This window comes from Bosea sp. 685, assembly GCF_031884435.1.
In the GTDB taxonomy this organism is placed as follows: Bacteria; Pseudomonadota; Alphaproteobacteria; order Rhizobiales; family Beijerinckiaceae; genus Allobosea.
In genome coordinates, this window is the sequence record NZ_CP134779.1 from 5,948,708 (window position 1) to 6,006,193 (window position 57,486).

The window sequence follows — 57,486 nt, forward strand, 5'->3', positions numbered from 1 at the left end:
CGGCGGCAGCGATCGCGCTGGCCAGCTCCTCGACCTGGGCCGCGGGAATCCCGGTGATGCGCTCGACACTCGCCGGATCGTAGTCAGCCGTCGCGGCAACGTAATGGTCAAAGCCAGTGCGACACGCGATCAAACAGCCGGGGGCTGCGACCTCGAAGCGCCCTTGCAACGCCGCTCCGGCGAGCCCGTTTTCTGCCGAGACAGCCTTCGCCTGAGCCGCATCCCAGACCAGGAAACCATCGCCTTCCAAGCCGAGATCCGCCGGGCGCAGGAAGAGACCGTCATCCTCCCGCACCAGGAAAGCGGCGTTGGTCCAGTGCCGCACGAAATCGGCGTCATAGGCGCGATTGACGATGAGCCAGCGCGCCAGCCCAAGCGCCAGCACGGCATCGGTGCCGGGTTGGATGCGCAGCCAGAGATCGGCGTCGCGCCCCGAACCCGCCCGGCGCGGATCGATCACGGCGAGCCGCGCGCCTTTCGCCCGTGCCGCGCCGATCGCCTCGGCCTGGGCAAGCCAGACATTGGCAGGGTTGTGGCCCCAGAGCAGGATCAGCTCGGAGTTGCGATAATCGGCCGTCGGCAGCCCGCAGCCGAAGGTGAAGACGTGGGCGTGGTCCTTGTGCCAGTTGCAGATCTCGGTCGAGAACACGGTGTTGGGGCTGCCGAAGCCGCGCACGAAGCGTTGCAGCCAGTCGATGCTGTCGGAGGTCGAGGAGGACGAGCCCGAGGTGATGGCGAAGGCGACCGATTCCGGGCCGGTCTCGGCGCGATAGCGGCCAAGCTTCCCGGCGATCTCCGTCAGGGCCTCGTCCCAGGAGATCGGCACGAAGCCCGGATCGGCCGCACCTTTGGGCGCGGTGCGGCGCAATGGCGTCTTCAGGCGGCGGGCGGAATGGGCGATCTCCGGCGCGGCGCGGCCCTTGGGGCACATCGCCTTGCCGGTGGGATGAGCGGGATTGGGCCTGACGGCGACGAGGCGATCATTCTCGACAACATTGATCGTGCCGCAGCGCGAGCGGCAGAGCGTGCAGAAGCCGGGTTTCTCAAGCGTCGCCATCGCCTTCTCCCCTCGGCCTTTGCGGCTCAGGATGCCGCGCGGGCCATCCCCGGCGTCGGTTCACCCGCAAGCAGGGTCGCCGCCGCGAGATCCTCAATCGCGGCGCCCACGGATTTGAACAGCGTGATCTCGCCCGCGGCGAGGCGGCCGGGTTTCGTGCCGCTCGTCAACTCGTGCAGATCGCCGCAGATCGCCTCGGCCTGCCAGCGGCCGGACGCAATCGGCTGCAGCAGGTCGCCGGCCTCGGCGAGCGCGCCGGCGTAGGTGTCGACGAAGACGCGGCTGCGCGCGAGCGCCTCGTCATCGCTCTCGCGCATCTGCGGCGTGAAGGCGCCGACGAGATCGAGATGCGTGCCTGGCCGGAGATCTCGCCCCATGACCAAGGGCTCGCGCGAGGTGGTGGCGCAGCTGACGATGTCCGCCAGCGCGAGCGCCGCCGGCAGATCGGTGACGGGGGTGGCGTCGAAGCCCTGGCGAGCGAGCACCCCGGCAAGCGCCAGTGCGCGCTGCGGATGGCGCCCCCAGACCAGGACCTTGTCGATCGGTCGCACGGCCCGGTGCGCGGCCGGCAGATGTGCCGCGACATGCCCGGTTCCGACCAGGAGCAGCGTGCGGCTGTCAGGGCGCGAGAGATAGCGCGAGGCGAGCGCGGAGGCCGCCGCCGTGCGCCGGTTGGTCAGCGCTTCGCCATCGACCAGCGCCCGAGGCTGGCCGGTCTCCCCGTCGAACAGCACGTAGATCGAGGAGATCGCGCCCAGACCGCGCGCAGCGTTCTGAGGGAACGCCGTCACGAGCTTGACGCCCAGTGCCTTGCCGCGCTCCCAGGCCGGCATGGTCAGCAGATGGCTCGGCTGGCCGGTCAGGCCGACTTCGTAGCTCTGCCGGACCGGCATCGCCTCGCCGCCGCGGCGGAACGCCTCGCCCAGGGCTTCGATCAGCCGGGGATAATCGAGCGCGGCCTCGACCTCCGAAGCGGAATAATGGTGCAGCACGGCAGGTGTCCTCATGGCCTGGTCATTCAAGCGCGGTGATGCCGGTGCAGATCCAGAGGATCTCGGCATCCTCCTCGCTCAGCGAAACGACAGCGTGGCCCATCTTGCTGTCGAAATAGGTGCTGTCGCCGACCTCGAGCACGACCGGCGAATAGAATTCGGTGAAGACCTGAACGCGGCCCGAGAGCACGCAGAGGAACTCCTCGCCCTCATGGCGCACCCAGCCGGGGAAATCGTCGAGGCTGCGCGCCGTCACCCGCGCCTTGAAAGGCAGGATCTGCTTCTGCGAGAGATCGGTCGCCAGCACCTCATAGCGATAGGCTCCGGTGAGATGCGGCTTGCCCTCGCCGCGCTTGGTCACGCTGCGCCGCCCGAAGGGCGCGTTCTGGCGGCGCGCATCGAATAATTCGACGATGTCGAGCCCGGTGCCGCGCGTGATCTTCTGCAGCACGTCATAGGTCGGCGACATCTGGCCGTTCTCGATCTTCGAGAGCGTCGAGCGCGCCACGCCGGTACGCTGGCTGACATCCTCGAGCGTCCAGCCATTGTCGACGCGCATGCGCTTCAGCCGCAGGCCGAGATCGACCGGGCTGTCCTCGGCCCTGGCCTCTGCGGCCGAGAACCGGGCCGGCATCGCGGTCGCCGCCAGAGTGGCCGCGTCGCTGAGGCCGGACCGGATCGCATTCTTCTTCGTCACAGGCATATTCTTTTCGTCACAGGCATGTCCTTGCCGAGGCGGTCGCGGGCGGCGACAGAGCCGCCCGGCGAGAGATCATTTCTTTACGAGCGGGCATTCGCTCTGGGCGAGAGGCAGGAAGGCCTGATCGCCGGGAACGGTCGCCAGCACGTCATAATAGTCCCAGGGCGCCTTGGATTCGGAAGGCTTCTTGACCTGGACGAGCAGCATGTCGTGCACCATGCGGCCATCCTCGCGGAGCTTGCCGTTCTTGGCGAAGAAATCATTCACCGGCAATTCCCGCATCTTGGCGGAGACAGCCTTCGCCTCGTCGGTGCCGGCGGCCTGGATCGCCTTGAGATAATGCATGACCGAGGAGTAGACGCCGGCCTGCAATGCTGTCGGCATCGCCTTGCGAGCCTCGAAGAAGCGCTTGGCGAAGGCCCGCGTCTCGTCATTCTGGTTCCAGTAGAAGCCTTCGATGAAGGAAATGCCCTGCGCGGTCGGCAGGCCGAGCGCGTGCACGTCGGAGATGAACATCACCGGGGCGGTGAGGATCTGCCCGCCGGCGGTGACGCCGAACTCATTGGCCTGCTTGATCGCGGTGGTCATGTCCTTGCCGGCGGTCGCCAGCATGATGACCTTGGCCTTCGAGGCCTGGGCCGGCAGCAGGAAGGCCGAGAGATCAGTCGCGCCGAAGGGATGGCGGATGGTGCCAACGACCTTGCCGCCATTGGCCTTGATCGCTTCGGTCGCGATCTTCTCCAAGGAATGGCCGAAGGCGAAGTCAGCCGTGATGATGAAGAAGGTGTCGTTGCCCTTGTCGATCAGGGCCTTCACCGGGCCGACCGCGTTGGAATAATTGTCGTAGACCCACTGGACGCCGGTCGGCGAGCACTGCTTGCCGGTGAGATCGGTGGTGCCGGGCGAGGAGAACAGCGCGACGCGGTTGGTCTCGCGAGTCAATTGCTGCACGGCGAGCGCGATCGCGCTGTTGGTGACGTCGGAGATCGCGTCGACCTTCTCGTTCTCGATCCAGCGCCGCGCGATGCCGACGCCGACATCGGCCTTGTGGAGATGGTCGGCGCCAATGATCTCGATCGGCTTGCCCAGCACCGTGCCGCCGAAATCGGCCGCGGCCATCTGCGCTGCGAGCAGCGAGCCCGGCCCGTTCATGTCGGACCACTGCCCGGACATGTCGGTCAACACGCCGATCTTGACGACGTCGTCGCTGATCTGCGCCGAGGCCTGCCCCGCCAGGCCAAGCGAGCCGAGGCAGAGCGCGGCCGCAAGCCCGCGCATGAGATTGAAAGCGGTCAGTTGCATCGTCGGTCCCCTTGTTGTCCGGTCCTGTTCGGCCGGGTTTTGCTTGAGCCTTGTTTGATTGAGCCTTGGCCGGGCCCAGTTGAGCAGCCCGGTTTCCTCATCGGACATCATGTCTCATTCAGCGGGTGCCGCTGCCGGAGTTTGCCGAGCCGCGTCCGCTGGCGGCGACGCCTGGCTCCGGCGATGCCAGAACTCGATCAGCTCACCGACGATGCCGCGCCGGAAGGCGAGCACGCAGAGCACGAAGATCAGCCCGTGGATGACGGTGACCCATTGCCCGAGCGCAGCCAGATAGTTCTGCATGGCAACCACGATGAAGGCGCCGACGACCGGGCCGTAGAGCGTGCCCACGCCGCCAAGGAAGGTCATCAGCAGGATTTCGCCAGACATCGACCAATGCGCGTCGGTCAGGCTCGCGATCTGGCTGACGATTGCCTTGGTCGAACCGGCGAGGCCCGAGAGCGCCGCCGATAATGTGAAGGCAACGAGCTTGTAGCGGCTGGTCTCGAAGCCGAGCGACTGCGCCCGGGGCTCGTGATCGCTGATCGCCTTCAGCACCCGGCCGAAGGGCGAGCCGACGAGCCGCATGATCAGGAGGAAGCCGCCAAGGAAGATCGCCAGCACGAAGGCGTAGAGATTGGCCGGCCTGGAGAGGTCGACGAACCCGAACAGCAGGCCGCGCGGCACGCCTTGCAAGCCATCCTCGCCGCCGGTGAAGGGCGCCTGCAGCGCGACGAAATAGATCATCTGCGCGAAAGCCAGCGTCACCATGGCGAAATAGATGCCGCTGCGGCGGATCGCGAGCCAGCCTGAGGCGAGCCCAAGCAGCGCCGCCGTCGCGGTTCCCGCCAGGATCGCCAGTTCCGGTGTCAGCCCCCAGATTTTGGCGGCATGGCCGCAGACATAGCCGGCCGAGCCGAGGAACATCGCATGGCCGAAGGAGACGAGCTTGCCGTAGCCGGCGATCAGGTTGAAGGCGCAGGCGAAGAGCGCGAAGATCATCGCCTTCATCATGAAGCCGGGATAGATCACCAGCGGCGCGGCCGCGAGGCAGGCGGCAACCGTCAGGAAGACGAGCGTCTGCGTGCGGGCCGAAGGCGCAGGTGCCGAAAGCGAGGCCTGCTGATGGCCCCCAGCGGCTTCCGGCTTCGAACCGAACAGCCCGGCCGGGCGGATCAGCAGCACCACCGCCATGACGACGAAGACGACCGTGCTCGACAATTCCGGATAGAACGCCTTGGTCAGGCCCTCGATCAGGCCGACGAGGAAGCCGGTCACGATCGAGCCCATGATCGAGCCCATGCCGCCGATCACCACGACCGCGAAGACGACGATCAGGAGATCAGCGCCCATGGTCGGGCTGACCTGATAGATCGGCGCCGCGAGCACGCCGGCCAGCGCCGCCAAAGCGACGCCGGCGCCATAGGTCAGCATGATCATGCGCGGCACGCGGATGCCGAAGGCCTGGACCAGCATCGGGTTCTCGGTCGCCGCGCGCAGATAGGCGCCGAGCTTGGTGCGCTCGATCACGTACCAGGTGGAGAGACAGACGACGAGCGAGACCAGGATGACCCAGGCTCGGTAGTTCGGCAGGAACATGAAGCCGAGATTGCGCCCGCCGGTCAGCTCGGCCGGGATCGCATAGGGCTGGCCCGACGCGCCGAACCAGTTGCTGAAGGCCCCTTGCACCATCAAGGCAAGCCCGAAGGTCAGCAGCATGCCGTAGAGATGGTCGAGCTTGTAGAGCCGCCGAAGCAGCAGCCGCTCGATCACGACGCCGGTGAGCCCGACCGCCAATGGCGCGAGCAGGAGCGCCCACCAATAGCCGATGCCGAGAAAGTTCAGCAGCAGCCAGGCAACGAGCGCGCCCATCATGTACTGCGCGCCATGGGCGAAGTTCACGATGTTCATCATGCCGAAGATCACCGCCAGGCCGAGGCTCAGCATGGCGTAGAAGGCGCCGTTGATCAGGCCGAGCAGGAGCTGGCCGTAGAGGACCGCGGACGGGATGCCGAAGATCGTGGTCATGGCGCCTCTTGTTCCTGTCGACAGCCGCTCAAAGGCCGAGATAGCCCTTGAGCGCGCCGAGCCGGTTCTCCAGCTCGCCGCCCGGGATTTCCTCGACGACACGGCCGAGTTCGACGACGTAGTGCCGATCGGCGAGCTGCGAGGCGAAGCCGACATTCTGCTCGACCAGCAGGATGGTGAAGCCCAGCCTCTTGAGCTGGACGATGGTGCGGCCGATCTGCTGGATGATGACCGGCGCCAGCCCCTCGGTCGGTTCGTCCAACAGGAGGATGCGCGCGCCGGTGTGCAGGATGCGCCCGAGCGCCAGCATCTGCTGCTCGCCGCCCGAGAGCTTGGTGCCCGGGCTGTCGAGCCGCTCCTCCAGATTGGGGAACAGGGTCAGGATCTGGTCGATCGTCATGCCGCCATTGGCGACCTTGGGCGGCAGCAGCAGATTCTCGCGCACGCTGAGGCTGGAGAAGATGCCGCGCTCCTCGGGGCAGAAGGCGATGCCCTTGCGGGCGATGTCGTAGGGGGCGGCCGCGATGATCTCGCCGCCATCGAGCCTGATCGAACCCGCCCGCTTGTCGAGCAAACCCATGATCGCCTTGAGCGTCGTCGTCTTGCCGGCGCCGTTGCGCCCGAGCAGCGTCACCACCTCGCCGGCCCGGACGGTGAAGTCCATGCCGTGCAGAACCTGCGATTCGCCGTACCAGCCTTCGAGGCGATTGACGGTAAGGGTCTCAGCCATGTGCCTGCCCCGGATGCGCCTGCCCCGTATAGGCCGCCATCACATCGGGCCGCGCCGAGACCTCGGCATAGCTCCCTTCCGCCAGGATCTCGCCGCGCACCATTACGGTGATCCTGTCGGCGAGCTCGGCGACCACGTTCATGTTGTGCTCGACGAGCAGAACCGTGCGGCCCTGCCCGGCCTCGCGGATCAATTGCGTCACCCGCCCGATATCCTCGCGCCCGAGCCCGGCCATCGGCTCGTCGAGGAGCAAGACCTTCGGCTCCAGCGCCAGCGTCGTGGCGAGCTCCAGCACGCGCTTGCGGCCATAGGAGAGGTTGCCGGCCATGGTCTGCGCCTGGTCGGCAAGGCCGAAGCGCTCCACGAGCGCGTCCGCCTGTTCCGAGACACCGCGCCGGCTGGAAATCCGCCCGAGCAGGTTCCAGGCGAGGCCGCTCGCGCGCAACAAAGCGAGCTCGACATTCTCGCGCACCGTCAGCCCCGCGAACACCGCCGAGATCTGGAAGGAGCGCACCACGCCGCGCTTGGCCATTGCCGGCATGGCCAGGCGCGTGACGTCCTCGCCGTCATGCAGGATCGCGCCCGCGGACGGCATGAGATATTTCGTCAGGAGGTTGAACAGCGTCGTCTTGCCCGCGCCATTGGGGCCGATGACGGCATGCATGCTGCCCTTAGCAAGCCGGAAATTCACATCCCGCACGGCGAAGAAGCCACCGAATTCGCGGCTCAGGCCATGGGCCTCCAATGCGTTGCCAGTGCCGTGTTTTAACGCGTTTTCTTCACGCGAACCGGTACCCACTTCGCTCGAAAACGCTCCAGTGCCGTCCATTCCCCACGCCCACCTTCGCAAAGAACCAGCCTACGAAGGGGAACGTGGAACCAAAGTTTCCTATCGTCAACAAATTCCACTATGTCGACGGCCTGGATTTTAGGCTGCGTGATCAAGCGCGCGGCAGATCATTCCGGCTGGATGCCGGCGGCCTTGACGATATCGGCCCATTTCCTGATCTCGGTTCCGACGAAGGCCCTGAGCTCCTGGGATGTGCTGGTCTCCGGCTCGATGCCGGCGGCGAGCAGCTTCTCCTGCGTGGCCTTGTCGTTGATTGCGACTACCAGCGCCTGGCGCAGCTTGTCGATGACCGGCTGCGGCGTCTTCGCGGGAACGAAGGCCGCGAACCAGGCGGCGAGGTCGTATCCGGCGACGCCCGACTCCGCCATCGTCGGCAACTCGGGCGCCAGGGCGCTGCGTTTCGCGGTCGAAACGCCGAGGCCGTTCACCTTGCCGGCCTTGATCTGGGGCAGCGTCGTCGAGATGTCGGCGAAGACGATATTGATCTGGCCGCCGAGAAGATCGGTGATCGCCTGCGGATTGCTGCGATAGGGCACATAGGTAAGGTCGATGCCGCCCAACGTCTTGAGCATCTCGCCGGCTATCCGCGAGGAGCTCGACCCCGCCCCGAAAGTGAGCTTGCCCGGATTGGCCTTGGCATGGGCGATCAGCTCCTGCACGGACTTGGCCGGCACCGACGGATTGGTCGCCAGCGCAAGCGTGATGGTGCCGAGCTTGGTCACAGGCTCGAAGCTCTTCTCCGCGTCATAGGGCACGGTCTTCAGCAGGCTCTGATTAGCGCCATGCGTCGTGTTCGTCGTGATCAGCACGGTGTGGCCGTCGGGCTCGGCCCCCGCCACGGCCTGGGCCGCGATGATGCCGTTTGCGCCGCCCTTGTTCTCGACGATGATCGGTCGACCCAACGTCTTCGATGCGTGGTCGCCCAGGATGCGAGCCAGCACGTCGGTGGCGCTGCCGGCCGCGAAAGGCACGATGAATTTGATGTTCTGCGTCGGATAGCCCTGCGCCGAGGCAGGCAAGCCTGCCAGCAAGGCGCCGCCGAGCGCCAGGGCGGCCAAACTCCAGCTCTTCGATGTCATGGTCGTTTTCTCCGAGAGGTTAGTGACCGCCGTCTTGTCGCGGCGTCGTGCGGGAAGGGCTTTCGTCGGGAATTTCGAGGTCGAGCAAGGCCGAGCTCAGGCCCTTGCCATGTGTGTCGAGGGCGAGCGAACGGGTTACGCCGCCACTGAGCGCCTGGCGCAGGACGAAGTTCAGGGCACCGAGGCTGGGAATCTCGTATCGCACCACCTCGCCGGCCACGAGCTCGCCGAAATGCGCCTTGACGCGCTCGGCCGTGACATGGCGCAGCAGCAGGGCATAGTCGGCGGCCTCATAAGCGATCACCGAGATGCTCGAGGTGTTGCCCTTGTCGCCGGTGCGGGAATGAGCAATTTCGCGCAGCTTCATCTCAGCTCTCCACATAATGGATGGCTGTCGCGACGTGCTCGCGCGGGATCAGGGTCGAGAGAATGCCGACCACCTCGCGGGCGGATTTCGTGACGCCGCCCCCGCCCGCCGGGCCGTTGGTGTAGAGCGTCTCGACCTCGTTGCCGATGCGCAGGGCCTCAATGAGGCTATCGGTGCGTCCCGCGACGCGAACGCGCACCTCATAGGGTTCATGACCACCACCGTGGCTCGAGAGCCTCTCGCCATGCAGCGCATTCGCGCCGATCAGGTCGAAGCGCAATTCGCTCGCGCGCACACCGGTCAGCGCCAGGCGTTCGCGGACGATCTCCAATGCCAGAGCGCCCCGAGCCCGCGCGCCGGGACCCGCATAGGAGATCTGGCCTTCGCCGACGAAGCCTTCGATCGTCCCGAGCGAGACTTTCAGCGTCTCGGTCCGGGCACGGCCGGTGGCACCCCGGACGCGGACGCGATCGAAGCCGATCTCCTCGACGGTGACGTTCGAGAAATCAGCGACGACATCGGGAGTGAGATAGCGTGCCGGATCGTGGATCTCGTAGAGGATCTGCTCCTTGCAGGTGGCGGGCGTGACCTGCCCGCCGGAGCCCGCGACCTTGGTGATGACGATGGAGCCATCCTCCCCAACCTCGGCGATGGGGAAACCAAGCCGGGCGAGATCGGGCACGGATTTGTAGCCGGGATCGGCAAAATACCCGCCCGTGACCTGGCCCGCGCATTCCAGGAGATGCCCGATCAGCGTGGCCTGGCCGAGCCGATGCCAATCATCCCTAGCCCAACCAAAGGCATGCACCAGCGGACCGACGAACAGGGACGGATCGGCCGCGCGGCCGGTGATGACGATGTCGGCTCCATCAGCCAGCGCTTCAGTGATGGCTTGCGCCCCGATATAGGCATTCGCCGAAATCAGGTTGCCGCCAAGATCGGCAACCAAGGCGCCGGTCTCGTCGACGCGATAATCGCCTGCTGCCACAGACGACAGCACATCGTCGCCCGTCACGGCCGCAATCTTCAGCCCGCTCAGGCCCAGTTCGCCGGCGATGGCCCTGATCCGCTCCGCACCGGCGACGGGGTTGGCCGCGCCCATATTGGTGATGATGCGCGTGCCGGACTGCCGGCACGGCCGCAGCACCGCCCGAAACCGCTCCGCCAGCAGCGGGTCATAACCGGCTTTCGGGTCCTTGAGCTTCGCCTGCTGGGCCAGCGCGATGGTGCGCTCCGCCAGGCACTCGAAGACCAGGTAGTCGAGCCCGCCTTTTTCGGCGAGTTCGATCGCCGGCTCGATCCTGTCGCCGGAATAGCCCGCGCCTGCGCCGATCCGAACCTGCTTCACCACCGCCTCCGAAAACCGGTGGCATGGGAGCATCAACCGATTGATCACACAATTGAAATGAATCTATCAAAGTGATAGTCATTCATTATGAATATCGACGTTCGGCAGTTGCGCGCTTTCGTCACTGTGGCGCAATTCGGCAGCTTCACGCGGGCGGCTGGCAGCCTGAATCTGTCGCAGCCGGCGCTGACGGTTCAGATCCAGAAGCTCGAGGACGGGCTCGGCGTCCGTCTGTTCGACCGCAACACCCGCAGCGTGTCGCTGACCCGGATCGGCCGGGAGCTCGCGCCTCAGCTCGGGCGCATTCTCAGTGACCTCGATGCGGTCGTCGGGGATACGCGCCAGCTCGCGCAAGGCCAACAGGGCGTGGTGCGGCTGGCGGTGCTGCCGTCCTATGCCTCAGGCATCCTGCCGGAGATCATCGCGGCCTTCCGCCGGACGAACCCGCAGGTCAGTTTCGTCATCCGCGACGTGATCGCAAGCCGCGTCGCCGAGCTGACCCGGCATGAGCAGGTCGACCTCGGCATCATGGGCGGAGCGCTGAGCGACCCCGACCTCGAAGTGCTGCACCGAACGCAGGATCACATGCATGTGGTTTTTCCCGATGGTCACAAATTAGGCAATCTCGATTCCGTCGCCATCGACGACATCGCGCCTCTCCCGCTGGTCCTGATGGACCCGGCGACCAGCGTCAGGGCGATCGTCGATGCCGCCTTCAAGGCCGCCGGCCATCAGCCGATCGTCGGCGCGGAAGCGACCTATATGTCGACCGCGGTCGGGATGGTGCGCGCGGGCCTCGGGGTCGCGATCCTGCCCGGCTCGGCGATGGAGGTGCGCGCCGAGCAAACCTTGCGCTCCCGGCCCCTGAAGGCTGCGGATTTCGCGCGCCAGATCGCGCTCATCAAGCGCAGCGGCCGGACATTGCCGCCAGTGAGCGAGAGCTTTGCACGGGCGCTGATGAACGAGTTGCCAGCAGCGCAAGGCGCGGACACAGCCTGAAGCAAGCCAGGCTACGCCGAGAGCCAGAACGCGGTCGCGGCCTCATATCAAGCCTTCAATGACCGCTTAGCCAGCCTTCCTCCGTGCCAGTCGCCGATCCATCACAGCCCGTGCATATGGCGCTGGAGCGCAACCTGACGACGCAACGGCAGGCGAAGACCGGCAGCGGTTAAGCACAATTTATTCGCAGATGCGCAGAACAAAACGGCCGATGCACATTTTTATTCATTGCGAGCGCCGCGCTTGAGCGCATCCTGTCACTCGATAGCAGATGCTGATTCGCAGTTGACGTGCGCCGTGTTTCGACGAGGGGCGTAGCTGATTCTCGTATGCCTGCGTCGAGCCACGGCATAACCATATGCAGAGGGCTCATGTACAACGACTCTTTGTTCAACGCCTTCGCTCGCTCCTATGAGGCGCGCCGCGAAACGGATATGCCGATCTCCGACTACTTGGAGGCCTGCAGAGGCGATCCGATGCTATACGCTAACGCGGCGGAACGGCTGCTGGCGGCCATCGGCGAGCCTCAGATGATCGACACGGCCAAGGATCCTCGCCTTGGCCGTATTTTTTTGAATCGGACCGTCCGGACCTATCCGGCATTTACCGGCTTCCACGGCATGGAAGAGACGATCGAGCGTATCGTCTCCTTCTTCCGCCACGCTGCCCAGGGCCTGGAGGAGCGCAAGCAGATCCTCTATCTGCTCGGCCCGGTCGGCGGCGGCAAATCGTCCCTTGCCGAGCGGCTCAAATCATTGATGGAGGTTCACCCCATCTATGTGCTGAAGGCCGGCGACGAGATCAGTCCGGTCTTCGAGTCCCCCCTGAACCTGTTCGACCCCGGGACGATGGGGGCCATCCTCGAGCAGCGCTACGGCATCCCGCAGCGGCGGCTGACAGGCTTGATGAGCCCCTGGTGCCTCAAGCGGCTCGAGACGTTCGGCGGCGACATTTCCCGCTTCCAGGTCGTCAAGCTGCAGCCCTCGCGCCTGCGCCAGATCGCCATCGCCAAGACCGAGCCGGGAGACGAGAACAACCAGGACATCTCGTCGCTCGTCGGCAAGGTCGACATCCGCAAGCTCGAAAACTTCTCCCAGAACGACCCCGACGCCTACAGCTATTCGGGCGGCCTCAACCGCGCCAACCAGGGCGTCCTCGAATTCGTCGAGATGTTCAAGGCGCCGATCAAGATGCTGCATCCGCTGCTGACGGCGACGCAGGAGGGCAACTATATCGGCACCGAGAATATCGGCGCCATTCCCTTCTCCGGCCTCATCCTCGCGCACTCCAACGAGGCGGAATGGCAGAGCTTCAAGAGCAACAAGAACAACGAGGCCTTCATCGACCGGATCTGCGTCATCAAGGTGCCCTACTGCCTGAGGGCGACCGAAGAGCAGAAGATCTATGAGAAGCTGATCGAGGGTTCGGCGCTGAGCAGCGCCCCATGCGCGCCTGGGACTCTGTCGATGCTGGCGCGGTTCTCGGTTCTCTCGCGGCTGCGCAACCACGAGAACTCGACCTTGTTCGCCAAGATGCGCGCCTATGACGGCGACAGCCTCCGGGAGACCGACCCAAAAGCCCGCAGCGTCCAGGAATATCGCGACGCCGCCGGCATGGATGAAGGCATGGACGGCATCTCGACGCGCTTTGCCTTCAAGGTCCTGGCGGCAACCTTCAACCACGACACGATCGAGCTCGGCGCCGATCCGGTGCACCTGATGTATGCGCTGGAACAGGCCATCCGCCGCGAACAGCTCCCTGATGAGACCGAGAAGCGCTATCTCGAATTCATCAAGGCCGACCTTGCCCCGCGCTATGCGGAGTTCATCGGTCACGAAGTCCAGAAGGCCTATCTCGAATCCTATGCGGATTATGGGCAGAACCTGTTCGACCGCTATGTCGACTATGCCGACGCCTGGATCGAGGATGTCGACTTCAAGGATTCCGACACCGGCCAATTGCTCGATCGCGAACTCCTCAATCAGGAACTGACCAAGATCGAGAAGCCCGCCGGCATCGCCAATCCGAAGGATTTCCGCAACGAGATCGTCAAATTCTGCCTGCGCTCGCGGGCGAGCAATGGCGGCAAGAACCCGTCCTGGACCGGCTATGAGAAGATCCGCGAAGTCATCGAGAAGCGGATGTTCTCACAGGTCGAGGACCTGCTGCCGGTCATCTCCTTCGGCTCGAAGAAGGATGGCGAGAGCGAGAAGAAGCATGGCGAGTTCGTCTCGCGCATGGTGGAGCGTGGTTATACCGAACGCCAGGTCCGGCGTTTGATCGAATGGTACATGCGCGTGAAGCAGGCTGGCTGAGCCAGGCGCGGGAGCCATCATGAACATTGTCGACCGACGCCTGAACCCACGCGGCAAGGCTCTCGAGAATCGTCAGCGTTTTCTGCGCCGGGCCAAGGGCGTCGTACAACAAGCGGTGAAGCAGTCCCTGCAGAGCCGCAATATCCGGGACGTGCTGGACGGCGGGGAAGTCAGCATTCCGATGGACGGGATGGAGGAGCCGAGCCTTCGCCGGGGGGCCGGGGGCATGCGCGACCATGTGCTGCCCGGCAACAAGACCTTCATTGAAGGCGATGTGCTGCCACGCTCGGGCGGCGGCAGCGGCGGCAAACCCGACAAGGCCGGCGAGGGAGCGGGCGAAGATGCCTTCCGCTTCGTCCTGACCCGCGAGGAGTTTCTCAACGTCTTCCTCGACGATCTCGAGCTGCCCGATCTCGCTAAGCGGCGGCTCACCGAGACCGAGCATGAAAGCCCCGTTCGCGCCGGCTACTCGGTCTCGGGCTCGCCGGCCAACATCGCGGTCAACCGCACGACGCGGCTCGCGATGATGCGCCGGATGGCGCTGCGCCGCCCCAACCCCGAGACGATCGCGCGGCTGGAGGCGGAAATCGCCGCCTGCGAAGAGGACGGCCTGCGCCTGGCGCTCGAGGACAAAGTGAAGGCGCTCAACGCCAAGGTGCGGCGCATTCCCTATATCGACCCCGTCGATGTGCGCTATCGCCGCTACGAGAACGAGCCGAAGCCGGTCGCGCAGGCCGTGATGTTTTGCCTCATGGATGTGTCCAGCTCGATGACGGAGCACATGAAGGACCTCGCCAAGCGGTTCTACATGCTGCTCTATATTTTCCTGGCGCAGCGCTACCGCCATGTCGAACTCGTCTTCATCCGTCACACGGACCGGGCCGAGGAGGTCGACGAGGACACCTTCTTCCACAGCCCCGCGACGGGCGGGACGCTGGTTTCGAGCGCGCTCGAGGCGATGCGCGCGGTCATCGCGAAGCGCTATTCTCCCGAGGACTGGAATATCTACGCCGCCCAGGCCTCGGACGGGGATAATTCCTATTCGGACGAGGCCGCGACGGAGCGCCTGCTCAAGGACGCGATCCTGCCGGCCAGCCAGTATTTCGCCTATCTCGAAGTCGGCGAATCCGGCCGCGAATCCATGTCCCACTCCGCACTGTTGCGGCTCTATGAGCGATTGCGCGCGGAGGGCGCCCCGCTTTCGATCCGCAAGGTCAGCCATCGCAACGAGATCTTCCCGGTCTTTCGCGAGCTGTTCCAGCGCCGCCAGGGCCATGAGAAGGCCGCATCATGACGGGAGCCGCGATGGAACCGCTTTTCGAGGGAGCTGATTGGAGCTTCACCACGCTCCAGCGGATCCACGACGCCTGCCAGGAGATCGCGCTCTCCGAACTCGGCCTGGATGTCTACCCGAACCAGATCGAGGTCATCACGGCCGAGCAGATGCTCGACGCCTACTCCTCCACCGGCATGCCGCTGTTCTACAAGCATTGGTCCTTCGGCAAGCATTTCGCCCATCACGAGGCATTCTACCGCAAAGGCCTGAGGGATCTGGCCTACGAGATCGTCATCAACAGCTCGCCCTGCGTGTCCTACCTCATGGAGGAGAACACGGCGACGATGCAGACGCTGGTCATCGCGCATGCCGCCTTCGGCCATAACCATTTCTTCAAGAACAACTATCTGTTCAAGACCTGGACCGACGCGGAAGGCATCCTCGACTATCTCGACTTCGCCAAGGGCTATATCGCGCGCTGCGAGGAGCGCCACGGCCAGGCGGCCGTCGAGCGGACGCTGGACGCGGCGCACGCGCTGATGTCCCACGGCGTCCACCGCTATCCCGGCAAGAGCAAGCTCGACCTGCGCCAGGAGGAAAGGCGCGAGCGCGAGCGCCGTGCGCATGAGGAGCAGATCTTCAACGACCTCTGGCGCACCGTGCCGGCCGGCCCCAGCAAGAGCGCCCTGGATCTCGGCGCCGAGCGGCGCCGCACCGTGCTTGGGCTACCGCAGGACAATCTGCTCTATTTCCTGGAGAAATCCGCCCCCCGCCTGCAGGCCTGGCAGCGCGAGATCCTGCGGATCGTGCGTCATGTCGCGCAGTATTTTCATCCGCAGCGACAGACCAAGGTGATGAACGAGGGCACCGCGACCTATGTCCATTACCGCATCATGACGCGGCTGCACGAGAAGCAAGCGATCAGCGACGGCAACTTCCTCGAATTTCTCACCTCGCATTCCAATGTCGTGTTTCAGCCAGCCTTCGACCATCCGAGGTTTCCCGGCTTCAATCCCTATGCGCTCGGCTTCGCGATGATGCAGGACCTGGAACGGATCGTGACCAATCCCGAAGCGGAAGATCGCGAGTGGTTTCCCGATATCGCCGGCAGCGGGGACGCGATGGCCGTCCTGCGCGACATCTGGGCCAATTACCGCGACGAGAGCTTCATCAGCCAGTTCCTGAGCCCGCGCCTGATGCGGCAGATGCGCATGTTCCACATTTGCGACGACCCGGCGCGGACCGAAGGCGTGGTGGTCGAGGCGATCCATGACGAGGCCGGCTATCGCCGAATCCGCCGCCAGCTCGCCCGCGAATACGACATCAGCTGGACCGACCCCAATATCGAGGTCGTCGATGTCGACCTCGCCGGCGACCGGCGCCTGCTTCTGCGTCATACCGTCGTGAATGGATGCCTGCTTCAGGACACGGCCGCGACGCATGTGCTCCAGCACATTGCCGATCTCTGGAGCTATGATGTCCGGCTCCAGGAGGTCGACCCCACAGGCACGGTCCTGAAGGAACACGTGGCCAGCCCGCGCGCCATGACCCGCGCGGCCTGAGCGGCGCGGCCCGGGACAAGCCTTTGATCTTGCATCGGCTTGTCCCGAAAACCGGTTCCCACTTTTCGGGCCGATGCCCTAGGCCACCGCGATTGGAGCGCTGAGCCGACCAGGCGCGAGCGCCGGCGAGCACATGTCCGCCGCCTCGCCAGCAAAGCCGCCCTCATGCGCGGCGATGAGGAGATTGGCGAAGAGCCGGCCGGGCGAGGACAAGGGCCGGCTTTTCTCATAGGCCAGGAAGAACTGCGTCTTGTAGAAAACCGGCCCGGCGCCCGCGACCTCGCGCAGACGGTAGCTTTGCGACAGCTCCGAAGCGTAATGCGCCGGCAGAAAGCCAACGAAACCGCCGGCGGCGAGAAAGGTCGCCACCGCCTCTAGGCCCGACGCCACAGCCTGCCGGGTCAATTTCAACCGCGTCGCCAGGGCTCGGGGCCGGGGGTCGCCGTCGCGCGTGACGAGGACATAGCCGAGACGCTCCAACTCGCCGATATGCGGCGCCGGATCGTCGGGCCCGCCACCGACATAGAGCCGGAACTCCTCGTCGAAGATGTGCTGGAGGGTGAATTTCCCGTGCTCGCCCGGCATCCCCGTAACGCAGAGATGCAGATGGCGCGTCGCGAGATCTTCGAGCAGCTGGGCCGGCGGGCGGATCGACATATGCAGCCGGACGCCGGGCGCCTGCAGCCGGAAGGCGGCGACAGCCGAGACGATGCGCGCACGGGGATTGCTGAGGCAGTTATCGGCGAGGCCAATCATCAGATCGCCCGTCATGACGCTGCGGGCGAGGTTCAGCTCGTCGCGGACATGGTCGAGCGTGTCGCAGGCGGTGATCGAGGCGCGCAAGGTCGTGCGGCCGAGCTCGGTCAGCTCGAACCCCGCCGGCCCGCGCATGCAGAGCTGGCCGCCGAGACGTTCCTCCAGAGCCTTGATGTGACGGCTGATAGTTGAACGCTCCATATGGAGCTTGGTTTCGGCAGCAGTCAGGCCGCCTGACTCAGCAACGACGCGAAATATCCGCATCAACCGAAGATCAGCTTCGGTTATACTGGCAATCTCTTTGTGCATCCTGATGTTCATGTTGCACAAACCACAACCATGGTTTCTCAGATTGCAATTGCGGCAACCAGCCCTCAACCCATAACCTGCTGAGGATGATGTTTAATCGATCAAATGTAAGCTCAAATAATACGCTTGTGCACAGCTTTTGATCGGGCGATCCGAAAGGCTCCAGCGCATATGACCCTGCCCCTGACTGTGCCGCCCAAGCCCGGGCACCAGACCTTCCTCTGGTCTCCCCTGGTCACGGACCTCGACACGCTGGACGCCCATATCGCCATCATCGGCATGCCCTATGGCAACGCCTATGAGCCGCATGCGGTCTCGAACGATCAGACCAGAGCGCCCGATGCCGTCCGGAGCGTGACCGACCGCGTCTGCCGCAGCCTGGAGCGCTATGATTTCGATGTCGGCGGCCCGATCTATGCCGACCGCGCCCTCAAGGTCGTCGATATCGGCAATGTGCCCTTCGACATCCATGATCACAGGAGCCATTTCGGGCGCGCCGAGGCCGCCGTGCGCAAGGTCCTGAAGGCCGGCGCCATGCCGATCACGATCGGCGGCGATCACGGCATCCCGATCCCGATCTTCCGCGCGCTCGACGGCGAAGGACCGGTGACGCTGATCCAGGTCGATGCCCATATCGACTGGCGCGAACATGTGAACGGCGTGCATGACGGGCTGTCGAGCCCGATCCGGCGCGCCTCCGAGATGGCGCATATCGACCAGATCTTCCAGATCGGCATCCGCGCCCAGGGCAGCGCCCGCAGCGAGGAGGTCGCGGCGGCGCGCGCCTATGGCGCCAACATCATCCCGGCCTTCGAGGTGCATGACGCCGGCATCGACGCGATCATCGACCGCATCCCCGATGGTGGCCGCTACTACATCACCATCGACGCCGACGGGCTCGACCCCTCCGTGATGCCGGCCGTGGAAGGCCCGGCGCCGGGCGGCCTGCTGTTCCATCAGGTCCGCAAGCTGATCCATGGCCTGGTCCGCAAGGGCCGCGTGCTCGGCATGGATATCGTCGAGATCACCCCCTCCGCCGATGTGAACAACATCACCAGCATCGTCGCCGGCCGCCTGATCGTGAACCTGATCGGGGCCGCCGTGCGGGCCGATTATTTCGACGCGCCTCCGCTCTGACCCCGGCAGCGGCCGCAAATCTGCCTACGCCCAGCCGACGCCTTTTCCGCCACCACGCCAGAGCGCTCTGGCCCTCAGAGGAGCAGCATCATGTCGCATCCGAGCCGCAGGCAATTCGGCATCATGGCGGGGGGCACGGCGCTCGCCGGGCTGCTGCCGCCCTCCCTCGCCTTCGCCGAGACGACGCTTGAAAAGATCAAGCGCCTGGGCACCGTCACTGTCGGCACCGAGGCCGCCTTCCCGCCCTTCGAATTCGTCAAGGACGGCAAGATCGTCGGCTATGGCAGCGATCTCCTCGTCGAGATCGTCAAGGAGCTCGGCGTCAAGGTCAATCAGCTCGACCTGCCCTGGCAGGGCATCCTGCCCGGCGTTCTCGCCGGCAAGTTCGACTTCGTCGCCACCACCGTCGGCATCAATGAGGAGCGGGCCAAGCGCTACGCCTACACGATGCCGATCGCCAATGGCGTGCCCTATGCGATGATGCGCAAGGGCGACAAGATGAAGGTCATCGAGGATCTGAACGGCAAGGTCGTCGCGACCCAGCTTGCCTCCTCGACGGAGCCGACCTCGCGCGCCATGGACGCCAAGCTCAAGGCCGCCGGCGGTGCGGGCTTCAAGGAATTGAAGCTCTTCACGGCCTTCACCGAAAGCTATGTCGCGCTCGCCAGCGGCGAGGTCGACGCCGTGATCCAGTCCCTTCCCAGTCTCGCCGTGCTGGTCAAGGAAAAGCCCGACACCTTCGCGCTGCTCGCGCCCGTCACCGCCGGCAGCCCCTATACCTATCTCGCCTGGGTGACGCGGCCCGACGACAAGGAGCTGCGCGACTTCATCAACAGCGTCATCCGCAAGATGCGCGACGATGGCCGCCTCGCCGCGCTGCAGGAGAAATGGTTCGGCTTCAAGATGGACATCCCCGATAGCGGCTATCTTCCGCCCGGCGCAGTCTGACGCGCTGTCCAGCAGGATCGGGAGCGCAGCCTTGTCGTTTCAATTCGCTTATCTGCTCTCGGTCCTGCCCACGCTGTTTGCCGCCGCTCTCGTCAACGCCCGTCTCGCCGCGATCATCGTGGTGATCGCCGTCCTCGGCGGCACGGCATTGACCATCCTGCGCTCCTTCAAGATCGCCCCGGTCAACGCGATCATCGCGTTTCTGATCAGCTTCATCCGCGGCACGCCGCTGCTGATCCAGATCTTCCTGTTCTATTATGTCCTGCCCGCAATCGGCCTCGATCTGTCGCCCGAGGCCGCGGGTATCGCCGCGATCGCGCTGAACAGTTCGATGTTCATCACCGAGATGATGCGTGGCGGACTTCAGACCATCGATCCCGGGCAGATCGAGGCGGCAACCGCGCTCTCCTTGCCGCGACGGGCAATCTGGCAAAGCGTGGTGCTGCCGCAATTGTTCCGGCGCATCCTGCCCGTCCTGATCAACGAGATCACGATCGTGGTGAAGGGCACCGCCCTGCTTTCGGTCATCACCGTCGTCGATGTGCTGCGCACCGCCCAGCAGATCGCCAGCGCGAGCTACCGGCCGTTCGAAACGCTCGCCGGAGCGGCCCTGATCTTCCTCTTGATGAACCTCGTCGTGATCGCCGCCGGCTCGCTGACCGAAGCCCGGCTCGCCGTCAGGAGGGGGTGAATCATGGCGTTCGACCCCTCGATCCTCGTCCAGTACTGGCCGCTTTTCGCGCAGGGCGCCTGGCTGACGATCCAGATCACCGCCATGGCTTTCGTGCTCGGCTATACTGTGGGCATCGTCGTGGCGCTGATCGCGCAGATTCCCAACCGGCTGGTGCGCATCCTGGTTGCTGCCTATGTCGGGGTCCTGCGCGGCATCCCCTTCATCATCATCCTCTTCCTGGTCTATTACGGCCTGCCCTTTGCCGGCATCAGGCTGCCGGCCTTCGTCACCGGCACGGTCGCGCTCGGCCTCTTCGCCAGCGCCTATTATGCCGAGATCATCCGCGCCGCGATCCTTGCCTTGCCGCGCGGCCAGTTCGAATCGGCGCGCGTCGTCGGCATGTCGCCGCTCCAGGCGATGCGGCACGTCATCGCCCCGCAGATCCTGCGCAGCCTGGTGCCGCCTTCCACCAACATGACGCTGACGATGATCAAGGAATCCTCTGTGCTGAGCTCGATCACGGTGGCCGAGCTGACCTATCAGGGCCTGATCGTGCAGGGGAACACCTTCGCGCCCTTCGAAGTCTTCGCGGCGGTGACGCTGATCTACTGGGCCATCACCATGGTGGTGGCCTGGCTCGCCGGGCTGCTCGAGGCCCGCGTCGGCCAGGCGCAGCAGGAGACGATCATCCGCAACCCGCTCGCCGCGGAGTTCCTCTCCTTCGACAGGAGGCCCGTGCGATGAACGCCCCTCCCGTCCTCGGTGTCTCCGGGCTCTCCAAACGCTTTCGCGGCACGACCGCGCTGGACCAGGTCTATCTCGACATCGCCAAGGGCGAGGTCGTCGCGCTGATCGGCCCGAGCGGCTGCGGCAAGAGCACCTTGCTGCGCTGCCTGACCTGGCTTGAGCAGCCCGATGACGGCTTCATCACCATCGAGGGCAAGCCGTTCGGGCGCGAGACCAACGGCACCGTCGTCCGGCGCCATGGCGGCCGGCAGATCGACGCCATGCGCCCGCGTATCGGCATGGTGTTCCAGCAGCTCAACCTCTGGCCGCATCTGAGCGCGATCGAGAACGTCATCCGGCCGCAAATGGTCGTGCTCGGCCGACCACGCGAGGACGCGACGCAGCGTGCCTGCGCTTTGCTCGCCAGCCTCAGCCTCGCCGACAAGGCGCAGCACTATCCCGATGCGCTGTCCGGCGGCCAGCGCCAGCGCGTCGCCATTGCACGCGCATTGGCGATGGACCCGGCCCTGATGCTGTTCGACGAGCCGACCTCGGCGCTCGATCCGGAGCTCGTCGGCGAGGTCCTCGCCCTGCTGCGCGAGCTCGCCGGCACCGGCATGACCATGCTGGTGGTGACGCATGAGATCGGCTTCGCCGCCCATGTCGCCGACCGCATCGCCTTCATGGACAAGGGCCGCATCATCGAGGACGGTCCCGCGGCGCAAGTCATGAACCGGCCAGCGGACCCGCGCGTCGCCGCCTTCCTCGACCTGATCGGCTCCGGACGAGCCGCGCTGGAGACACACCCATCATGAGCCGCATCGACAGGCCCTATGTCGGCATCCCCTCCTTCCTGCGCGCGCCGGTCGTCACCGACCTTGATCAGCTGGATGCCGCCATCGCCATCATCGGCGTGCCCTTCGACGAGGGTTCGCCCTTCCTGCCGGGCAGCCGGCTAGGCCCGCGCGCCCTACGCGAGCATTCGCTGCGCTTCACCGGCGGAATCTACGATCCGGCGACGCGGCGCGACTTCCTGACGGAGGAGCTGGCGAAGGGGCTGATCGCCGATCTCGGCGATGTCGATATCGCGCCCACCAATGTCGAGCAAAGCTTCGCCAACATCACCGCCACCGTCCGCAAGGCGCTGGACGCCGGCGCACTTCCCGTCGTGCTCGGCGGCGATCACTCGATCACCTACCCGATCTTCCGCGCCTATGACCGGCCCGTGCATGTCCTGCATTTCGACGCGCATATGGACTATGCCGACGAGGCCAACGGGTTGCGCTACACCAATGGCCATGCCTTCCGCCATGTCGCGGCGCTCGATACCGCGCTCAGCCTGACCCAGATCGGCATCCGCAGCCTGCGCAGCGCCCGCAAGCAGCATGAGGATATCGAGGCGGGCGGCAACCGGGTCGTGCCGATGCACGAAGTCCGCGCGCTCGGCCCCGCCGGCATCGCAGCGCTGCTGCCGGAAGGAGCGCCGGTCTATGTCAGCATCGATGTCGACGCGCTCGACATGTCGCTGGTGCCGGGCTGCGTCTCGGCCGAGCCGGACGGCATGAGCTATCCCGATCTGCGCGACACGCTGAAAGCGGTCGCCGAGCGCAACGAGGTCGTCGGTTTCGACTTCGTCGAGGTGAACCCGCCGCTCGATGTCGGGACCGGCGTCACCGCCTATCTCGGCGCGCTCGTCGTGATCGGCTTTCTCGGCGAGATCTGCGCCCAGCCGCGCTGGCGCGACCGCCTCAAAACCCGTTGATCCATCGAGAAGGAGATCACGCCATGTCGAGTGCCGTCACCATTCCCGCCCGCCGGGGCAAAGCCGCCCATGTCAGGCAAGGCCAGATCGTCAAGGTCATCAACACCCATGGCGACCAGGTCGTCGACACCTGGGCCTTCAACGCCCAGGACCTGAAGGAATTCATGTCGATGGAACACAGCCGGCCGCATATGCTGAAGACGATCCCGATCGTCGGCGACATCATGCGCAGCAACAAGCGCCGCCCGATCCTGACGCTCGTCGAGGATACCTCCGGCGGGATCCACGACACCCTGATGGCCGCCTGCGACTGCCATCGCTACAAATTCCTCGGCGTCGAGGCGTATCACGACAATTGCGAGGACAATCTCCACGCCGCGATGCGCGAAATCGGGCTCGAAGCGCCGGAGACGCCGAGCCCGCTCAACCTTTTCATGAACATTCCGGTCAAGCCCGACCGCTCGCTCTCCTTCGAGGCGCCGGTCTCGACGCCCGGCAGCTACGTCGCGCTGCGCGCCGAGATGGACCTCGTCATCGCCTTCAGCGCCTGCCCGCAGGATATCCTGCCGATCAACGGCGTCGGCCATATGCCGACCGAAGCGCATTTCACGGTGGAATGACGCGCGACATGTCCCTGCTTATGACGACCATTCCCGCCGGCCATGGCAAGGCGCTGCGGCTCAAGGCCGGCCAGACCGTGCGATTGATCAACACCCATGGCACCCAGGTCGTCGATTGCTGGGCCTGGAACACCCATGATCTCGACGAGCACATGTCGATGGAGGCAAGCCGCGTCTGGAGCCAGCGGCTCAACCCGATCATCGGCGACAGCTTCGTCAGCAACTACCGCAACCCGATCCTGACGCTGGTCGAGGATACCTCGCCCGGTATTCACGATACTTTCATGGCGGCCTGCGACTGCCATCGCTATCGCCGCCTCGGCGTCGAGGGCTATCACCGCAACTGCCTGGACAACATGTTCGAAGGCCTCGCGGAGATCGGCCTGACGGCGCCGAGGCCGATCCTGGCCTCGTTCAACATCTTCATGAACATCGCCGTGCAGGCCGATGGGCGCAGCCTCAAGACCGCACCGACACCGGGCCGGGCGGGCGATTACATCAGCTTGCGCGCCGATATGGACTGCGTGGTCGCCTTCTCCGCCTGTCCGCAGGACATCGTGCCGATCCAGGGCGGAGCGGCGAATATCCCGCGTGACGCGCATTACGGCGTGATCGAGGACAGCTTCCCGGCGATCCCGCCCTCGCAGCCCTGGGTTCCTTGAAGGGGCGGGCCTGAGGGCGCCGCGTTCGCTCAGAACTCTTCCCATCCGGCGTCACCGCCGCGGCTGTTGGCAACCTTCTTGGCCGGCGCGCGCGACGCTGGCGCAGCGGCCTGGGCTCGAGGTGCCGGTGCCGGCACTTTGGTTTGCCCGAAGGCGGCCTCAGCAAGCTTGCGCAGGCGCGCGGGCTCGGAAGCCGTGCCGGCCGGGGCCGCCCTCACCGGAGCCTGGGCGTAGCTGGCCGATGAGGCGGCTGCACCCTCAGGACCCGTCCTGAAGGCGGCGACGAGCTCGTTGAGCTCACCGATGCGGCCCGAGAGTGAACCGGCCGAGGCCGCGCTCTGTTCGGAGAGCGCCGCATTGGCCTGCGTCATCTCGTCGAGATGGGCGACAGCCTGGCTCATCTCGTCGATGCCATTGGCCTGTTCGCCAGACGCCGCCGAGATCTCGGCGATGGTGGCCGCGACCTTTTGCGAGGCGGCCAGGATCTGGGTCAGGGCGTCGCCGGCCTGGCGCACCAGCGTGACGCCGGCGCCGACCTCTGCGTTGGACGAGGAGATCAGGCCGGAGATGTCCTTGGCGGCAGCGCCCGAGCGCTGCGCCAGCGTGCGCACTTCGGACGCCACCACGGCAAAGCCCTTGCCGGCATCGCCGGCGCGGGCCGCTTCCACCGCCGCGTTCAGCGCCAGCAGATTGGTCTGGAAGGCGATGTCGTCGATCACCCGGATGATGTCGGAGATCTTCTGCGAGGCGCTCTCGATGCGCGCCATTGCAGCCACGGCCTCGGTCGCGATCGCACCGCCCGACTGCGCCGCCTGCATCGCTTCGGTCGCGATCGCGGCCGCCTGCTTCGAGGCCTGGGCCGAGGCCTTCACCGAGGCTGCAAGCTCCTCTGTGGTGGCTGCGGTCTCCTCCAGCGAGCTCGCCTGCTCTTCCGTGCGCTTCGACAGATCATCGGCGCCCATGGTGATCTCGCGCGCCGCCAGACCGACATCCGCAGAGGTCGTCTGGATCGTCCGCACCGTCGAGGACAGGCGGTCGACGGTGGTGTTGAAGTCGTCGCGAAGCTGCTCATAGGCCGCCGGAACAGCGATCTCGATGCGATGCGTCAGGTTGCCATAGGACAATTCGGCGAGGCCGCGAGCCAGCTCCGTGACGACCTTTTCCAGCTCCTTCGCCTGCTCGAGCTGCTGCTGCGCTCCCGTCTGGCGCTCGGCCTCGGTCGCGTGGCGGGTGTCTTCGATCAGGCGCGCTTGCGCGGCGGCAGCGGTTTCGAGCTCCGCCTTCTCGATCGCGGCGCTGCGCAGGACACCGACCGCATCGGCCATCGCCGCGATCTCGTCGCGGCTGCGGATGACGGGGATCGTCGCTTCGATATCGCCCGAGGCAAGCCGATGCATCGCGGCCTTCAGACTGCCGAGCGGCTTCATCATGCGGCGCAGGACCAGCAGCAGCACGGCGCCGCCCACCAGCGCGATCAGCAATCCGGCGACCACGTTGCCCCAGATCATCTCATCGATCACGACCAGGAAGTCGGCCTGCCTGATGCCGACGAACAGAATGCCGATGACCTGGTCGTTCGATTTCTGGATGATCGGCTCATAGATCGTGAAGTAAGGCAGGCCCAGAATGTCGGCCGCGCCGGAATAGGTCTTTCGATCCTTGAACACAGCGTCATAGGCGGGCCCGGCGGCGAGCTTGGTGCCGACGGCGCGCGAGCCATCGGGCTTCTGCACATTGGTGGCAACGCGTACATCGCCCATGAAGACCGTCGCCACACTGCCGGCTAGCGCCTTGACCTTGTCGACAGCGGCGAAATTGCCGTTCACCGGCTCATTGCCGAAATAGAGCTTGTCGCCCTCCAGCTTCGGCTCGCCCTTGGCGACGAGGATATCGCGCAGCAGGTTGATGTTGACCGAGAGGCTGGACTGCGCCCGCTCGCGCATCGCCTTGTCGGCCGCATGGATCGACACCAGGACGGATGCGGCAACCGCCGCGCCCACGATGAGGACCCCGACGATAGCCAGGCGAGTCGCGATCGGCAGCCGAAATAGAAAGAGCTTCTTCATGAGGCGGCTCATTGTTGAATGGGCGACGTGACACGCCCAGGAACGCCTCACCTTTGTCAATAATGATGAAAAGCCGCTTAATTTCAGAATTGTCGCCGCACTCAACGCATGGCTCGAAATTTTCAACGCCGCGATACACGCGATGAAACCCCCGCAGATGAATACATCTCGAAATAATTCGATACTGCAGCGATTATTTCTTCATGCGACACCGTTTATTGGAGATTACTGAAACACCGCCTTGAAACGCAGATTTCATCCTTCGAATCGCCGCGGCGCGGCTTCTCAGGATGAAGGCTCAGCGAGGTTTCCTGCCGAACCCGCGGAGCAGCGTGACCTGATCAGCCTTCTGTGACGATAGTGTCATCGGACGGTCATCGGCCGATGCGTAGTTCGGCCGCCATGAGCGACGCTCCCACACATCACTCGATCCCGCAGGACGTCTGGCCCTCCGCGGTCTCTCATCCGGGGGACGCAGCCCCGCCTTCTCCGCCGCTGCTGGCGCTGGAGGCCTTTACGGTCTCGTTTCTGAACGGCCATGGCGCGACCCGTGTCGTGCATGGCGTCGATCTCACGCTCGCGCCCGGGGAAGCGCTCGGCATCGTCGGCGAATCCGGCTGCGGCAAGAGCGTCACCTGGCTCGCGGCCTTGCGGCTTCTCGGCAAGGGCGCCGCGACTTCGGGCAAGGTTCTGCTATCGGGCCAGGATATCACGCATCTTAGCGAGCGCGAGATCGCGCGCATTCGCGGCGGCAGGATCGGCCTGATCTTCCAGGATCCGACAAGCTCGCTCAATCCGGTGCATCGCATCGGCACGCAGATCGGCGAGGCGCTGCGATTGCATCGCGGCCTCTCCGGCGCGGCCGGGCAGACCGAAGCTCTACGCCTGCTCGACCGTGTCGGCATCGCCGACGCGCCGCGCCGGCTGCGGCAATACCCGCACGAATTGTCGGGCGGCATGAACCAGCGCGTGATGATCGCGATCGCGCTGGCCGGCGAGCCCGACGTGCTGGTTGCCGACGAGCCGACGACGGCGCTCGACGCCACCATCCAGGCCCAGATCCTCGACCTCATCCGCGACATCCGCCGCGATACCGGCATGGGCCTCGTACTGATCTCGCATGATCTCGGCGTCGTGGCCGATCTCTGCGACCGTGTCGCCGTCATGTATGCCGGCCGCGTCGTGGAAACCGCCGCAACCGCCACGTTGCTGCATCCGCCGCACCACCCTTATACGCGCGGGCTGCTGGCCGCCCTGCCGGAGCTGGAGGGACCACGCCTGCGCCTGACGCCGGTGCCCGGCACGGTGCCCTCGCCCGATGCGATGCCGCCGGGCTGCGCGTTTGCGCCGCGCTGCAGCTCTGCTGCCGCCATCTGCCAGGTCGCGCCGCCGCCGCTCGCACCAGTGGGCGGCGTCCGCCAATCCGCCTGCCTGCGGCTCGATGCCTTGCCGCCCTGGCAAGGTAGCCCGGAGCAGCGGGCTTTGGGCCAGCGTGAGCAGCGCCTGGAAGAGCTTGTCGGGATGTCGTCATGAGCGCGCTTCTCACGGTGAAAGATCTGGCGCGGCACTATCCCGCCTCCGGGGCGCGCGGCGAGCGACGCCTGCTGCACGCCGTCGATGGGGTCAGCTTCTCGCTCGATGCCCGCCGCACGCTCGGCATTGTCGGCGAGTCGGGCTGCGGCAAGTCGACCACGGCCAAGCTGGTGCTGGGCCTGCTCGCGGCCTCGTCCGGCCGGATCGATTTTGCCGGCGAGCCGGTCACGGCAGTGCGCGACGCCAGATGGCGCGCCATGCGCCGTTCCATGCAGATGGTCCCCCAGGACCCGCTGGCGGCGCTCGACCGGCGCCTGACGGTCGGCGAGCAGGTCGTCGAGCCGCTGCAGATCCACACTCTCGAAGCCGGGCCCGCCGCCCGACAGGAGCGGGCGCTTTCGCTGTTCGAGGCTGTGGGACTGCGTCCCGACCTGTTCGACCGCTATCCGCATGAATTGTCGGGCGGCCAGCGCCAGCGCGTGGTGCTGGCGCGCGCGCTGGTGCTCGACCCCAGGCTCGTGGTCTGCGACGAGCCGATCTCGGCGCTCGACGTCTCCGTCGCGGCGCAAGTGATCAACCTGCTGCAGGATCTGCAGGGGCGCTTCGGCATGGCCTATCTCTTCATCAGCCACGACCTCAAGGTGGTGCGCCAGATCGCCGACGAAGTCGCCGTGATGTATCTCGGCCGCATCGTCGAGCAGGGCCCGCCCGATGCGCTGTTCCATGCGCCCGCCCATCCCTATACCGAGGCGCTGGTCTCGGCGGTGCCGACACCCTGGCGGCGCCTGCGCGAGCGCATCGTGCTGTCGGGCGATCCGCCCAACCCGGTCGACCGGCCCAGCGGCTGCGCCTTTCATCCGCGCTGCCCGCGCGCCATGGCGCGATGCGCGACGGAGGCCCCGGCCCTGCGCCGCGTGGCGGATGGGCGGCTCGCCGCCTGCCATCTCGTGCCGGCCATCGACAACCCGGTTGCCGTAGCCGCCTAGAGCAGGACGCGAAAAACCGGTTCCCACTTTTTCGCACCCTGCTCTAAGTGCGGCAGGAACCGCTTCCATACCCTTCGGAGACAGACTGATGGCGCAGACTGAACAGGCGACCGCCGAGCGAGTGATCGTGGCGGTGTTCGACGGTCTCCGGCCCGACATGGTGACGCCCGAGCTGACGCCGAACATCCTGCGCCTGGTGGCGCGCGGCACCTGGTTTCGGCAGGCGCGCAGCGTCTTCCCCTCGCTGACGCGCGTCTGCACGAGTGCGATTGCCACCGGCGCGTCGCCGACCGCGCATGGCATCGTCGGCAACGCCTTCTACCATGCTGCCGCCATGCCCGAGCATGTCTTCGACACCGGCCGGATCGACCATCTTCGCCGCGTCGAAGCCCATCATGGCGGGCGCCTCATCGACGTGGACACCTTTGGCGACGTTCTCGCCCGCGCCGGGCGACGGCTCTGCGTGGTGCATACGGGTTCGCCCGGTTCGGCGCATTTCATCAACCCGCGCGCCCGCGACAACGGCCACTGGACCTTCTCGATGCATGGCGCCGACGGCACCCAGACGCCCCAGGCGGTAGCCGAGGCGCTGGAGACGGTCGGCCCGCTTCCGGAGCGCGAGATGCCGCGCCTGGGCGAATTGCGCTACGCGGCGCGATTGATGGTGGAGCATGTCTTGCCGGTGCTCGCGCCTGATGTCGCGCTGGTCTGGTTCAACGAGCCCGACACCACCTTCCACTACAAGGGCCTCGGTTCGCCTGAAGCTAAGGCCGGGCTGCAGGAAGCCGACAAGGCCTTCGGTGCCATACTGGACTGGGTCGAGGCCCAGCCGGATGCGGAGCGCATCGCCGTCATCGTCGCCTCCGACCATGGCCAGATCTCGACCCGCGCCATCCACCCGCTCTTCGACGACGCCCGCCAGGCAGGCTTTGCGGTCGCGCAGCCCGACGCGTTCGATGGCGCGGCCTTCGTCGCCACCGGCGGCATCAGCGGTGAGATCCGCCGCCTCAATGGCGACCGCGACGGCATTGAGCGCATCGCCCATTGGCTGATGGAGCAGCCGGCTATCGGGCATGTCTTCTCGCCTGCCCGCAACGAGGGCGAGGGCATCGTCGACGGCACCCTGTCCCTCGCGCTGATGGGCAATGGGCATGAGCGCCAGCCCGACCTGATGTTCATCCTGAAATCGGATCTCGCGGCCGACCAATATGGCCTGCCGGGCCTGGGCACGATGACGCCGGGCGATGTGCCGCTCGGCGGCGGCATGCATGGCGGCATCAATCCGCACGAGCTCAACACCGTGCTCATCGTCGGAGCCGAGACGGCGGAAGGGCGCGGCTCGCTGTCCTCAGCGCCTGCCGGCATCATCGATATCGGCCCGACCGTGCTCGGCCTGCTCGGGATAGCCCCGGCGCAGACCATGCAGGGCCGAAACCTCGCCCGCCCCGCCCGCGAGGAGGCGCACGTCACGCGCCATTCGGCCGGTCGCGGCGCTTTCAGCCAGCATGTCGACATCGTCGAGCAGGATGGCCGCCGCTTCATCCTGGGCGGCGGGCAGTAGGCGCCGCCTTCAGCTGCGGCCGAAGGACAGGTTGTCGGGCCGCAGATCCATGAAATAGAAGGTGTTCGGCCGCCAGGCGATCGACTTCTTGATCGCATAGGCTTCGCTCGGCTGGTAGAGGATCGTGGCGGGCGCCTCGTCCTCCCAGATGTCGAGCATCTCGGTAAAGAGGGCCTTGCGCTTGGCCGGATCGACCTCCGCCTCGAGCGCATTGCCTGCCTTGTTGAAGGCCCCCGCCGAGGTCCAGAACTTCGAGACCTGGATCTCGCCGGCAGGTCCCCAGGCCACCCAGATCGAACCGAGCGGATCGGGCAGGCGGGTCGAGTTCGACCAGTTGAAGATCTGCGAGCCGGCCCCGCGCAACTGGGCCGAGTTCTCGACGACCTGCAGCGAGGCGTTGAGGCCAACCGCCTTCCATTGCTCGACCAGAACCTGCGCGGCTTCGAGCGCGTTGGTGTAGTAGTTGGCCATCGTCCGGTAGACGACCGGCTCGCCCTTGTAGCCTGCCTGCTTCAGCAGCACCTTTGCCCGCGCCGGGTCATAAGGCAGCTTGCGCCCCTCGACGAACATCTGGCCGTATTCGGGGAAGTTGTGGCTGGCCGGCACCAGGGCCGTGCCCTGCCACAGCGTATCGACGAGTTTTTGACGATCGATGGAGCAGACCAGCGCCTGGCGGATGCGCTTGTCGGAGAGCAGCTTGTCCTGGTCGTTGAAGGCGAGCACATGCACATTCGCCAGCACGACCGAGCGCACATCGATGTCCTTGTAGTCGCCGACGATGCTCATCTGGTCCGGCGGGATATTGGTGATGAGGTCGTAGTCACCGGCCACGAGGCCGGCGACACGGGCGGCCAGCTCCGGCACGCGCTTGAAGATGACGCGTTTGGCCGATGGCTTGGCCATGAAATAATCGTCGAAGGCTTCGAGCACGGTCGCGTCGGCGGCGCTGTGCGACACGACCCGGTAGGGGCCGGTCGCGACGGGCTTCCTCGAATAGGCCTCGAAGCCCATCGCCTCATAGGCGCGCTTGTTGACGATCCAGGCACACCAGGAGGCGAGCCGCTGCTCCAGCAGGACGTCGGGCGTCCTGGTGCGGAAACGCACGCTGTAGCGGTCGATCGGCTCGACGCTGGCCAGCACGCCGAAATAAGCCTTGCCGCCCGGGATCTGAGCCTTGTCGCCCCAGAGCCGTCCGTCGCGGAAGGTGTAGGCGACATCCTCGGAGGTGAGCTCGTCGCCATTATGGAACTTCACGCCCTGGCGCAGCGTGACGATCAATTCCTGCGGCGAGACACGCTCCCATTTGGTGGCAAGATGCGGCTTGAGCTCCGAGCCGCCGCCATCGGCCGTCCCCAGGAAATCGCGCCGGATCAGCGTGTCGAAGATCGAATAGGTGACGCGCGTGCCGACATTGGTGAGTTCGCGGGCCGGCTCCAGCGTCGGCGGCAGATCGGCGACAGCCACGGTGAAATTAGGGCGGGTCTCGCTCGCGGCGAAGCCCGGCTGGGCGTTCAGCGCGATGGGGGTGGCGATCGCGCCCTCCAGGAAGCGGCGGCGAGATATCGTGATCATTATGGATCCTTGGAACAGCCGGTGCGGCCAAGCCGACAGGATCAGTGCGGCGACGGCACCAGTGGAACGGTGAATGCGTGCCTTGCCTCAGCCAGGCGACAATCCGGTGACATCGGCATGCCCGGCGAGGGCTTCGACCAGCAGCCGCGGATCGTCGAGCAGGACCGCGTCCGGCGACAGAGCAAGCAGCCGGTCGAGCCCGTCACGATCGACCCGCCCGACCGGGAAAGGCGGATAGTCCGGCAAGGCCACCGAACGCGGCTGGCCGACCATGACCGCAAGCTTCAAGCCCTCAGTCCGAACTGCAGCCGCGCGTTCGGCCGTAGCAGTGCCTTGCCATAGTCGGAACCAGTTTGCGCCGGCGGCGCGAGCCATCGCCGCCGAGTCAGGATCGGCAGCGAAAGCAAGCAACGCGACCTCGCTCGTCCGAGCGCGCGCCATGGCGATGAGATCGAGATCGCGCAGACCGAGCAGTATGCGCCCAACCGCGCCGGCTTCGTTCAGCTCCGCCAGGATGCGCGGCACGACGGCGCGCTCGGTCAGCTTCACGTCGAGCAGAAGCCCGAGGGGGGCCGACGCCGCGATGGCGTCCTGCAGCGTCATCACTGAGGGCAGCAGGCGGCGAATTGTGGCGAGGTCGATCTCCGCCACCGCACGGGGGTCGCCGCAGAGGCGTTTCAGATCGGCATCGTGCAGGCAGACGAGCGCACCGTCGACTGTCAGCCGCAGATCCGTCTCGACCATGTCGGCTCCCGCAGCCGCTGCGGCCCGAAAGGCCTCGGCCGTATTCTCGGGCGCGAGCAGCGCCCCGCCGCGATGAGCGATGACGAGCGGGCGTCGCGAAGCCGGCGATTGTGCGGACAGCATCATCCCGCCCTCACCTGCGATCGACCGTGGGATCGAACCTGTCGCGCAGCCAATCGCCGAACAGGCTCATCGACAGGGTCGTCAGGAAGATCGTGAGCCCGGGGAAGACGGCGATCCACCAGGCGTTGAGCAGATAGCGCCGCCCCTCGCCCAGCATCAGGCCGAGCGAGGTGCCCGGCGGCTGCACGCCCAGTCCCAGGAAGGAGAGCGAGGTTTCGAGCAGGATCGTGCCTGGAAAATTCAGCGTCGCCTGCACCACCAGCGCCGCGACGATGTTGGGCAGGAGATGGCGCATGATCACCCGCACTGGCCGCGCGCCGAGTGCCTCCACCGCATTGATGTACTCGCTCTCCTGCTCGGAGACGACGAGGCCCCGCGCCAGCCTGGTATAGCGATCCCAGCCATCGATGCTGACCAGGATGATGAAGAGCAGGATGTTGTTGCCGAAGAAAGCCAGCATCGTCAGCGCCAGGAACAGCGCCGGGATCGCGGCCTGCGCATCGACCAGCATCATGATGCCCTGGTCGACGAGCCCCTTGAATCGCGCCGCCACAAAACCGAGCAGCGTGCCGAAGACCGCCCCGATCAAGGTGCCGAGCACCGCGATCAGGATCGAGGTGCGGATGGCGAAGATCAACCGGCTCAAGATATCGCGCCCGAGCTGGTCGGTGCCGAGCCAATAGGTCATGCCACCGCCCTCGGACAAAGGCGGGCGCAAACGCGCGGCGAGGTTCTGAGTGGTGAAGTGGATCGGCGCCAGCCAGTCGGCAAGCAGCGCGACGAGCACGGTGAGCAGGAGGAACGCCGCCGATAATTTGACGATGGGCGACATCGCCGCCCGCGCTGGGCGGGCGCGAAGCGGCCGCGGCGCGAGAGCCGCGCTATCGAGCCCCACCGTCATGCCCGTGCTCCCCCAGCCTGCCGGAAGCCGCCCAAACGGGGGTCGATCAGGATATGCAGGATGTCTACGAGCAGATTGGCTGAGATCATGATGACCGTGATGGTGAGGATCACGGCCTGCACCACGGCAAGATCACGCGTCGCCACCGAATCGACCAGCAAACGGCCGACGCCGGGCCAGGCGAAGATCGTCTCGACCACGGCGCTGCCGGCGAGAATCCCGCCGATCTCGATGCCGAGGAACATCAAAAGCGGCACCGACGCATTCGGCAAAGCGTGGCGGATGATGACACTGAGGGGCATCACGCCACGCCCGCGCGCCGCGCGGATGAAGGGCTTGCCGAGCACCTCCAGCGTCGAGGTTCGCGAAAAGCGGGCGAGCCGGCCCGCCAGCGGCAGTCCGAGCGTCACCATTGGTAGGATGAGATGGGCCGGTGTGTCCGACCCCGCCGAGGGCAGGACGCGCAGTTTCAGCGCGAACAGCAGGATCAGCAGGATGCCGAGAAAGAAGATCGGGATGGCATAACCGAACACGGCCGAGGCCATTGCCAGCCTATCGATGACGCTGTTGTGCCGCAGCGCCGCCAGGATGCCGAGCGGCAGGCCGACCAGCAAGGCCAGCAGGAGCGCGGATGTCCCGAGCAGCGCCGTCTTCGGCAGGGCCTCGAGAACAGCGGCGAAAGCCGGCCGATCATCGGCGAAGGAGGCGCCGAAATCACCCCTGGCAGCGCTGAGCAGATAGCGCAGATATTGCTGGTGGAGCAGCTGATCGAGACCCCAGAGGTCGCGGTAATAAGCGCGCACATCCGGCGGCGTGTCGATCGAGAGCATGATGTCGGCGGGGTCGCCCGCCAGGCGCAGCGCGATGAAGACCGCCGAGACGCAGATGAGGAGCGTGAGGATGGCGCGCCCCGCGCGCAGGGCCAGGAACCGAAACATGCATAAAACCGATCGACACGACCTCGTGACAAGCGGCGCATCTGCAAAGCCGGCGACGACAGATTGATGACAACCTGGTGCTTTTGGCCTCGATCAGACGAAAAGCAGGCGCGCTCCGATCAGCCCGCTGCCCCCCATCTCTGCCGCCAGGCATTCCCCGCCAGCGCCGCGACGCAGTCGATCAGCGGAGTGGGAACGCCGGCCCTTCGGCCGAGCTCGGCGACCGCGCCTGCGATCGCACCCAATTCCAGCGGCCGGCCAGCCTCCATGTCCTGCAGCATCGAGGTCTTGACGCCGACCAGGGTGGGAGGAAGCTCCAGACGCACTTCGAGATCGGGCCTGTCCTCGATGCCGAGCGCTGCGGCAACGGCAACGCATTCCGCCATGATCGACTTGGCGACGCGCCGGAGCGCGGGGTCGCCGACGATGGCGTCGATCGTCGCCCCCGTCACGGCCGAAATCGGATTATAGGCGGCATTGCCGAGGAGCTTGTGCCAGACCGCGCTTCGGATGTCCGCGCTCGGCTCGGCGTCGATGCCGCCCGCCTTCAGGAACGCCACGACATCGGCAAGCCTGGCGCTCGTCGGCACTAGGGGTTCGCCGATGACCAGGCGCTTGCGGCCGTTCCAGGCGATACGGTTCGGCGCCGGGCGATTGGCGCCGACATAGACGACGCAGCCGAGAACCTGGGTGGTCGGGAGCGCCGCCGCGATCGCGCCTTCGGGATCCACGGAGGTCAGTTTCCGATCGCCGAATCCCTCGTCCAGCCCATCCAGGTACCACCATGGAATGCCGTTCAGCATCGGCAGCACGATCGTCCCGGGCCCGAGCAGGGGCGTCACCAGATCCAGGCCCGTCGGCCAGTCATGCGCCTTGTAGCCGACCAGAACGAGATCCTGCACGCCGGCCGAGGACGGATCGGCCGTAGCGTTGACGGACAGTGTTTCGGCCGATGACGCGGTCTCAAGGATCAGGCCGTCGGAGGCGAGCAGGGCTGCCGTCGCCGGGCGCGCCACGATGAGCGGACGCTGCCCCGCCTTGGCCATATGCCAGGCGATGACGCCCCCGATCGCTCCCGCACCAACAATCGCCACCCGCATGGTCCACTCCCGCTTTGTGAATCGAGAGCGGACTATAATGCGCCGAAGCGGATGCGACAGTCTTGATCCCGGGCAGGTTGCCTAGAGGCTGTTATGAACCATGGGGCCGATGGGATGAGGTCAAAACGGCGGAGATGGGAGGAGCATTGCGCAGGCGATACCATCGGTATCGGCAAGCGATGCGACGCTGCAGCTCCGCCGTTTTCACCTCACCCGCAGGGCGCGGCGCTTTTGCGCGACTGCGGCGTCGTTCTTCGTAGCAAACCGGAAGGTTTGCGTCCTCGAACTCCTGGCATTCGCGCAAAATCGCCAGCGTCAAATCGACCCCATGGCTCATAACAGCCTCTATTTGATCATCACCGAGGGTAGCCAGGTCACGAGCCCCGGGAACAGGCAGCAGATGACCACCGCGATGAACATCAGCACGACGAAGGGCATCGTGCCCCAGATGATGTCCGAGAGCGGGATGTCGGGCGCGATGTTCTTGATGACGAAGATGTTGAGGCCCACCGGCGGGTGGATCAGCCCCATCTCCATCACGATGGTCATGACCACGCCGAACCAGATCAGGTCGAAACCAGCGGCCTTGAGCGGCGGCAGCACGATCGGCGCGGTCATCAGGATGATCGAGACCGGCGGCAGGAAGAAGCCGAGCACGATGACAAAGAGCAGGATCGCCGCCAGCAGGACCCATTTCGACAGCGACAGCCCGATCACCCAGGCGGCCATCGCCTGGCTGATATGGAGATAGCTCATCACATAGGCATAGAGCAGCGACATGCCGATGATCATCAGCAGCATGGTCGATTCGCGCAGCGTGCCGGTGACGATCGGCATCAGCTTGGACGGCCGCCAGATGCCGTACATCGCGCCGATGACGATCAGCGCCAGCACCGCGCCGACGCCGGCGGTCTCCGAGGGCGTCGCCCAACCGGCATAGAGCACGACCATGACACCGGCCAGGATCGAGACGAAGGGCGCGACCCAGGCGATCATCCTGAGCTTCTGACCGAGCGTGTAATGCTCTTCGGTCAGCAGCGCCGAGCGGACGCCTGTCTCGGCAGCGATCGTCTGAGCGACCGCGAATTCCTTGCGGTAGCGCAGCACCGAATAGAGCGCGAACAGCGTGATCAGCAGCAGGCCCGGCCCGATGCCGGCGAGGAAGAGCTTGCCGAGCGAAACCTCGGCCGCGACCGCATAGAGCAGCATCGTGACCGAAGGCGGCAGCAGGATGCCGAGCGTGCCGCCGGCTGCAATGATGCCGGCGGCGAAACCGCCGGAATAACCGCGCTGGCGCATCTCCGGGATGCCGGCCGAGCCGATTGCCGAACAGGTCGCCGGCGACGAGCCGGCCATGGCGGCGAAGAGGCCGCAGGCGATGGTGTTGGCGACGCCGAGCCCGCCCGGAATCCGGTGCAGCCAGGCATGCAGCGCCGAATAGAGGTCCTTGCCGGCGTTGGAGCGCCCGATCGCCGCGCCTTTCAGGATGAAGAGCGGGATCGCCAGGATGATGACGTTGGCGAGCTCCTCGTAGAAATTCTGCGCGATGGTATCGACCGAGGCCGCCGGCATGAACAGCAGCATGAAGATGAGCGCGACGACGCCGAGCGCAAAGGCGATCGGCATGCCGGAGAACATCACGACGAGCGTCGCCACGAAATAGGCGATGCCGACCTGGGCCTGCGAGAGGCTCGTGACCAGCGGCCTGACCGGCCTCTCCCACATCAGCAGCGCCACCACCGCCAGGACGACAATGGCGAGCACCAGCAGCGAGCGCTGGCCGACCTGCAGCGCGACCTGCACGGCCAGCAGCGCCATGCCGAAGGTCAGCAGCGAATAGGGAATCCAGAGTGGCGGTCCCCAGGCCGAATGCGAGGTCTGGCCCTCATGCAACGCCTCCTGCAGCAAGCCACCGGCCTTCCAGGCGAAGAACAGGCAGAAGGCCAGCACCACAGCATCGACCGTGGCGCGACGGGCCGCGTTCAATCGCGGCGAGAGCATATGGTCGAGGAAGTCGATGCCGATATGGCCGCGCCGCTGCTGCACGGCGCCGGCGGAGAGGAACATCGCGCCGGCGACCAGGAAGATCGTGACCTCGTCCTGCCACTCGACGCCACGACCATAGAGATGGCCGGCGATGACGCCGAAGGTCAGGACCAGCGCGGCTGCGAGCAGCGCGACGGCCGAGAGCTTGAACAGCGTCTCGTTGACCGCACCGATGACGGCGGCGATGCCGCCCGTCGCCGGTGTCGAGGTCCTGATGTCGCTGGCGAGGATGGCGTCGTGCTGCAGGCCGCCCGCCATCTCAGGAAACCGCGCGGGCGAGCTTCAGGAGTTCGGCGGCTTCGGTCGATTTCGCCGCATAATCCTTCCAGGCGCTCTCCTCGGAGATCTTGCGCCAGGCCGCGAGGTTGGCGTCGGTCTGGTCGACGACCTGCACGCCCTTGGCGGCATAGACCTTGGCAACCTCTTCATCGTCCTTCTTGGCCTCGGCCGTGCCCCAGGCCTCCATCTCGGCGCCGACATCGAGCAGCGCCTTCTGCTGCTCGGGCTTCAGGCTGTCGAAGATCGCCTTGGACATCAGCATCGGCTCGAGCATGAACCAGAACGAGCCCTTGCGGGCTGCCGTCAGCGATTTCGACAATTCCTCTAGGCGGAACGAGATCAGGCTGGTCGAGGAGGTCACGGCAGCGTCGAGCGCGCCGGTCTGCATGCCGATATAGACCTCGTTCGACGGCATGGTCGACACCTGGGCGCCTGCGGCAGTGAACATCAGATCCATCTCGCGGCTACCGCCGCGGATCTTGATGCCCTTGACGTCGTCTGGGCCACCGATCGTGCCCTTGCGCGAGGCGACACCGCCGGCCTGCCAGATCCAGGAGATGATCTTGATGCCCTTGTCCTCGACGATCTTGGTCAGCGCCTTGCCGACCTCCGAGGTCTTCCATTTCGCGCCCTGCTCATAGCTCGTGACCAGGCAGGGCATCAGCCCGAGATTGCAGGCGTGCAGCTCGCCTCCGGCATAGGCGATCGGGTAGAGCGACATGTCGAGCGCGCCTTTGCGCATCGCCGAGAACTGCGCATTCGTCTTCATCAATGACGAATTGGCGTAGACCTCGAATTTGAGCGAACCGGCCGTCCGCTTCTCGACCTCGCGCGCCATGATCCGGCAAAGCCGATCGCGGAAATCGCCCTGGTCGATGCTGCCGCCGGGAAACTGATGCGAGATCTTCAGCGTCGTCGCGCTCTGGGCGGAGCCTGGCCGGCTGAAGGTCAGGACGGCGGGAGCCGCGATCAGGCCGGACAGGACGTGGCGTCGGTCGAACTGCATGTCTTCCTCCCATGGAAGAGCCAAGGCGGTGAACCCCGCCTGCTGTTTTCGCTCGTTTTATACGGGCGCGCGTTCCCGCACATAGAGCATGCTTCAACGGCCGATGCCATCATGAGCAGCTAGACAGTTTGTCTGTTTTCCGGTTTGGCGACGGCGATCGCCGCACGGGCTTGCTCCCACTGCATGGCGCGGAGATTGCGCCGGCCACCTAACTTCCCCGACACTCGCTGCCAGCGATCGCTCGTTGGATGAGGAGAGGCCGGAATGCTGGATTGGGCGCGCGCCAGGGCCGAGGCCTCGGGCATCACCGAGGCTTGGCGACAGGAAGGCGGCCCCGGCGGAGCGGTCGTGATCTTCGACAGCAACGGCGTCCGCGAGGCGCTGAGCGGCGGCTTCGCGGTGATCGAGCACGGGCTCCCCTTCACGCCTGATACGACGAACCGCTTTGCCTCGATCAGCAAGCATATTCTGGCGACCCTGCTGCTGCAGGCGGATGTGCCGTTCGACGCCCCGCTCGGGACATGGCTCGGGGATCTGCCCGAGGCCTTCGCCCAGTTGCCGCTTGGCCGCGCGCTCGACATGACCGGCGCCTTGCCGGACATGATGGAGGTGTTTTGGCAGCGCGGCGTGCCCTACACCGCCAGCCTGAGCGCCAGCGAAATCCTCGCCGTGGCGCAGCGCCTGCCCTCCCTGAACGGCGAGCCCGGGCTGGAGATGGCCTATTCCAACACCGGCTGGCGCCTCGGCCAGCTCGTGCTGCAGAAGCGGCTCGGGATCGATTATGCCCGAGCCGTCGACCGGTTGATGGCGGAATTCGACCTGCCGATCCGGTTTCCGCAGGATGAGACCGAGATCGTGCCCGGTCTCGCCACGGGGTATTGGCGCGATGGCGAAAGTTGGCGGCGCGGCCGCTACGGCTTTCATTTTTCCGCCTCGGGCGGGATCGCCGGCAGTGCCGCGGGGCTGGCGCGCTGGGCCTCGGCCCTGCTCGCCGGGCGCGGCTCGCTGGCCGGCATGCTGGAGCGCCTGACCGCGCCGCGCGCCTTCACCGATGGCAGCAGCAGCGTCTATCGGCTCGGGCTGGTCTGCAGCGCGCTGGAGGATGTCGCGCTTGTCGGCCATGGCGGCTCGCTGCCCGGCTATCGCAACCACTTCCTGATGGCGCCCGCCCATGGCGTCGGCGTCGTCGTACTGACCAATCGCGAGGAGGATGCGCTCTGGCTGAGCCTGCGCGTGCTCGCCGCGTTGCTGGGCCGGGCATTGCCCAGTCCCGCAAGTGATGCGCCCACAGGCCTGTTCGCCGCCGAGAGCGGCCCGTTCTGGGCAGAGCTCGCGCCGGATTCGATCAGCTTCATGGGCGGCTATGAGCGCCTCGTCAGCGACGGCAACAACGGCCTGCGCAGCCTGCCCGCCTATCTCGACATCAGGCTCAGGCGCGCCGACAACGACACGCTCGAAGGCAGGATCGGCGGTGTCCGGCGCCGCCTCGCGCGTGTTCCCACGGGGACGGCGCTCGACCAGCGGCTGGCAGGACGCTGGCGCGAGCGCATCTTCGGCGCCGAGATCCTGATCCGCCCGGACGGCACCGCCGTGATGCCGTGGCTAGGAGACGCCGGAACCGAAACCGTGCTCGCCGCCCTGCCAGGCGGCCGGGCGCTGGCCGATCTGAGCCATGGCCCGTGGCGGCATCGGCCTTGTCTTTGCTTGCAGCTGGACGGGTCGCTTCATCTCGCCAGCCACCGCGCCCGCGTCCTGCAGTTCGACCGCATTGCCGAACAAGGAACCCGGTCATGAAACTCTCACGTCTCGCCGCCCTGGCCATCTCGGCCGCCTGTCTCGCCCTCCCCGCTCAGGCGCAGCCGGCGCCCGGAAAAATCCTGCGCGTCGTACCGCATTCCGACCTCAAGAACCTCGACCCGGTCGCGTCCTCGATCGTGATCACGCGCATGCATGGGCTGATGATCTACGAGACGCTGTTTGCCTGGGACGCCGACCTCAATCCCAAGCCGCAGATGGTCGAGAGCTTTTCGACCTCCGACGATAAACTGACCTGGACCTTTACGCTGCGTCCGGGCCTGAAATTCCATGATGGCCAGCCGGTGACGACACGCGATGTCATTCCTTCACTGAAGCGCTGGATGGCGCGCGACACGATCGGCGGCAAGCTCGGCGAATACACCGAGGGCATGCAGGCCATCGACGACAGGAGCTTCACGCTCAAGCTGAAGCGTCCGATGGCGCTGGTGCCGTTCGCGCTCGGCTCCGCTGTCGGCCAGATCCCGGCGATCATGCGCGAGAGCGACGCCACCAGCGACCCGATGAAGCCGATCTCGGAGACCATCGGCAGCGGGCCGTTCCGCTTCAACAAGGCGGAATGGCGCAGCGGCGCCAAGGTCGTCTATGACCGCAACCCCGATTACGTGCCCCGCACCGAACCCGCGGACGGGCTTTCGGGCGGACGCATCGTCAAGGTCGACAGGGTCGAGTGGATGATCATGCCCGACCCGGCAACTGCGGCCGCCGCGCTGCAGACTGGCGAGATCGACATCTGGGAGCAGCCCAGTCAGGACCTCGTCCCGGTCATTTCGCGCGACAAGAATGTCAGGATCGAGCGCTACAACAACCTGGCGACCCAGGCGCTGCTGCGACCCAACCAGTTGCATCCACCCTTCGACAATCCCAAGGCCCGCCTCGCGCTCGCCTATGCCACCGACCAGGCCGAGTTCATGGCTGGCGGCTATGGCGACGAGGCGTGGTGGAAACGCTGCAACTCCTATTTCATCTGCGGCAGTCCCGACGGCACCGAGGCCGGTGCTGAAATCTTCGGCAAGCCCGACCTCGCCAAGGCCAGGCAGCTTCTGGCGGAAAGCGGCTACAAGGGCGAGAAGCTTGTGCTCACGTCGAGCATGGATATTCCAGCGATCGGCCGCATGGCCGAAGTCGCCGCCGACAGCTTGAAGAAGGCAGGCTTCAATATCGACCTGCAATTCTCCGATTGGGGTACGGTCACGACGCGCCAGCAGAATCGCGGCACCACCGATCAGGGCGGCTGGAACCTGTTCGTGACCACGGCCTCGGGCGCGACCATGCAATCGCCGCTGACCAATATCGGCACCAACATGGCCTGCGCGAAGGCCTGGGCCGGCTGGCCTTGCGATGCGGAAGCCGAGCGATTGCGCGGCGCCGTCGTCGATGCGCCCGACGACGCCAGCCGCAAGCTCGCGATCGAAATCCTGCATCGCCGGCTGGCCGAGGTGCAGCCCTATCGAGTGCTCGGCCAATTCGACCAGCCCTATGCCCGGCGCAGCAATGTCGTGGGCGTGCTGAGCGCTCCCGTGATGCTGTTCTGGAACATCGAGAAGAACTGAGACGGCTCGCGAGACGCGCCCTGCAAGAGCCGGAAGACGCTTCGGCTCTTGCAGGGCGCGTCTCGGAGCTTTATATGCATGCAAGTAATTAGCATGCTATGTGATTTCCATGACAACGAGCCGCCCTGCCGCCGAACTCGCCTTCGTGACCGGCCTCTCGACCACCAGCCGCAAGGCGCAGACCACGTTCGACAGTCTGCTCCGGCAAAAGGGGCTGACGCTGGCGCGGGCGCGGGCGCTGCTTCATATTGCCCGCAACCCCGGCGTGAACCAGAGCGAGCTGGCGAAGTTCCTCGCGATCGAAAGTCCAACCCTGGTCCGGCTGCTGGACGCCATGGAAAATCAGGGCTTCATTCAGCGCAGCGCCGTCGAAGGGGACCGGCGGGCCAAGCAATTGTCGTTGACCGAGTCTGCGCAAGGCGAACTCCGGCAGGTCGAGGAACTCTCGCAGATCATCGGCGCCTTCATGCTGCGCGGCGTCGATGAGGAGGATCTGGCGGTAGCCACTCGCGTGCTCCGCCGCGTCTTCGAGAACATCGAGGCGGCGATGGACGGGCATGTCGCATCATGACGAACCTAGCCGAAGGCACATCGCCCAAGCCCGCGCCCGCCGTCGCGACCCCGCCGGCCGACCCGACCCTGCAACGGACCATCGCCTGCATCGGCGCCTCCGTCCTGCTCTGGACGACGCAGGGGCTGGGGATGAATTTCGTCGCCGGCAACACCGCCCAGATTCAGGGCTCGCTCGGCGCGACGCTGACCGAGACGAATTGGCTCATTGCCGCCTATATGGCGCCCAATGTCAGCCTGACCCTGATCCTGACCAAGATCCGCATCCAGTTCGGCTTGCGCCGCTTCGCGCTGCTGAGCCTGGGTGTCTTCGTCTTCGCCTCGATCCTGCACCTGTTCGTGCATGACCTGCGGGCGGCCGTGGCCATTCGGTTCCTGGCCGGCATCGCGAGCTCGCCGGTATCGACGCTGGGCTTCCTCTACATGCTCGAGGCCTTTCCGCCGGCGAAGAAGATGAGCTGGGGCCTGAGCCTGGCGCTCACCTGCACGGCGGCGACGCCGACGCTGGCGCGGCTGATCTCGCCGGCGCTGCTCGATCTCGGCCAATGGCACGAACTTTATATGATGGAGATGGGGCTGGCGCTGCTCGCGGCGGCGGTGGTCTATCTCCTGCCATTGACGCCAATCGTACACACCAAGGTGCTGCGCAAGCTCGATTTCGTCAGCTACCCACTGATCGCACTGAGCTTCGGCCTGCTCGCCGTCGTGCTCGCGCTCGGGCGCTATTATTGGTGGCTCGAAGCACCATGGCTCGGCTGGTGCCTGGCGGTCTCGCTCCTGTCGCTGGGCCTCGCAGTCGCGATCGAGGCGCAGCGCGAGGCTCCGCTCTTGAACGTTCGCTGGCTGATGAGCCGCGAGATCCTGCATCTGGCCGCGATCATGCTGATCTTCCGCCTTGTCCTATCCGAGCAGACCGCGGGCGCGATCGGCTTGTTCCAGACGGTCGGCCTGCTCAATGAGCAGAGTGCCGGGCTTTACGGCGCGATCCTGCTCGCCTCCGTGGCGGGCGGGCTCACTTGCGGCGCCTTGCTCAAGCCGGAACGCATTCCGGCGCTGCACGGCCTTGCGCTGATCTGCGTCTGCGTCGGCGCCTATCTCGACAGCCAGGCCACCAACCTGACGCGCCCGGCGAACATGTATTTCAGCCAGGCGCTGATCGCCTTCGGCGGGGCGTTGTTCCTGCCGCCTTCCTTGTCCACGGGGCTGTCGGTGGCGATGAAACGCGGGCCGGAATACATCACCAGCTTCATCGTCACCTTCCTGTTTACGCAAAGCATCGGCGGGTTGATGGGCTCGGCCTTCTTCACCAGCTTCGTCGTGCTGCGCGAGCAGTTCCACTTCAGCTATCTGGTCGAGCGATTGACGCTGAGCGACCCGCTGGTCGTCGAGCGCGTCCGCCAGCTCGCAAGCTCCTATGGCAAGGTGCTGACCGACAGCCAGTTGCTGAACGCGGAGGGGCTCGCTCTGCTCGCGCAACAGGCGACGCGAGAGGCCAATATCCTTGCCTATAACGACATCTTCCTGCTGATCTGCTGGATTTCCGGCTTCGCGCTCTGCGCCCTGACCGCGCACCTGCTTTATCTGAACCTCCGGCAGGCGATCGCCAACCGACGCTCCCTTACTGTCCTTACTGTCGCCTAGAACCGAACCTTGCCATGTTGAAATCACTCCGCTCGCCTGCGACCCTGCTCGCCCTCCTCGTCGCCCTCTGCGGGGCGCTGCTCGTGCTCTATGCCTGGAAGCTGCCACCCTTCCACAACGCGGTGGAAACCACCGAGAACGCCTATGTGAAGGGCCAGGTCACGATCATCAGCCCGCAGCTCGCCGGCTATGTGAAGACGGTGGCCGTGCAGGACTACCAACTCGTCAAGGCCGGCGACCTGCTCGTCCAGATCGACGACCGGATCTACGACCAGAAGGTCAAGCAGGCGCAAGCGCTACTCGCGGGCCAGAAGGCCAATCTGGCCAATGCCGACCAGAGCGTCCGCTCGGCCCAGGCCAAGATCGGCTCGAGCCAGGCGCAGATCGCCAGCGCGCAGGCGGCACTGCGGACGGCAGAGGCCACGAGCGAGCGCATCAACCCGCTACTGGAGAAAGGCATCGCGACCCAGGCCACCGGCGACCAGGCGACCCAGGCGCTCGACCAGGCACGCGCCGGCCTGCGGCAGGCAGAGGCCGCGCTCGAAGTCTCGCGGCAGGATCTGCAATCGATCGTCGTCAACCGGCAGTCTTTGGAAGCGGGCGTGCAGAACGCCGAGGCCACGGTCCAGCTCGCCGAGATCGACCTGCAGAACACCCGCATCCTGGCGCCTCAGGATGGCCGGCTCGGTGAGATCGGCGTGCGTCTCGGGCAATATGTCTCGGCCGGGACACAGCTCACCTCGCTCGTGCCGGCGCGTAAATGGGTGATCGCAAACTTCAAGGAGACCCAGCTCTACGGCATGAAGCTCGGCCAGCCGGTGAGCTTCACCGTCGACGCCCTGCGCCACCAGACGCTGACAGGGCATATCCAGGAATTCTCGCCCGCGACCGGTTCCGAGTTCAGTGTGCTGAAGGCCGACAACGCGACCGGCAACTTCACCAAGATCGCCCAGCGCCTGCCGGTCCGCATCGCGATCGACGACAATCAGCCCCTGGCCGCGCAGCTCGCGCCAGGCATGTCCGTCGTCGTCAGGATCGATACGGCGGCAGCCGCGGAGAACGTGCCGGCCCTACGCTGACGAGCGTTCCGTCCGGCCGGTTCAAGCCCTTTTGCCGCGCTGGCGACTGGGGCCAGCATAATTGCGATTATCGTTAACGGGTTTTTTGACGTTCCGGGGCGATTCTAATGACCCGATTCGCTCCAGCCGTCAGTTGCTCATGGGTCAAGTCCTGCAGTTCCGCCTCCCGCTTGCCGATGCCAGCGAGGCCCTTCCCGACATCGATCTGATCACGGCGGTCGATGTCGCCTTGCGCGATCTCGCCGACATCGCGCCCCATGTCGCGCTCGCTTCGGCGCGCGCCCAGCTCGCGGCCTGCCGCGAGATGCTCCAGGCCTGCTTCGACGCGGCCGTCGAGGTCCGCTGAGAGCATCACACTCGGCCCCGCGGGAACCGCATCGCCAGCCCGACGTTCCCTTGCGGAGATTTTCCAGCGAGGAGGCAGGCCATGCCACGCGGCGACAAATCCGCCTATACGGACAAGCAGAAGCGCAAAGCCGAGCATATCGAGGAGAGCTACGAGGAGCGCGGCGTCCCGCATGACGAGGCCGAGGCGCGCGCCTGGGCGACCGTCAACAAGGAGAGCGGCGGCGGCAACAAATCCGGCTCCGGCCGGGGCGTGCCCGACAGCGAGATCTCGGCAAAACGCGGCGGGAAGATCGGCGGAAAAGCCTCCGCTTCCCGGCCTGCAGCGGAGCGCTCCGCCGCCGCGAAGAAGGCCGCCGAAACGCGCCGGAAGAAGGCATCCTGAGGCTTAAAGGCTGTCATTGCGAGAAGCGCTAGCGACGAAGCAATCCAGGGGGCGTAGTGCGCTACGACGCTGGATTGCTTCGCTCCGCTCGCAATAACGGAAGCGCTGCTGGCTCAGCCGCCGATATTGAAGGCGGCGAGCGCCGCCATATTGACGATGTCGCTATCCTTGGCGCCCAGCGGCACGATCTGCACGGGCTTGTCGAGGCCGACGATCAGCGGGCCGATCACGGTCGAGCCGCCGAGTTCCTGCAGCATCTTGGTCGAGATCGAGGCCGAGTGGAACGCCGGCATGACCAGCACATTGGCCGGACCGCTCAGGCGGCAGAACGGATATTGGCTCATCAGATCGCGATTCAGCGCGACATCGGCGGCCATCTCGCCGTCATACTCGAAATCGACGCGCTGGCCGTCGAGCAGTTTCACCGCTTCGCGAACCTTCTCCGAGCGTTCGCCGGCCGGATGGCCGAAGGTCGAGAAGGCGAGCATGGCGACCTTGGGCTCGTAGCCCAGACGACGGGCGACGCCGGCGGCCTCGATCGCGATCTCGGCAAGGCCCTCGGCCGTCGGCATCTCGGTGATCGCGGTGTCGGCGACAAGCACGGTGCGCTCGCGCGAGAGCACGATCGAGACGCCGATCAGCCTGTGGCCGGGCCGATCGTCGATGACGCGGCGGACCTCTTCCAGCGCGATCGAGTAGTTGCGGGTGACGCCTGTGACCAGCGCATCGGCATCGCCAAGCGCCACCATCGCGGCGGCGAAGTGGTTGCGGTCCTGATTGATCAGGCGCAGGCAGTCGCGGAAGAGATAGCCCTGCCGCTGCAGCCGCTCGTAAAGATACTGCGCATAGGCGCTGTTGCGGCGCGAGAGGCGGGCATTCTGGACCGAGATGCCCTTGGCCTCGAGGTCGATGCCGAGGAAGGTCGCGGTCTCGTAGACGCGCTCCTCGCGCCCGACCAGGATGGCGTGGCCGAGCCCTTGGTTGACGAAGGACACCGCCGCGCGGATGACCTGCTCCTCCTCGCCCTCGGCGAAGACGACGCGCTTGGGATAGCGCCGGACACGCTCGAAAATGCGGTTCAGCGTACCGGCAACGGGATCGCGCCGCGCCGAGAGCTGCGCCTTATAGGCGGGAATATCGACGATCGGCTTACCGGCGACGCCGGTCTCCATCGCAGCCTTGGCGACGGCGACGGGCACGACATGGATTAACCGCGGGTCGAACGGCACCGGGATGATGTATTCCTTGCCGTAGCGCGGCCGCGAGCCCTGATAAGCGGCGGCGACCTCGTCGGGCACATCCTCGCGGGCGAGCGAGGCCAGCGCCTCGGCCGCAGCGATCTTCATCTCCATGTTGATCGTGGTGGCGCGGACATCGAGCGCCCCGCGGAAGATGAAGGGGAAGCCGAGGACGTTGTTGACCTGGTTGGGATAGTCCGAGCGGCCCGTCGCCATGATCGCGTCGTCGCGGATGGCGTGGACCTCCTCGGGCGTGATCTCCGGGTCAGGATTTGCCATGGCGAAGATGATCGGATTGGGCGCCATCGAGGCGACCATCTCCGGCGTCACGGCGCCCTTCTGGCTGAGGCCGAAGAAGGCATCCGCGCCCTCCATCGCCTGGGCCAGGGTGCGCCGGTCGGTCATCGCCGCATGGGCTGATTTCCACTGGTTCATGCCCTCGGTGCGGCCCTGGTAGATCACGCCCTTGGTGTCGCAGAGGATGACGTTGTCGGGCTTGAAGCCCATCGCCTTGAGCAGTTCCGTACAGGCGATCGAGGCTGCGCCGGCGCCGTTGATGACGAGGCGGGTCGATTTGACGTCGCGGCCCGTCAGGTCGAGCGCATTGATCAGGCCCGCGGCAGCGATGATCGCGGTGCCGTGCTGGTCGTCATGGAAGACCGGGATGTCCATCAATTCGCGCAGGCGCTGCTCGATGATGAAGCATTCCGGGGCCTTGATATCCTCCAGATTAATGCCACCGAAGGAGGGGCCGAGATAGCGCACCGCGTTGATGAAGGTGTCGGCGTCCTCGGTGTCGACCTCCAGATCGATCGAATCGACGTCGGCGAAGCGCTTGAACAGGACCGCCTTGCCTTCCATCACCGGCTTCGAGGCGAGCGCGCCGAGATTGCCGAGGCCGAGGATCGCGGTGCCGTTCGAGATCACGGCGACGAGATTGGCCCGCGCAGTGTAGTCATAGGCCTTGGAGGGGTCTTCCGCGATCGCCAGCACCGGCACAGCGACGCCGGGCGAGTAGGCCAGCGAGAGATCGCGCTGCGTCGCCATCGGCACGGTCGGGACGATCTCGAGCTTGCCCGGCCGCCCTTCCGAATGGAACAGCAGCGCCTCCTGGTCGGTGAAGGTCGGGCGGGCGCGTTTGATCGGCGGCTGGTCGTTCATGAACGTGTTCTTTTTTGTGAGCGTTTCCTGAAGGAGGCGGACCATAGGCAAGCCCCCGCTTGCCCACAAGATACGCGCAACGATCAACGCTCATGCCTGCAAGGCGAAAATCGCGCGGCGGGGCGCTCAGTGCCGTCAGAGCCGGCCGCGCACGCCCTGCACGAAATCGCCGACATAGCGATCGAGCGCCACGGTCTGCTCATCGACCTTGCGGGCCGCCGCGACCACACGCACCGCAGCGTCACCGGTGATGCGCGCCTCGTCGCCGACCGTGCCGACGCTGGCGGTGACGACGCTGGTGCTGCCGGCGACGGCCTGCGCATCGGCGGCGATGTTCGAGGCGATGTCGGCCTGCCGGCTGACGACATCCGCGAGGATGCTGGAGGTCTGCTCGATCGAGGTCATCGTGCCCTCGATATGCGCGACGGCATCGGACGCCGTGGCGGCCGCGCCGCGAATCTCCTGCAGCGTCTCGGCGATGTCGCGCGTCGCCTTCTGCGTCTGCTCGGCCAGGTTCTTGACCTCGCCGGCAACGACCGCAAAGCCGCGCCCGGCCGCGCCTGCGCGTGCCGCCTCGATGGTCGCGTTCAGAGCGAGCAGATTGGTGCGGGCGGCGATGTCCTCGATGAAATCGAGCACCGCGCTGACCTTGTCGGCCGCCTCGGCGAGGCCGGCGACGTCGCGGCGCGTCGAGCGCACATAGCTCGCCGCATCGCGCGCGGTCTGGTCGGCATGGGCGGTCTGGCGCGTCAGCTCGCGGATCGAGGCCTCGATCTCCTCGGCAGCGACGGCAACGCTGCCGACGCGCTGCGAGGCGCCCTCGGCCTGCTGCGTGACGTCGGCTGCGCGCTGCGCCGTCTTGTTGGCGCTGCTCGCCATTTCGCTGGCGGCTTCATGCATGCTGCGCACCGACTGCCCCATGCCCTGCAGGGCCTTGCCAACGGTGACCTCCAGCTGGACGGCGAGATCCTCGAGCGCCGCCTTGCGGCTGTTTTCGATGTCCTGACGGCGGCGCTCCAGCGTGCGCTCTGCGGTGACGTCGGTCAGGATTCCGTCCCAGCAGATCGAACCATCCGCCAGACGGCGCGCAGCCGCATCGGTACGCAGCCAGACGATCGAGCCGTCATCCTTCAGGTGGCGAGCCTCGAAGCGCCAAGGTGCGAGAGCGTGTTCAGCGACGCTCCTGGCATTCTCCCTGGCCAGCACCTCGCGGTCCTCGGGCGCCATCCAGCGCAGCCAGCTCGTCGGCTCACGCTCGACCTGCTCGCGCGTGACGTCGAGCAGCTTCTCGATGCCGGTGCTGGCGAATTTGTAGCTGACCACGCCGTCGGGCTTGATGACCTTCTGGTAGAGCACGCCCGGCGTGTTCGCGGTGAAGGCCTCGAGCTGGCGCAGGGTCTCGACGCGCTGCTGGTCACTGGTCATGACATAGCCGATGAGGCAGGCGGCGAGCATGTTGATCGCCGTCGGACCCAGGCCGGAGAAGACTGGGATCAGTTCCCAGGCTTCCGGAAATGGCACGAAGAGCGAGATAATCAGCACCGGCATCCAGGCTGCGACGAGGCCGATGAAGATCAGTTCCCGCATCGCCGCAACCCGGCCCGTACGCCGCAGTCGCCATGCCAAAAAACCGCCGATGGCGCCGCAGAGCAGGATGCCGACAACGCCCGGCACCGCGCCCTCGCCCCCCAGATAGAGGCGCACGGCGCCGATCACGACAGTCGAGATCAAAGCCGAGACCGGTCCGCCCAGCGGGCCGGACAGGCCGGCTACGACATTTCGGAAGTCGAGTAGAACGCCGGGCTTGATCACGACCGGGTCGAGCATGCTGGCGCAGCCGGCGGCGGCGAAGACGATCCCGACGATGATTTGGCGAAGCAGATGACGTTCGCCGAGCCGCTGCGTCGCCAGCGGCACGAAGACCGCCGCGATCAGGAGGTAGCTGAGGCCTCTGAACAGTTCGAACAGCATGGCGGTACGCACAACCAGAACGGGCGGAGGGAAGCTTCCGTCTCGTTACTTACGCCGGGCGCCATTGATAAATTATAAACCCTAGAGCGCCCCGGTCGTGATCGCCGAAAGCTCCACATCAAAATCCCCTTTGCCGGGGATGGCGCGCATCCGTGAGGTTCCCAAGCCGGGGCCGAATCGCTAGCGTTCGCCGCGTCATGCGTCATGCTACCGAGCCCCTTTCCGAGCGAAACGACCCCAGCCCCGTCCCTCCGGCGGCGGCGAAGGACGAGGCCGCGCGCGTCACGCCGATGATGGCGCAATATGTCGAGATCAAAGCGGCCAATCCCGACTGCTTGCTGTTCTACCGGATGGGCGATTTCTACGAATTGTTCTTCAGCGACGCCGAGATCGCCTCGCGCACGCTCGGCATCGTGCTGACCAAGCGCGGCAAGCATCAAGGCCACGACATCGCGATGTGCGGCGTCCCGGTCGAGCGCGCCGACGACTATCTCCAGAGGCTGATCGCGGCCGGCCATCGCGTCGCCGTCTGCGAGCAGGTCGAGGATCCCGCCGAGGCCAGGAAGCGCGGCCCCAAATCGGTGGTGCGGCGCGACGTGGTGCGGCTCGTCACGCCGGGCACCATCACCGAGGAGCGCCTGCTCGAGCCCGGCCGCGCGAGCCTGCTGGTCGCGGTCGCGCGCCGCAAGCTCAGCGACGACGGCGCGCTCTATGGGCTGGCGGCCATCGACATCTCGACCGGGCGCTTCAGCGTGATGGAGACGCCGCAGGAGCGCCTCGCAATCGAATTCGCGCGCCTCGAACCGCGCGAGATCGTCTGCCCCGACGCGATCTATGACGACCCCGCGATGAAGGCGTTCTGGCGCGAGGTCAATGTGCCGGTGACGCCGCTGGCGCGCGAGGGGCTGGACGCGGCCTCGGCCGAGCGCAGGCTCAAGGAGTTCTTCGGCGTTGCCACGCTGGACGCCTTCGGCGCCTTCACCCGCGCCGAGATCGCGGCGGCGGGCGCCGCGCTCGCCTATGTCGAGCGCACGCAGTTCGGCGCGCGGCCGCCCTTGTCGCCGCCGGTGCGCGATGCCGGCGCCGGCACCATGCTGATTGACGCCGCGACGCGGGCCAATCTCGAATTGACGCGGACCCTGTCGGGCGAGCGGACGGGAAGCCTGCTCGCCACCATCGACCGGACGGCGACACCGGGCGGCGCGCGCCTGCTTGCCGAGCGATTAGCTGGACCGCTGACGGATACGGCCGCCATCGCCAATCGGCACGACGCCATCGCGGCGCTCGTCGCCGACAGCGCCCTGCGCGAGGATCTTCAGCGCGCCCTCGCCCGCGTTCCCGATGTGGCGCGCGCACTCGCCCGCCTCTCGCTCGACCGCGGCGGTCCGCGCGACCTCGCAGCGCTTGGGGCAGGGCTCACCGCCGCGCGCGAGATCGCAGCCCTGCTCGCCCGCCAGGCGACGCTGCCGCAGGATCTCGCCAGCGCCGCCAGCGCGCTTGCGGCGACCGATCCGGCTCTCCCGACCCGGTTGACCGACACGCTGGCCGAGGAACTCCCGCTCAACCGCCGCGACGGCCGCTTCGTCCGCGAGGGCTTCGACGCCGCCCTCGACGAATTGCGGCTGCTGCAGGTCGATTCCCGCAAGGTCATCGCGCAACTGCAAGCGCGCTACAGCGCCGAGACTGGCTGCCGGACGCTGCGGATCAAGCATAATTCCATGCTCGGCTACTTCGTCGAGGTGCCCCAGGCCGTCGGCGAGGATTTCCTGAAGGAGCCCTGGCGGGCGACCTTCGTGCACCGGCAGACGATGTCGGATGCGATGCGCTTCTCCTCGATCGAGCTTGGCGAGCTCGAGGCCAAGATCGCCTCGGCCGCCGATCGCGCCTTGAAGCTCGAGCTCGGCGTCTTCGCGGCCCTGTGCGAGGCGGTGCTGGCTCAGGCCGAGCCGATCAAGGCCGCGGCCGCCGCGCTCGCCGAGATCGACGTCTTCGCCGGGCTCGCGGAACTCGCCAGCCGCGAAGGCTGGAGCCGTCCGGTCATCGACGACAGCGCCGCCTTCATCATCACAGGCGGACGCCATCCGGTCGTGGAAGCCGCGCTCAAGCGCGACGGCAAGCCCTTCGTCGCCAATGACAGCGAACTCTCGCCGCCCGGCGAAAGCAGCAATGGTGGGCGCATCTGCCTGATCACCGGCCCGAACATGGCGGGTAAATCGACTTTTCTGCGCCAGAATGCGCTGATCGCGGTGCTGGCGCAGATGGGTTCCTTCGTGCCCGCGGCCAGCGCCCATCTCGGCATCGTCGACCGGCTGTTCTCGCGCGTGGGTGCGGCCGACGATCTTGCCCGCGGACGCTCGACCTTCATGGTCGAGATGGTCGAAACCGCCGCGATCCTGAACCAGGCCGGGCCGCGCGCGCTCGTCATCCTCGACGAGATCGGGCGCGGCACCGCGACCTTCGACGGACTCTCGATCGCCTGGGCAGCGATCGAGCACCTGCACGAGGTCAATCGCTGCCGCTCGCTGTTTGCGACGCATTATCACGAGCTCACCGCGCTCGGAGACCGGCTGGAGCGCGTCACCAACGCGACCGTTCGCGTCACCGAATGGAACGGGGAGGTGATCTTCCTGCACGAGGTGGTGGCAGGCGCGGCCGACCGCTCCTACGGCATCCAGGTCGCCAAGCTCGCAGGCCTGCCGCTCGCCGTGGTCGAACGGGCCCGCGCGATCCTCAGTGAACTGGAGAAGACCGAGCGCGAGAAGCCGGTCGCCTCGCTGGTCGACGACCTACCCCTCTTCGCCGCGCCGGTCAGGCGGACTGCGCCTGTCCTAGCCATTGCCGCGGTCGATGCGTTGCGCGAGGCGCTGAACGAGCTCGACCTCGATGAAATGACGCCGCGCCAGGCGATGGAGGCACTGTACCGGCTGAAGGGACTGGGGTGAGCCTCAGCCGAGACGCCTGATGCTCGTGATCGCGCCGAAGCTCTTGGCTTGGATGCGGTCGCGGGCCGTGCGCAGCGGCTCGCTATAGACCGTCATCGTATAGGCGGTGGCGTGCAGCAGCGTCTCCGGATCGGCCAGGATACCGACATGGCCCTTCCAGAAGACAAGATCGCCGCGTTGTAGGTTCTGAAGGCTGTCGTCGAAGGCGAGGGGTTGGCCGAGCGACGCCTCCAGCATGTCGGAATCGCGCGGCGAAGCGACGCCCGCTGCCGCCAGCGAGAGCTGCGTCAGCCCCGAGCAATCGAGCCCGAGGCTGGTCTTGCCGCCCCAGAGATAAGGCACGTGCAGGAAGCGCTCGGCGACTGCGACAAAATCGGGTTCGTAGGCGTCAGTGGCGGACAGATGGGCGGCGAAGACATGCCCGCCATCGGCAAGCACGAGGAAGTCGCCAGCCTCTCCCGTGACTGTGACGCTTGCGCCCAGCGACAAGGCCTCCAGCGGTGGCAATTTCATCGATGCGCCGGGATAGATGAAGGTCCGAAGCGCCGAGACGCGGTGCGTCGGCGCAGGAGCGTCCAACCGCAACGCATCGTCGGGCACGTAGCCGACATAGCTGTCGGAGGCGAGCTGGACCCAGGCCCAGCCTTCATGGCTCTCATAGACATCGACCAACTCGCCGGCCAGCGCTTCCGTATCGAGAGGTGCGTCGGGGCGCGGCTCGCGGCGCACAGGCACTGAGGCTGCGACGACGCGCATCGACTCGGGATCGACGAAAGCGCGCGCCTCGACCTGGCCCCGCAAGCGGCTGGCGGCGAGATCAGGGCGAGCGGGCGTAAGGCGGCGGTCGAGAATCAAGCTCATGGCAGCAATCTAGAGCATTTCCGCGTTTCTCCGAATCGCGGACATGCTCTACCTCCTTGTTTTATCGCATTTTCTTCACGCGAACCGGTGTCCACTTCGCTCGAAAACGCTCCAGTCGCGACCGGTTAACGCGCGAAGACCGCGGGTTTCAGCCACCGCCGAGCTCCCTTGCCCGCTCCGTCACCAGATCAGCCAGTTTCTCGACCGCGAGCGCGCCTGCCACGGTGCGCTGGATGATGACATTGCGGCGGTCGAACTCATCCCGCCGCCGGCTGACGAGACCGAGCTTGCCCATGGTGTCGAGCGCACGCGTGATCACCGGCTTGGTGACGCCGAGCTGCGCGGCGAGCCCGCGCACGGTATGGGGCGGCAATTCGAGATAGATCGTCAGCAGGATCGCGGTCTGGCGGGCCGAAAGATCAGCCTGCCCGTCGCGCACCAGATCGAGATGCACTTGCCGCCACAGTCTGAGCGCCTGCGAGGGCCTGATCTCCAAGGGCATGAATGCGCGGATCCCGATCGTTACGGACCCGTATCATTATGCGCCTTCGGCCCGGGCGCAATCGCTGTCGCGCAAGAAGCTTAACCGACAGAAGAGGCTTAACCGACAGGGTGAAGCTGCTTCAGCAGCGCATAGGTCAGGCGGGCGGCCTGGCACTCGCCCCCTCCGGCCGGCCGGGCTTGGCCGAGGGCGTCCAGCCATAGATGTCGAAATGGGCGTAGGATGCACTCTTCTCGACGAAGCGGTTCAGGAACAGGGCGGCCGTGACCGAGCCCGCGAAGCTGCCGCCCGAGACATGGTTGACGTCGGCGATCTTGGAATCGAGCAGCCCGTCATAGGGCGGCCAGAGCGGCAGCCGCCAGACCGGGTCATTCACCGCAGTGCCAAGGCGGGCGATCTCGGCGGCCAACCCCTCGTCATGCGTATAGAAGGGCGGCAGTTCCGGCCCGAGCGCGACGCGGGCCGCGCCCGTCAGCGTGGCGTAGTCGATCAGCAGATCTGGCGCCTCCTCGTCGGCGAGCGCCAGCGCATCGGCCAGGATGAGCCGGCCTTCCGCGTCGGTATTGCCGATCTCGACCGTGATGCCCTTGCGGCTTTGCAGCACGTCGCCCGGCCGGAAGGCCGAGCCTGAGACCGCATTCTCCACCGCCGGCACGAGCAGGCGCAGGCGGACCGGAAGCTTCGCCAGCATGATCATGCGCGCAGCGGCGATCGCCGCGGCAGCCCCGCCCATATCCTTCTTCATCAGCAGCATGCCCGCCGACGGCTTGAGATCGAGGCCGCCAGTGTCGAAGGCGACCCCCTTGCCCACAAGCGTGACCTTGGGATGGCTGGGATCGCCCCAGACCAGATCGATCAGACGCGGCGCGCGCGGCGAGGCGCGGCCGACCGCATGGATCATCGGAAAATTCCTGGCCAGCAGATCGTCGCCGATGATGCTGGTGACGGTGGCGCCGCATTCCTCGCCGAGCGCGCGAATCGCCGCCTCGATCTCGGCAGGGCCCATGTCATTGGCCGGCGTATTGACGAGATCACGCGCGAGCATGGCTGACGTCGCCACCGCGCTCAACTCCTCGCCATCGACTCCCTCGGGCAGTACGAGGCGGGCCGTGGCGGAAGCGGGATTGCGGTAGCGGTCGAAGCGGTATCCCTGCAGCAGCCAAGCCAGCGCAGCCAAGCCGGCATCGCCGATCTCGCCCGACAGCACATAATCGCCAGTTGGCAAGATCGCCGCGAGCCGGCCGGATGCGAAAGGATCGCGGCGACGCGCTTCGGGCGGCTCGACGCCGAGCAGGACGGCCGCAACCGCTCCCGAAGCATCCGGCAAGGCAAGATGCTGGCCCGGCCGGGCGGCGAAGCCCTGAGCCTGCGCAAAGCGCCGGCCTTCCGGCGCCAGGGCTTCGAGCAGCGTGGGTAACCCGGCTTTCGAGACGACATGAACCGGAATGGCCGAAGGCGAGGCGGAAACGAGAAGGCTGTGCACGGAGATGGACACCTGATCGGAAGCGCGGTCGGGAACCGGTCGCGAGGCCATGGTTAAGAATGCATTAGGGTTAACGCTTTATCACCGGCAGGACCAGATTTTCCATCGTTGCGAGGCGATCCCGCCATGTCCGCCAGCCTTCCAGCGCCCCTGATGGCCTCTCGCAAGCTTGTCCGCGCCAGCCTTCTGGCTGCCGTCTGCCTCGCCGCGCTTGCCACTGCCGGCTGCCAGAGCCGCGGTGGCCTCGGCGATATCACGGGTTCGATCGGCCGCAGCGACGCCCAGCCGCGCAGCCCGGCCGATTGGCAGGCAGAGAGCCAGCGCTGGGGCAAGCGCTACGATGCCAACCCCAAAGAGCGCGACGCCGCCTTCTACTATGCCCGCGCTTTGCGTGCGCTCGACCAGAATGCCCAGGCGCTGGCGGTGTTGCAGAGCGCGGTCCTGGTCCATACCAATGATCTCGAAATGCTGGGGGCCTATGGCCGTTCTCTCGCCGATAATGGCCGGTTGAAAGAGGCGGACGAAGTGCTCTCGCGCGCGCATTCGCCGGAACGGCCGGATTGGCGCATCCTCTCGGCCCAGGGCACGGTGGCCGACCAGCTCGGTGAGCCCGAACGCGCGCAGCAGCTCTACCAGGCGGCGCTCAAGCTCGCGCCCGGCGAGCCGACCGTGATGTCCAATCTCGGCCTCTCCTTGGCGCTCTCCAAGCATTTGCCCGAGGCCGAACGGGTCTTGCGCGAGGCGGCCACCTCCAACCGCAGCGACGCGCGCGTGCGGCAAAACCTCGTTCTCGTGCTCGGCCTGCAGGGCCGCTTCGGCGAAGCCGAGACCCTGGCCCGGCAGGACCAGAGCCCCACGGAAGCCGCGGCCACGATCGCTTATCTCAA

The 57,486-nt window shown here is 66.1% G+C and carries 47 protein-coding genes and 3 pseudogenes (2 of these 50 only partly in view); 24 read left to right on the forward strand and 26 right to left on the reverse strand.

Annotation, left to right across the window (positions count from 1 at the left end; translation table 11 throughout):
* The 11 genes and pseudogenes from RMR04_RS28975 to RMR04_RS29025 form a co-directional block, all read right to left on the reverse strand.
* Nucleotides 1-1,057 carry the 5' portion of a molybdopterin-dependent oxidoreductase gene (locus RMR04_RS28975; RefSeq protein ID WP_311911966.1) on the reverse strand. 2,261 nt of this gene lie to the left of the window's left edge, so only the first 1,057 of its 3,318 coding nucleotides appear in the window; its start codon is at nt 1,055-1,057; the stop codon falls past the left edge of the window.
* A gap of 26 nt (nt 1,058-1,083) precedes the next feature.
* Nucleotides 1,084-2,064 (reverse strand): bifunctional Delta(1)-pyrroline-2-carboxylate/Delta(1)-piperideine-2-carboxylate reductase, encoded by a 981-nt coding sequence (locus RMR04_RS28980; RefSeq protein WP_311911967.1) that lies wholly within the window; start codon nt 2,062-2,064, stop codon nt 1,084-1,086.
* Between the two features lie 7 nt (nt 2,065-2,071).
* On the reverse strand, nt 2,072-2,746 hold the full coding sequence (locus RMR04_RS28985; RefSeq protein ID WP_311911968.1) for a helix-turn-helix domain-containing protein: 675 nt from the start codon (nt 2,744-2,746) through the stop codon (nt 2,072-2,074).
* Nucleotides 2,747-2,821: 75 nt separating this feature from the next.
* On the reverse strand, nt 2,822-4,051 hold the full coding sequence (locus RMR04_RS28990; RefSeq protein ID WP_311911969.1) for an ABC transporter substrate-binding protein: 1,230 nt from the start codon (nt 4,049-4,051) through the stop codon (nt 2,822-2,824).
* Nucleotides 4,052-4,165: 114 nt separating this feature from the next.
* A complete protein-coding gene (locus RMR04_RS28995; protein WP_311915978.1) occupies nt 4,166-5,065 on the reverse strand; it encodes a branched-chain amino acid ABC transporter permease in 900 nt (299 codons plus the stop codon).
* Nucleotides 5,066-5,203: 138 nt separating this feature from the next.
* Nucleotides 5,204-6,079 (reverse strand): annotated as a pseudogene (locus tag RMR04_RS29000) (branched-chain amino acid ABC transporter permease); the annotation flags it as partial.
* Between the two features lie 28 nt (nt 6,080-6,107).
* Entirely contained in the window at nt 6,108-6,809 is a 702-nt protein-coding gene (locus tag RMR04_RS29005) for an ABC transporter ATP-binding protein (RefSeq protein ID WP_311911970.1), read from the reverse strand.
* A complete protein-coding gene (locus RMR04_RS29010) occupies nt 6,802-7,638 on the reverse strand; it encodes an ABC transporter ATP-binding protein (RefSeq protein ID WP_311911971.1) in 837 nt (278 codons plus the stop codon). The genes RMR04_RS29005 and RMR04_RS29010 overlap by 8 nt, the downstream gene beginning before the upstream one ends.
* Before the next feature lie 128 nt (nt 7,639-7,766).
* The gene (locus RMR04_RS29015; protein WP_311911972.1) at nt 7,767-8,738 is read right to left on the reverse strand and encodes a Bug family tripartite tricarboxylate transporter substrate binding protein; all 972 of its coding nucleotides are present in this window, start codon (nt 8,736-8,738) and stop codon (nt 7,767-7,769) included.
* A 19-nt stretch (nt 8,739-8,757) separates the two neighbouring features.
* A complete protein-coding gene (locus RMR04_RS29020; RefSeq protein ID WP_311911973.1) occupies nt 8,758-9,105 on the reverse strand; it encodes an AtuA-related protein in 348 nt (115 codons plus the stop codon).
* 1 nt (nt 9,106) lies between these two features.
* Nucleotides 9,107-10,453, reverse strand: a complete 1,347-nt coding sequence (locus tag RMR04_RS29025) for an acyclic terpene utilization AtuA family protein (protein ID WP_311911974.1) — start codon at nt 10,451-10,453, stop codon at nt 9,107-9,109.
* Nucleotides 10,454-10,540: 87 nt separating this feature from the next.
* On the opposite strand from RMR04_RS29025, the gene RMR04_RS29030 reads away from it, so the two are divergent.
* From RMR04_RS29030 to RMR04_RS29045, 4 genes are all read left to right on the forward strand, one after another.
* Nucleotides 10,541-11,452 (forward strand): LysR family transcriptional regulator, encoded by a 912-nt coding sequence (locus RMR04_RS29030; RefSeq protein ID WP_311911975.1) that lies wholly within the window; start codon nt 10,541-10,543, stop codon nt 11,450-11,452.
* Nucleotides 11,453-11,823: 371 nt separating this feature from the next.
* Entirely contained in the window at nt 11,824-13,767 is a 1,944-nt protein-coding gene (locus RMR04_RS29035) for a PrkA family serine protein kinase (protein ID WP_311911976.1), read from the forward strand.
* A 19-nt stretch (nt 13,768-13,786) separates the two neighbouring features.
* Entirely contained in the window at nt 13,787-15,061 is a 1,275-nt protein-coding gene (locus tag RMR04_RS29040) for a YeaH/YhbH family protein (RefSeq protein WP_311911977.1), read from the forward strand.
* An 11-nt stretch (nt 15,062-15,072) separates the two neighbouring features.
* Entirely contained in the window at nt 15,073-16,605 is a 1,533-nt protein-coding gene (locus RMR04_RS29045) for a SpoVR family protein (RefSeq protein ID WP_311911978.1), read from the forward strand.
* A gap of 78 nt (nt 16,606-16,683) precedes the next feature.
* On the opposite strand, the gene RMR04_RS29050 is transcribed toward RMR04_RS29045, so the two are convergent.
* Nucleotides 16,684-17,682: a LysR family transcriptional regulator gene (locus RMR04_RS29050; RefSeq protein ID WP_311911979.1), complete on the reverse strand. Its 999-nt coding sequence runs from the start codon at nt 17,680-17,682 to the stop codon at nt 16,684-16,686.
* A gap of 159 nt (nt 17,683-17,841) precedes the next feature.
* Between RMR04_RS29050 and RMR04_RS29055 the strand changes: the two genes are divergently transcribed.
* From RMR04_RS29055 to RMR04_RS29090, 8 genes are all read left to right on the forward strand, one after another.
* Nucleotides 17,842-18,807, forward strand: a complete 966-nt coding sequence (locus RMR04_RS29055; RefSeq protein ID WP_311911980.1) for an agmatinase — start codon at nt 17,842-17,844, stop codon at nt 18,805-18,807.
* 90 nt (nt 18,808-18,897) lie between these two features.
* Complete coding sequence (locus RMR04_RS29060) at nt 18,898-19,755, forward strand: transporter substrate-binding domain-containing protein (RefSeq protein ID WP_311911981.1); 858 nt, start codon at nt 18,898-18,900, stop codon at nt 19,753-19,755.
* A 31-nt stretch (nt 19,756-19,786) separates the two neighbouring features.
* Nucleotides 19,787-20,446: an amino acid ABC transporter permease gene (locus RMR04_RS29065; protein ID WP_410492166.1), complete on the forward strand. Its 660-nt coding sequence runs from the start codon at nt 19,787-19,789 to the stop codon at nt 20,444-20,446.
* A gap of 3 nt (nt 20,447-20,449) precedes the next feature.
* Nucleotides 20,450-21,172, forward strand: coding sequence for an amino acid ABC transporter permease (locus tag RMR04_RS29070; RefSeq protein WP_311911982.1), 723 nt, complete (start codon nt 20,450-20,452; stop codon nt 21,170-21,172).
* Nucleotides 21,169-21,969 (forward strand): amino acid ABC transporter ATP-binding protein, encoded by an 801-nt coding sequence (locus tag RMR04_RS29075; protein WP_311911983.1) that lies wholly within the window; start codon nt 21,169-21,171, stop codon nt 21,967-21,969. The genes RMR04_RS29070 and RMR04_RS29075 overlap by 4 nt, the downstream gene beginning before the upstream one ends.
* Entirely contained in the window at nt 21,966-22,916 is a 951-nt protein-coding gene (locus RMR04_RS29080) for an arginase family protein (RefSeq protein WP_311911984.1), read from the forward strand. Before RMR04_RS29075 ends, RMR04_RS29080 begins: the two co-directional genes overlap by 4 nt.
* Before the next feature lie 23 nt (nt 22,917-22,939).
* On the forward strand, nt 22,940-23,536 hold the full coding sequence (locus tag RMR04_RS29085) for a DUF1989 domain-containing protein (RefSeq protein ID WP_311911985.1): 597 nt from the start codon (nt 22,940-22,942) through the stop codon (nt 23,534-23,536).
* Between the two features lie 8 nt (nt 23,537-23,544).
* Nucleotides 23,545-24,198: a DUF1989 domain-containing protein gene (locus RMR04_RS29090; RefSeq protein ID WP_311911986.1), complete on the forward strand. Its 654-nt coding sequence runs from the start codon at nt 23,545-23,547 to the stop codon at nt 24,196-24,198.
* A 29-nt stretch (nt 24,199-24,227) separates the two neighbouring features.
* On the opposite strand, the gene RMR04_RS29095 is transcribed toward RMR04_RS29090, so the two are convergent.
* Nucleotides 24,228-26,264, reverse strand: a complete 2,037-nt coding sequence (locus tag RMR04_RS29095) for a methyl-accepting chemotaxis protein (protein ID WP_311911987.1) — start codon at nt 26,262-26,264, stop codon at nt 24,228-24,230.
* Between the two features lie 402 nt (nt 26,265-26,666).
* Between RMR04_RS29095 and RMR04_RS29100 the strand changes: the two genes are divergently transcribed.
* From RMR04_RS29100 to RMR04_RS29110, 3 genes are all read left to right on the forward strand, one after another.
* A complete protein-coding gene (locus tag RMR04_RS29100; protein ID WP_311911988.1) occupies nt 26,667-27,797 on the forward strand; it encodes an ABC transporter ATP-binding protein in 1,131 nt (376 codons plus the stop codon).
* Nucleotides 27,794-28,783, forward strand: a complete 990-nt coding sequence (locus RMR04_RS29105) for an ABC transporter ATP-binding protein (protein WP_311911989.1) — start codon at nt 27,794-27,796, stop codon at nt 28,781-28,783. Before RMR04_RS29100 ends, RMR04_RS29105 begins: the two co-directional genes overlap by 4 nt.
* 88 nt (nt 28,784-28,871) lie before the next feature.
* Entirely contained in the window at nt 28,872-30,344 is a 1,473-nt protein-coding gene (locus tag RMR04_RS29110; RefSeq protein WP_311911990.1) for an alkaline phosphatase family protein, read from the forward strand.
* 9 nt (nt 30,345-30,353) lie between these two features.
* Here the strand turns inward: RMR04_RS29110 and RMR04_RS29115 are convergent, their stop codons facing one another.
* From RMR04_RS29115 to dctP, 8 genes and pseudogenes are all read right to left on the reverse strand, one after another.
* The gene (locus tag RMR04_RS29115; RefSeq protein WP_311911991.1) at nt 30,354-31,916 is read right to left on the reverse strand and encodes an ABC transporter substrate-binding protein; all 1,563 of its coding nucleotides are present in this window, start codon (nt 31,914-31,916) and stop codon (nt 30,354-30,356) included.
* Between the two features lie 87 nt (nt 31,917-32,003).
* Nucleotides 32,004-32,786, reverse strand: coding sequence for a glycerophosphodiester phosphodiesterase (locus RMR04_RS29120; protein ID WP_311911992.1), 783 nt, complete (start codon nt 32,784-32,786; stop codon nt 32,004-32,006).
* A 7-nt stretch (nt 32,787-32,793) separates the two neighbouring features.
* Complete coding sequence (locus RMR04_RS29125; protein WP_311911993.1) at nt 32,794-33,684, reverse strand: ABC transporter permease; 891 nt, start codon at nt 33,682-33,684, stop codon at nt 32,794-32,796.
* Nucleotides 33,681-34,622 carry an ABC transporter permease gene (locus tag RMR04_RS29130; RefSeq protein ID WP_311911994.1) on the reverse strand — a complete coding sequence of 314 codons (942 nt, stop codon included), beginning with the start codon at nt 34,620-34,622 and terminating at the stop codon, nt 33,681-33,683. The genes RMR04_RS29125 and RMR04_RS29130 overlap by 4 nt, the downstream gene beginning before the upstream one ends.
* 119 nt (nt 34,623-34,741) lie before the next feature.
* On the reverse strand, nt 34,742-35,722 hold the full coding sequence (locus tag RMR04_RS29135; protein ID WP_311911995.1) for a ketopantoate reductase family protein: 981 nt from the start codon (nt 35,720-35,722) through the stop codon (nt 34,742-34,744).
* Nucleotides 35,723-36,067: 345 nt separating this feature from the next.
* Nucleotides 36,068-37,360: a TRAP transporter large permease gene (locus RMR04_RS29140; RefSeq protein WP_410492301.1), complete on the reverse strand. Its 1,293-nt coding sequence runs from the start codon at nt 37,358-37,360 to the stop codon at nt 36,068-36,070.
* A 204-nt stretch (nt 37,361-37,564) separates the two neighbouring features.
* A pseudogene (locus RMR04_RS29145) lies at nt 37,565-38,026 on the reverse strand (TRAP transporter small permease); the annotation flags it as partial.
* 1 nt (nt 38,027) lies between these two features.
* Complete coding sequence (gene dctP, locus RMR04_RS29150; protein WP_311911996.1) at nt 38,028-39,053, reverse strand: TRAP transporter substrate-binding protein DctP; 1,026 nt, start codon at nt 39,051-39,053, stop codon at nt 38,028-38,030.
* A 264-nt stretch (nt 39,054-39,317) separates the two neighbouring features.
* Between dctP and RMR04_RS29155 the strand changes: the two genes are divergently transcribed.
* The 7 genes from RMR04_RS29155 to RMR04_RS29185 all read left to right on the forward strand — a co-directional run bounded on the left by RMR04_RS29155 (nt 39,318) and on the right by RMR04_RS29185 (nt 46,441).
* Nucleotides 39,318-40,847: a serine hydrolase domain-containing protein gene (locus RMR04_RS29155; RefSeq protein WP_311911997.1), complete on the forward strand. Its 1,530-nt coding sequence runs from the start codon at nt 39,318-39,320 to the stop codon at nt 40,845-40,847.
* On the forward strand, nt 40,844-42,421 hold the full coding sequence (locus RMR04_RS29160) for an ABC transporter substrate-binding protein (protein WP_311911998.1): 1,578 nt from the start codon (nt 40,844-40,846) through the stop codon (nt 42,419-42,421). Before RMR04_RS29155 ends, RMR04_RS29160 begins: the two co-directional genes overlap by 4 nt.
* 145 nt (nt 42,422-42,566) lie before the next feature.
* The gene (locus RMR04_RS29165; protein ID WP_311911999.1) at nt 42,567-42,992 is read left to right on the forward strand and encodes a MarR family winged helix-turn-helix transcriptional regulator; all 426 of its coding nucleotides are present in this window, start codon (nt 42,567-42,569) and stop codon (nt 42,990-42,992) included.
* Nucleotides 42,989-44,632, forward strand: coding sequence for an MFS transporter (locus RMR04_RS29170; RefSeq protein WP_311912000.1), 1,644 nt, complete (start codon nt 42,989-42,991; stop codon nt 44,630-44,632). The genes RMR04_RS29165 and RMR04_RS29170 overlap by 4 nt, the downstream gene beginning before the upstream one ends.
* A 14-nt stretch (nt 44,633-44,646) precedes the next feature.
* On the forward strand, nt 44,647-45,711 hold the full coding sequence (locus tag RMR04_RS29175; RefSeq protein ID WP_311912001.1) for an HlyD family secretion protein: 1,065 nt from the start codon (nt 44,647-44,649) through the stop codon (nt 45,709-45,711).
* Nucleotides 45,712-45,850: 139 nt separating this feature from the next.
* Nucleotides 45,851-46,057 (forward strand): hypothetical protein, encoded by a 207-nt coding sequence (locus RMR04_RS29180; RefSeq protein ID WP_311912002.1) that lies wholly within the window; start codon nt 45,851-45,853, stop codon nt 46,055-46,057.
* Between the two features lie 81 nt (nt 46,058-46,138).
* On the forward strand, nt 46,139-46,441 hold the full coding sequence (locus RMR04_RS29185; RefSeq protein WP_311912003.1) for a plasmid stabilization protein: 303 nt from the start codon (nt 46,139-46,141) through the stop codon (nt 46,439-46,441).
* Between the two features lie 113 nt (nt 46,442-46,554).
* On the opposite strand, the gene RMR04_RS29190 is transcribed toward RMR04_RS29185, so the two are convergent.
* Both RMR04_RS29190 and RMR04_RS29195 read right to left on the reverse strand, forming a co-directional pair.
* Nucleotides 46,555-48,840: an NADP-dependent malic enzyme gene (locus RMR04_RS29190; protein ID WP_311912004.1), complete on the reverse strand. Its 2,286-nt coding sequence runs from the start codon at nt 48,838-48,840 to the stop codon at nt 46,555-46,557.
* A 135-nt stretch (nt 48,841-48,975) separates the two neighbouring features.
* Complete coding sequence (locus RMR04_RS29195; RefSeq protein ID WP_311912005.1) at nt 48,976-50,811, reverse strand: methyl-accepting chemotaxis protein; 1,836 nt, start codon at nt 50,809-50,811, stop codon at nt 48,976-48,978.
* A 293-nt stretch (nt 50,812-51,104) separates the two neighbouring features.
* Here RMR04_RS29195 and mutS point away from each other — a divergent pair, with 293 nt between their 5' ends.
* Nucleotides 51,105-53,753: a DNA mismatch repair protein MutS gene (gene mutS / locus RMR04_RS29200; RefSeq protein WP_410492302.1), complete on the forward strand. Its 2,649-nt coding sequence runs from the start codon at nt 51,105-51,107 to the stop codon at nt 53,751-53,753.
* 3 nt (nt 53,754-53,756) lie between these two features.
* Here the strand turns inward: mutS and RMR04_RS29205 are convergent, their stop codons facing one another.
* The 3 genes and pseudogenes from RMR04_RS29205 to RMR04_RS29215 form a co-directional block, all read right to left on the reverse strand.
* Entirely contained in the window at nt 53,757-54,614 is an 858-nt protein-coding gene (locus tag RMR04_RS29205; RefSeq protein WP_311912007.1) for a C40 family peptidase, read from the reverse strand.
* Nucleotides 54,615-54,762: 148 nt separating this feature from the next.
* The gene (locus RMR04_RS29210) at nt 54,763-55,116 is read right to left on the reverse strand and encodes a MarR family transcriptional regulator (RefSeq protein ID WP_092173215.1); all 354 of its coding nucleotides are present in this window, start codon (nt 55,114-55,116) and stop codon (nt 54,763-54,765) included.
* A 98-nt stretch (nt 55,117-55,214) separates the two neighbouring features.
* A pseudogene (locus RMR04_RS29215) lies at nt 55,215-56,599 on the reverse strand (leucyl aminopeptidase family protein).
* 126 nt (nt 56,600-56,725) lie between these two features.
* Between RMR04_RS29215 and RMR04_RS29220 the strand changes: the two are divergent.
* Nucleotides 56,726-57,486, forward strand: partial view of a tetratricopeptide repeat protein gene (locus RMR04_RS29220; protein ID WP_311912008.1) — the 5' portion only. It continues 112 nt past the right edge of the window; the window shows 761 of its 873 coding nt (coding positions 1-761); the start codon lies at nt 56,726-56,728; its stop codon lies beyond the right edge, outside the window.

Excerpts from the sequence above, each read along its gene's own strand:
- RMR04_RS29160 (WP_311911998.1), top strand. The coding sequence starts at position 40,844 with ATGAAACTCTCACGTCTCGCCGCCCTGGCCATCTCGGCCGCCTGTCTC.
- RMR04_RS29190 (WP_311912004.1), bottom strand. The coding sequence starts at position 48,840 with ATGAACGACCAGCCGCCGATCAAACGCGCCCGCCCGACCTTCACCGAC.
- RMR04_RS29015 (WP_311911972.1), bottom strand. The coding sequence starts at position 8,738 with ATGACATCGAAGAGCTGGAGTTTGGCCGCCCTGGCGCTCGGCGGCGCC.
- RMR04_RS29170 (WP_311912000.1), top strand. The coding sequence starts at position 42,989 with ATGACGAACCTAGCCGAAGGCACATCGCCCAAGCCCGCGCCCGCCGTC.
- RMR04_RS29050 (WP_311911979.1), bottom strand. The coding sequence starts at position 17,682 with ATGAACATCAGGATGCACAAAGAGATTGCCAGTATAACCGAAGCTGAT.
- RMR04_RS29060 (WP_311911981.1), top strand. The coding sequence starts at position 18,898 with ATGTCGCATCCGAGCCGCAGGCAATTCGGCATCATGGCGGGGGGCACG.
- RMR04_RS29210 (WP_092173215.1), bottom strand. The coding sequence starts at position 55,116 with ATGCCCTTGGAGATCAGGCCCTCGCAGGCGCTCAGACTGTGGCGGCAA.
- mutS (WP_410492302.1), top strand. The coding sequence starts at position 51,105 with ATGGCGCAATATGTCGAGATCAAAGCGGCCAATCCCGACTGCTTGCTG.
- RMR04_RS29080 (WP_311911984.1), top strand. The coding sequence starts at position 21,966 with ATGAGCCGCATCGACAGGCCCTATGTCGGCATCCCCTCCTTCCTGCGC.
- RMR04_RS29135 (WP_311911995.1), bottom strand. The coding sequence starts at position 35,722 with ATGCGGGTGGCGATTGTTGGTGCGGGAGCGATCGGGGGCGTCATCGCC.
- RMR04_RS29030 (WP_311911975.1), top strand. The coding sequence starts at position 10,541 with ATGAATATCGACGTTCGGCAGTTGCGCGCTTTCGTCACTGTGGCGCAA.
- RMR04_RS29095 (WP_311911987.1), bottom strand. The coding sequence starts at position 26,264 with ATGAAGAAGCTCTTTCTATTTCGGCTGCCGATCGCGACTCGCCTGGCT.
- RMR04_RS28990 (WP_311911969.1), bottom strand. The coding sequence starts at position 4,051 with ATGCAACTGACCGCTTTCAATCTCATGCGCGGGCTTGCGGCCGCGCTC.
- RMR04_RS29130 (WP_311911994.1), bottom strand. The coding sequence starts at position 34,622 with ATGTTTCGGTTCCTGGCCCTGCGCGCGGGGCGCGCCATCCTCACGCTC.
- RMR04_RS28995 (WP_311915978.1), bottom strand. The coding sequence starts at position 5,065 with ATGATGAAGGCGATGATCTTCGCGCTCTTCGCCTGCGCCTTCAACCTG.
- RMR04_RS29115 (WP_311911991.1), bottom strand. The coding sequence starts at position 31,916 with ATGATCACGATATCTCGCCGCCGCTTCCTGGAGGGCGCGATCGCCACC.
- RMR04_RS29070 (WP_311911982.1), top strand. The coding sequence starts at position 20,450 with ATGGCGTTCGACCCCTCGATCCTCGTCCAGTACTGGCCGCTTTTCGCG.
- RMR04_RS29175 (WP_311912001.1), top strand. The coding sequence starts at position 44,647 with ATGTTGAAATCACTCCGCTCGCCTGCGACCCTGCTCGCCCTCCTCGTC.
- RMR04_RS28980 (WP_311911967.1), bottom strand. The coding sequence starts at position 2,064 with ATGAGGACACCTGCCGTGCTGCACCATTATTCCGCTTCGGAGGTCGAG.
- RMR04_RS29045 (WP_311911978.1), top strand. The coding sequence starts at position 15,073 with ATGGAACCGCTTTTCGAGGGAGCTGATTGGAGCTTCACCACGCTCCAG.
- RMR04_RS29020 (WP_311911973.1), bottom strand. The coding sequence starts at position 9,105 with ATGAAGCTGCGCGAAATTGCTCATTCCCGCACCGGCGACAAGGGCAAC.
- RMR04_RS29100 (WP_311911988.1), top strand. The coding sequence starts at position 26,667 with ATGAGCGACGCTCCCACACATCACTCGATCCCGCAGGACGTCTGGCCC.
- RMR04_RS29105 (WP_311911989.1), top strand. The coding sequence starts at position 27,794 with ATGAGCGCGCTTCTCACGGTGAAAGATCTGGCGCGGCACTATCCCGCC.
- RMR04_RS29090 (WP_311911986.1), top strand. The coding sequence starts at position 23,545 with ATGTCCCTGCTTATGACGACCATTCCCGCCGGCCATGGCAAGGCGCTG.
- RMR04_RS29040 (WP_311911977.1), top strand. The coding sequence starts at position 13,787 with ATGAACATTGTCGACCGACGCCTGAACCCACGCGGCAAGGCTCTCGAG.
- RMR04_RS29120 (WP_311911992.1), bottom strand. The coding sequence starts at position 32,786 with ATGATGCTGTCCGCACAATCGCCGGCTTCGCGACGCCCGCTCGTCATC.
- RMR04_RS29110 (WP_311911990.1), top strand. The coding sequence starts at position 28,872 with ATGGCGCAGACTGAACAGGCGACCGCCGAGCGAGTGATCGTGGCGGTG.
- RMR04_RS29035 (WP_311911976.1), top strand. The coding sequence starts at position 11,824 with ATGTACAACGACTCTTTGTTCAACGCCTTCGCTCGCTCCTATGAGGCG.
- RMR04_RS29155 (WP_311911997.1), top strand. The coding sequence starts at position 39,318 with ATGCTGGATTGGGCGCGCGCCAGGGCCGAGGCCTCGGGCATCACCGAG.
- RMR04_RS29075 (WP_311911983.1), top strand. The coding sequence starts at position 21,169 with ATGAACGCCCCTCCCGTCCTCGGTGTCTCCGGGCTCTCCAAACGCTTT.
- RMR04_RS29055 (WP_311911980.1), top strand. The coding sequence starts at position 17,842 with ATGACCCTGCCCCTGACTGTGCCGCCCAAGCCCGGGCACCAGACCTTC.
- dctP (WP_311911996.1), bottom strand. The coding sequence starts at position 39,053 with ATGCAGTTCGACCGACGCCACGTCCTGTCCGGCCTGATCGCGGCTCCC.
- RMR04_RS29205 (WP_311912007.1), bottom strand. The coding sequence starts at position 54,614 with ATGAGCTTGATTCTCGACCGCCGCCTTACGCCCGCTCGCCCTGATCTC.
- RMR04_RS29005 (WP_311911970.1), bottom strand. The coding sequence starts at position 6,809 with ATGGCTGAGACCCTTACCGTCAATCGCCTCGAAGGCTGGTACGGCGAA.
- RMR04_RS29180 (WP_311912002.1), top strand. The coding sequence starts at position 45,851 with ATGGGTCAAGTCCTGCAGTTCCGCCTCCCGCTTGCCGATGCCAGCGAG.
- RMR04_RS29195 (WP_311912005.1), bottom strand. The coding sequence starts at position 50,811 with ATGCTGTTCGAACTGTTCAGAGGCCTCAGCTACCTCCTGATCGCGGCG.
- RMR04_RS29010 (WP_311911971.1), bottom strand. The coding sequence starts at position 7,638 with ATGGACGGCACTGGAGCGTTTTCGAGCGAAGTGGGTACCGGTTCGCGT.
- RMR04_RS29140 (WP_410492301.1), bottom strand. The coding sequence starts at position 37,360 with ATGTTCTCCGGCATGCCGATCGCCTTTGCGCTCGGCGTCGTCGCGCTC.
- RMR04_RS29125 (WP_311911993.1), bottom strand. The coding sequence starts at position 33,684 with ATGACGGTGGGGCTCGATAGCGCGGCTCTCGCGCCGCGGCCGCTTCGC.
- RMR04_RS29185 (WP_311912003.1), top strand. The coding sequence starts at position 46,139 with ATGCCACGCGGCGACAAATCCGCCTATACGGACAAGCAGAAGCGCAAA.
- RMR04_RS29085 (WP_311911985.1), top strand. The coding sequence starts at position 22,940 with ATGTCGAGTGCCGTCACCATTCCCGCCCGCCGGGGCAAAGCCGCCCAT.